The sequence below is a fragment of the Cellulosimicrobium cellulans genome (assembly GCF_001722485.1).
Classification (GTDB): Bacteria; Actinomycetota; Actinomycetes; order Actinomycetales; family Cellulomonadaceae; genus Cellulosimicrobium; species Cellulosimicrobium cellulans_A.
Map to the genome: position 1 here is coordinate 1 of NZ_LWGL01000004.1, position 57,671 is coordinate 57,671.

General features: G+C 73.6%; 41 protein-coding genes and 3 tRNA genes (1 of these 44 running past the window's edge). 17 read left to right on the forward strand and 27 right to left on the reverse strand.

The annotated features are described in order from the left end of the window. Both JZ5iCDA_RS01110 and JZ5iCDA_RS01115 read left to right on the forward strand, forming a co-directional pair. On the forward strand, positions 1-861 hold an 861-nt coding region (locus JZ5iCDA_RS01110; RefSeq protein ID WP_069385438.1), incomplete at its 5' end, for a M15 family metallopeptidase. 140 nt (positions 862-1,001) lie between these two features. After that, complete coding sequence (locus tag JZ5iCDA_RS01115; protein WP_069385439.1) at positions 1,002-1,892, forward strand: SDR family oxidoreductase; 891 nt, start codon at positions 1,002-1,004, stop codon at positions 1,890-1,892. A gap of 122 nt (positions 1,893-2,014) precedes the next feature. On the opposite strand, the gene JZ5iCDA_RS01120 is transcribed toward JZ5iCDA_RS01115, so the two are convergent. The 9 genes from JZ5iCDA_RS01120 to JZ5iCDA_RS01160 form a co-directional block, all read right to left on the reverse strand. Continuing rightward, the gene (locus JZ5iCDA_RS01120) at positions 2,015-2,887 is read right to left on the reverse strand and encodes a prenyltransferase (protein WP_069385440.1); all 873 of its coding nucleotides are present in this window, start codon (positions 2,885-2,887) and stop codon (positions 2,015-2,017) included. Further along, positions 2,884-3,204, reverse strand: coding sequence for a lycopene cyclase domain-containing protein (locus JZ5iCDA_RS01125; RefSeq protein WP_069385441.1), 321 nt, complete (start codon positions 3,202-3,204; stop codon positions 2,884-2,886). Before JZ5iCDA_RS01125 ends, JZ5iCDA_RS01120 begins: the two co-directional genes overlap by 4 nt. After that, positions 3,201-3,590, reverse strand: coding sequence for a lycopene cyclase domain-containing protein (locus JZ5iCDA_RS01130; RefSeq protein ID WP_069385475.1), 390 nt, complete (start codon positions 3,588-3,590; stop codon positions 3,201-3,203). The genes JZ5iCDA_RS01125 and JZ5iCDA_RS01130 overlap by 4 nt, the downstream gene beginning before the upstream one ends. A gap of 7 nt (positions 3,591-3,597) precedes the next feature. Next, the gene (crtI, locus tag JZ5iCDA_RS19540) at positions 3,598-5,280 is read right to left on the reverse strand and encodes a phytoene desaturase family protein (RefSeq protein ID WP_069385442.1); all 1,683 of its coding nucleotides are present in this window, start codon (positions 5,278-5,280) and stop codon (positions 3,598-3,600) included. Then, positions 5,277-6,188 carry a phytoene/squalene synthase family protein gene (locus JZ5iCDA_RS19545; protein WP_069385443.1) on the reverse strand — a complete coding sequence of 304 codons (912 nt, stop codon included), beginning with the start codon at positions 6,186-6,188 and terminating at the stop codon, positions 5,277-5,279. Before JZ5iCDA_RS19545 ends, crtI begins: the two co-directional genes overlap by 4 nt. Before the next feature lie 87 nt (positions 6,189-6,275). Continuing rightward, positions 6,276-7,271: a UDP-glucose 4-epimerase GalE gene (gene galE, locus JZ5iCDA_RS01145; protein WP_069385444.1), complete on the reverse strand. Its 996-nt coding sequence runs from the start codon at positions 7,269-7,271 to the stop codon at positions 6,276-6,278. A 75-nt stretch (positions 7,272-7,346) separates the two neighbouring features. Beyond that, the gene (locus tag JZ5iCDA_RS01150) at positions 7,347-8,294 is read right to left on the reverse strand and encodes a cation diffusion facilitator family transporter (protein WP_069385445.1); all 948 of its coding nucleotides are present in this window, start codon (positions 8,292-8,294) and stop codon (positions 7,347-7,349) included. Continuing rightward, positions 8,291-8,629 carry an ArsR/SmtB family transcription factor gene (locus JZ5iCDA_RS01155; protein ID WP_083259519.1) on the reverse strand — a complete coding sequence of 113 codons (339 nt, stop codon included), beginning with the start codon at positions 8,627-8,629 and terminating at the stop codon, positions 8,291-8,293. Before JZ5iCDA_RS01155 ends, JZ5iCDA_RS01150 begins: the two co-directional genes overlap by 4 nt. Positions 8,630-8,671: 42 nt before the next feature. After that, on the reverse strand, positions 8,672-9,016 hold the full coding sequence (locus JZ5iCDA_RS01160; protein WP_083259525.1) for a metallopeptidase family protein: 345 nt from the start codon (positions 9,014-9,016) through the stop codon (positions 8,672-8,674). Positions 9,017-9,084: 68 nt separating this feature from the next. Between JZ5iCDA_RS01160 and JZ5iCDA_RS01165 the strand changes: the two genes are divergently transcribed. The 6 genes from JZ5iCDA_RS01165 (at position 9,085) to JZ5iCDA_RS19895 (ending at position 10,578) form a co-directional block, all read left to right on the forward strand. Further along, positions 9,085-9,157: transfer RNA gene (locus JZ5iCDA_RS01165), tRNA-Glu, on the forward strand. Between the two features lie 118 nt (positions 9,158-9,275). Next, positions 9,276-9,349: transfer RNA gene (locus JZ5iCDA_RS01170), tRNA-Asp, on the forward strand. A 54-nt stretch (positions 9,350-9,403) separates the two neighbouring features. After that, positions 9,404-9,476, forward strand: a tRNA-Phe gene (locus tag JZ5iCDA_RS01175). 170 nt (positions 9,477-9,646) lie between these two features. Beyond that, on the forward strand, positions 9,647-10,069 hold the full coding sequence (locus tag JZ5iCDA_RS01180; protein ID WP_069385447.1) for a phage holin family protein: 423 nt from the start codon (positions 9,647-9,649) through the stop codon (positions 10,067-10,069). Then, on the forward strand, positions 10,066-10,371 hold the full coding sequence (locus tag JZ5iCDA_RS01185; protein WP_069385448.1) for a DUF3618 domain-containing protein: 306 nt from the start codon (positions 10,066-10,068) through the stop codon (positions 10,369-10,371). The genes JZ5iCDA_RS01180 and JZ5iCDA_RS01185 overlap by 4 nt, the downstream gene beginning before the upstream one ends. A 78-nt stretch (positions 10,372-10,449) precedes the next feature. Then, complete coding sequence (locus tag JZ5iCDA_RS19895) at positions 10,450-10,578, forward strand: hypothetical protein (protein WP_290438793.1); 129 nt, start codon at positions 10,450-10,452, stop codon at positions 10,576-10,578. 14 nt (positions 10,579-10,592) lie between these two features. Here the strand turns inward: JZ5iCDA_RS19895 and JZ5iCDA_RS01190 are convergent, their stop codons facing one another. Further along, positions 10,593-10,805, reverse strand: a complete 213-nt coding sequence (locus JZ5iCDA_RS01190) for a BldC family transcriptional regulator (protein ID WP_069385449.1) — start codon at positions 10,803-10,805, stop codon at positions 10,593-10,595. 345 nt (positions 10,806-11,150) lie between these two features. On the opposite strand from JZ5iCDA_RS01190, the gene JZ5iCDA_RS01195 reads away from it, so the two are divergent. Next, positions 11,151-11,360 (forward strand): DUF3073 domain-containing protein, encoded by a 210-nt coding sequence (locus tag JZ5iCDA_RS01195; protein ID WP_069385450.1) that lies wholly within the window; start codon positions 11,151-11,153, stop codon positions 11,358-11,360. A gap of 96 nt (positions 11,361-11,456) precedes the next feature. Here JZ5iCDA_RS01195 and purM read toward each other — a convergent pair whose 3' ends face one another. The 11 genes from purM to purL form a co-directional block, all read right to left on the reverse strand. Next, on the reverse strand, positions 11,457-12,596 hold the full coding sequence (purM, locus tag JZ5iCDA_RS01200) for a phosphoribosylformylglycinamidine cyclo-ligase (protein ID WP_069385451.1): 1,140 nt from the start codon (positions 12,594-12,596) through the stop codon (positions 11,457-11,459). Positions 12,597-12,655: 59 nt separating this feature from the next. Beyond that, complete coding sequence (purF, locus tag JZ5iCDA_RS01205) at positions 12,656-14,203, reverse strand: amidophosphoribosyltransferase (protein WP_069385452.1); 1,548 nt, start codon at positions 14,201-14,203, stop codon at positions 12,656-12,658. Positions 14,204-14,248: 45 nt separating this feature from the next. Then, the gene (locus JZ5iCDA_RS01210) at positions 14,249-15,418 is read right to left on the reverse strand and encodes an LPXTG cell wall anchor domain-containing protein (protein ID WP_069385453.1); all 1,170 of its coding nucleotides are present in this window, start codon (positions 15,416-15,418) and stop codon (positions 14,249-14,251) included. Between the two features lie 206 nt (positions 15,419-15,624). Continuing rightward, positions 15,625-15,966: a hypothetical protein gene (locus tag JZ5iCDA_RS19315; RefSeq protein ID WP_069385454.1), complete on the reverse strand. Its 342-nt coding sequence runs from the start codon at positions 15,964-15,966 to the stop codon at positions 15,625-15,627. A gap of 180 nt (positions 15,967-16,146) precedes the next feature. Next, the gene (locus tag JZ5iCDA_RS01220) at positions 16,147-20,913 is read right to left on the reverse strand and encodes an ExeM/NucH family extracellular endonuclease (RefSeq protein WP_253181902.1); all 4,767 of its coding nucleotides are present in this window, start codon (positions 20,911-20,913) and stop codon (positions 16,147-16,149) included. Positions 20,914-21,185: 272 nt separating this feature from the next. Next, positions 21,186-21,557, reverse strand: a complete 372-nt coding sequence (locus JZ5iCDA_RS01225) for a sterol carrier family protein (protein ID WP_069385456.1) — start codon at positions 21,555-21,557, stop codon at positions 21,186-21,188. 9 nt (positions 21,558-21,566) lie between these two features. After that, on the reverse strand, positions 21,567-23,135 hold the full coding sequence (locus tag JZ5iCDA_RS01230; RefSeq protein ID WP_069385457.1) for an RNB domain-containing ribonuclease: 1,569 nt from the start codon (positions 23,133-23,135) through the stop codon (positions 21,567-21,569). A 17-nt stretch (positions 23,136-23,152) separates the two neighbouring features. Beyond that, the gene (gdhA, locus tag JZ5iCDA_RS01235; protein WP_069385458.1) at positions 23,153-24,490 is read right to left on the reverse strand and encodes an NADP-specific glutamate dehydrogenase; all 1,338 of its coding nucleotides are present in this window, start codon (positions 24,488-24,490) and stop codon (positions 23,153-23,155) included. Between the two features lie 96 nt (positions 24,491-24,586). Continuing rightward, positions 24,587-24,994 carry a hypothetical protein gene (locus tag JZ5iCDA_RS01240; RefSeq protein ID WP_069385459.1) on the reverse strand — a complete coding sequence of 136 codons (408 nt, stop codon included), beginning with the start codon at positions 24,992-24,994 and terminating at the stop codon, positions 24,587-24,589. Positions 24,995-25,080: 86 nt separating this feature from the next. Further along, positions 25,081-26,076: an endonuclease/exonuclease/phosphatase family protein gene (locus JZ5iCDA_RS01245; RefSeq protein ID WP_139122899.1), complete on the reverse strand. Its 996-nt coding sequence runs from the start codon at positions 26,074-26,076 to the stop codon at positions 25,081-25,083. Between the two features lie 148 nt (positions 26,077-26,224). Further along, positions 26,225-28,606 (reverse strand): phosphoribosylformylglycinamidine synthase subunit PurL, encoded by a 2,382-nt coding sequence (purL, locus tag JZ5iCDA_RS01250; protein WP_069385461.1) that lies wholly within the window; start codon positions 28,604-28,606, stop codon positions 26,225-26,227. 142 nt (positions 28,607-28,748) lie between these two features. On the opposite strand from purL, the gene JZ5iCDA_RS01255 reads away from it, so the two are divergent. After that, positions 28,749-29,075, forward strand: a complete 327-nt coding sequence (locus JZ5iCDA_RS01255; protein ID WP_069385462.1) for a hypothetical protein — start codon at positions 28,749-28,751, stop codon at positions 29,073-29,075. Between the two features lie 9 nt (positions 29,076-29,084). Here the strand turns inward: JZ5iCDA_RS01255 and JZ5iCDA_RS01260 are convergent, their stop codons facing one another. Further along, the gene (locus tag JZ5iCDA_RS01260; RefSeq protein ID WP_069385463.1) at positions 29,085-29,636 is read right to left on the reverse strand and encodes a hypothetical protein; all 552 of its coding nucleotides are present in this window, start codon (positions 29,634-29,636) and stop codon (positions 29,085-29,087) included. A 124-nt stretch (positions 29,637-29,760) separates the two neighbouring features. On the opposite strand from JZ5iCDA_RS01260, the gene JZ5iCDA_RS01265 reads away from it, so the two are divergent. Genes JZ5iCDA_RS01265 through JZ5iCDA_RS19320 form a run of 4 tightly spaced genes read left to right on the forward strand, consistent with a single transcriptional unit; the run spans position 29,761 to position 33,552 of the window. Continuing rightward, complete coding sequence (locus JZ5iCDA_RS01265) at positions 29,761-30,768, forward strand: EamA family transporter (protein ID WP_083259521.1); 1,008 nt, start codon at positions 29,761-29,763, stop codon at positions 30,766-30,768. Next, a complete protein-coding gene (locus tag JZ5iCDA_RS01270) occupies positions 30,731-32,206 on the forward strand; it encodes an APC family permease (protein ID WP_069385464.1) in 1,476 nt (491 codons plus the stop codon). The genes JZ5iCDA_RS01265 and JZ5iCDA_RS01270 overlap by 38 nt, the downstream gene beginning before the upstream one ends. Beyond that, complete coding sequence (locus tag JZ5iCDA_RS01275; RefSeq protein WP_069385465.1) at positions 32,203-32,610, forward strand: YrdB family protein; 408 nt, start codon at positions 32,203-32,205, stop codon at positions 32,608-32,610. The genes JZ5iCDA_RS01270 and JZ5iCDA_RS01275 overlap by 4 nt, the downstream gene beginning before the upstream one ends. Positions 32,611-32,658: 48 nt before the next feature. Then, positions 32,659-33,552 carry a DUF2599 domain-containing protein gene (locus JZ5iCDA_RS19320; protein WP_216093378.1) on the forward strand — a complete coding sequence of 298 codons (894 nt, stop codon included), beginning with the start codon at positions 32,659-32,661 and terminating at the stop codon, positions 33,550-33,552. A 25-nt stretch (positions 33,553-33,577) separates the two neighbouring features. Here JZ5iCDA_RS19320 and JZ5iCDA_RS01285 read toward each other — a convergent pair whose 3' ends face one another. Then, the gene (locus tag JZ5iCDA_RS01285; RefSeq protein ID WP_069385467.1) at positions 33,578-35,713 is read right to left on the reverse strand and encodes an acyl-CoA dehydrogenase family protein; all 2,136 of its coding nucleotides are present in this window, start codon (positions 35,711-35,713) and stop codon (positions 33,578-33,580) included. Next, positions 35,710-36,483, reverse strand: a complete 774-nt coding sequence (locus JZ5iCDA_RS01290) for a TetR/AcrR family transcriptional regulator (RefSeq protein WP_083259528.1) — start codon at positions 36,481-36,483, stop codon at positions 35,710-35,712. Before JZ5iCDA_RS01290 ends, JZ5iCDA_RS01285 begins: the two co-directional genes overlap by 4 nt. A gap of 290 nt (positions 36,484-36,773) precedes the next feature. Here JZ5iCDA_RS01290 and JZ5iCDA_RS01295 point away from each other — a divergent pair, with 290 nt between their 5' ends. From JZ5iCDA_RS01295 to JZ5iCDA_RS01305, 3 genes are read left to right on the forward strand one after another with little or no spacing between them, the layout of a single operon-like run. Continuing rightward, a complete protein-coding gene (locus JZ5iCDA_RS01295) occupies positions 36,774-38,210 on the forward strand; it encodes an acetyl-CoA C-acetyltransferase (protein WP_069385469.1) in 1,437 nt (478 codons plus the stop codon). Positions 38,211-38,238: 28 nt separating this feature from the next. Continuing rightward, entirely contained in the window at positions 38,239-39,720 is a 1,482-nt protein-coding gene (locus JZ5iCDA_RS01300) for a 3-oxoacyl-ACP reductase (protein WP_069385470.1), read from the forward strand. Continuing rightward, positions 39,717-40,805, forward strand: coding sequence for a MaoC/PaaZ C-terminal domain-containing protein (locus tag JZ5iCDA_RS01305; protein ID WP_069385471.1), 1,089 nt, complete (start codon positions 39,717-39,719; stop codon positions 40,803-40,805). Before JZ5iCDA_RS01300 ends, JZ5iCDA_RS01305 begins: the two co-directional genes overlap by 4 nt. Positions 40,806-40,897: 92 nt before the next feature. Here the strand turns inward: JZ5iCDA_RS01305 and JZ5iCDA_RS01310 are convergent, their stop codons facing one another. The 3 genes from JZ5iCDA_RS01310 to JZ5iCDA_RS01320 all read right to left on the reverse strand — a co-directional run. Continuing rightward, on the reverse strand, positions 40,898-47,416 hold the full coding sequence (locus JZ5iCDA_RS01310; protein ID WP_069385472.1) for an isopeptide-forming domain-containing fimbrial protein: 6,519 nt from the start codon (positions 47,414-47,416) through the stop codon (positions 40,898-40,900). 342 nt (positions 47,417-47,758) lie between these two features. Next, positions 47,759-54,049 (reverse strand): DUF7507 domain-containing protein, encoded by a 6,291-nt coding sequence (locus JZ5iCDA_RS18680; RefSeq protein WP_171905262.1) that lies wholly within the window; start codon positions 54,047-54,049, stop codon positions 47,759-47,761. A gap of 413 nt (positions 54,050-54,462) precedes the next feature. Continuing rightward, positions 54,463-57,671, reverse strand: partial view of a DUF7507 domain-containing protein gene (locus JZ5iCDA_RS01320; protein WP_069385474.1) — the 3' portion only. It continues 2,053 nt past the right edge of the window; 3,209 of the gene's 5,262 nt are visible here — the last part of the coding sequence; its start codon lies off the right edge, out of view; the stop codon is at positions 54,463-54,465.

Consider the following 57,671-nt stretch of genomic DNA (forward strand, 5'->3'; position numbering starts at 1 on the left):
GCGAGCCGCGCCGCCGAGCGGACGCCGCTCGACGAGCTCGCCGCCCCGCTCGAGGAGGCGCCGACCCTCACCCCGCCGCTCGTCCGGCTCCCGGCCGAGGACGCGAAGGACGCGGGCCTGCCCGCGCCCCTCCCCGCCGTCCCGACCGCGGACCCCGCGCCGGAGCAGGACACGACCGAGCAGGACGCGACCCAGCAGCCCGCCTCCGAGGCCACGGCCGAGGACGCGGCGGCCACGACCGCCGAGCCCGCCGCGACCGACGAGGAGATCACCGCCCTCACGACCGAGCTGCGCACGCTGCTCGACGCCTCGGAGGCCGGGATCGCCGTCGAGGTGGCCCCCGCCCCGCCGGCGCCCGAGGTCGCGGTGCCGGCCACGCCCGTCCCCGAGGTGGTCCCGGCTCCCCCGTCGCCCGAGGAGATCGCCGCGCAGCTCGCGGCGTGGGCCGTCTCGACCGAGGGCTACGGCAACGGCCAGATCCCGACGGACGTGCTGTGCGAGGTGTCGTTCGCGCCGGGTGACCTGCTGCGCTGCGACGCCGCGCACCAGTTCGAGGCGCTCAACGCGAAGTACCGCGAGGCGTTCGGCACCGACATCTCGGTGACCGACTCGTACCGCTCGTTCGACGAGCAGGTCTCGATGAAGGCGTCGCGCGGCTACTTCGCCGCCGTCCCCGGCACGTCGAACCACGGGTGGGGCCTCGCGCTCGACCTCGGCGGCGGCATCCAGGACTACGGCACCGCGCAGTACGAGTGGATGCGTGCCAACGCCCCGGCGTTCGGCTTCGACAACCCGGAGTGGGCCCGCGCCGGCGGCTCGAAGAACGAGCCGTGGCACTGGGAGTTCGGCGACCTGTCCTGACCCGTCGCGCACCCGCGCACCGCACGACCACGCCCCGCGTCCGCCCCGGACGCGGGGCGTCGTCGTCCCCCGACGCGGTGCGAGCGCGCGCGGTGCGCCCCATGCTGGAGGCACCCCTGGACCCGAGACCGGAGGACCCCATGCCCGACCAGACCACCCCGCAGGACCCGACCACCCAGGAGCCGCAGCCGGAGCAGCCGGCCGACGACCTCCAGCCCCCGGGCACCACCGGCGAGATGTCGCAGGAGCCGGACCACGGCGAGGAGACGTACGTCGGGTCGGGCCGCCTCGAGGGCAAGCGTGCCCTCATCACCGGCGGCGACTCGGGCATCGGCCGCGCCGTCGCCATCGCGTTCGCCCGTGAGGGCGCCGACGTCGCGATCGGCTACCTGCCCGAGGAGGAGGAGGACGCGCGCACGACGGCCGGCTGGATCGAGAAGGCCGGGCGCCGCGCGGTGCTGCTGCCCGGCGACGTGCGCGACGAGGCCTTCTGCCAGCAGCTCGTCGCGGACGCCGTCGACCAGCTCGGCGGGCTGGACGTCCTCGTCAACAACGCCGCGTACCAGATGGCCCAGGACGAGGGCCTGCGCGGCATCTCGACCGAGCAGCTGGACCGCGTGCTCAAGACGAACCTCTACGCGCTGTTCTGGATCACGAAGGCCGCGCTCGACCACCTGCCCCGCGGCGGCGCGATCATCAACACGACGTCGATCCAGGCGTCGGAGCCGAGCCCGCAGCTGCTCGACTACGCGTCGACGAAGGCCGCGATCCTCAACTTCACGCGCGGCCTGGCCCAGCAGCTCGCCGAGGAGGGCATCCGCGTCAACGCCGTGGCGCCCGGTCCGATCTGGACGCCGCTCATCCCGGCGACCATGCCGGAGGAGAAGGTCGAGCAGTTCGGTGGCGACACGCCGCTCGGGCGCCCCGGCCAGCCCGCCGAGCTCGCGCCGGCGTACGTGTTCTTCGCGTCGCAGGAGTCGAGCTACATCTCCGGCGACCACCTCGCCGTCACCGGCGGCAAGCTCTTCTGATCCGCTGACCGCACGACCGCGACGGCCGGCCCGGTTCTCCGGGCCGGCCGTCCGCGCGTCGGGCGAAGACGCGGGACCGCGAGGACGGACGGCCGAGGACGGCCGGACAGGGCCGGTCCCGCCTACGCGCTCAGCGCGTCCGCGATGAGGAGCATCGTCACGAGGAAGCCGGTGACGAGGTTGAGCCACAGGAAGGTGCGCCAGCCCGCGTTCGCGCGCTCGCAGTCGGCGTCCGTCACCCCGCGGAACCGCAGGACGTTTGCCGCGTACGGGAGCGGGAGCAGCGCCGCGAGGACGCCCGGCCAGGGCAGCACGGCGAGCACCGCGGCGGCGGCGACGTAGGCGCCCGCCGCGGCGAGCACGGTCGCCCGCGCACCGATGACGGTCGCGACCGAGCCGATGCCCACCTCCCGGTCGGCGCGCACGTCCTGCACCGCGCCGAACGCGTGCGAGGCCATGCCCCAGAGCACGAACCCGACGAGAACCGGCCACACGGTGCGCGCGGCGAGGTCGGCGTCCACGAGCACGAGGGCGTACAGCAGCGGCCCCGCGAAGTGCATCGCCGACGTGAACGAGTCGAGGAGCGGCCGCTCCTTGAACCGCAGCACGGGTGCGGAGTACGCGACCACGAGGAGGACGACGACGAGCAGCGTCACGGCGGCCCAGGCGTCGCCGAGCGCGAGCAGCCACACGAGGAACGGCACGTTGGTGACGGCGCACGCCCACAGGATGCGCCGGTGCGTCGCCCGCGCCGTCGCGGGGTCCGCGAGCGCTCCCTCGATCCCACCCTTGCGCGGGTTGCGCAGGTCGCTCTCGTAGTCGAAGACGTCGTTCACCCCGTACATCAGCAGGTTGTACGGGACGAGGAAGTACAGCGTGCCGACGACGAGCGCGACGTCCACGTGGCCGCCGGTCGCGACGAGGTAGCCCGCGGCGAACGGGTAGGCGGTGTTGATCCAGGAGAACGGCCGGGAGGCGGCGAGTACCTCCCTCACGTCGTGCCCTCGTCGACCTCGTCGACCACAGCGCGACGGCGGCCGAGGACCTCCCACAGCGCGGGCACGGCGAGCGCGGCGACGAGCGGGTAGGCGAAGTCCTCGAGCGGGGCGCCCCACACGTACACGCCGAGGATCCGCTCGGGATGGTAGACGTACAGGCCGACGGCGATCATCAGCGTGTCGAAGACGAGCGTCAGCAGGAGCATGAGCACGGTCGTCCAGACGAGGCCGCTGGGCCGCAGGCGCCGCAGGACGCGCCACGAGACGGCGACGACGAGTGCGATGACGACGACGTTGAGCACGATGTTGGTCACGAGCGCGCCTCCCCGTCCGCCGCGCGGTCCGGGACCGCGCCGCTCCCGGCGCCGGCCGAGCGCGCGGCCACGCGGCGGCGCGCGACGCGGTCGAACCAGCGCCACGCGACGAGCGTGTTGTAGCAGAGCAGCGTGAGGAAGACGGCCTCCTCGACGGGCAGCTCGGGCGCGAGCAGCAGGCCGGTCATGTACGGCGCCTCGCCGCGCGAGAAGATCCCGAGCCCGATGCCCACGAGGTCCCAGACGAGGAAGCCCACGACGGCGATCCCGACGGTGAGCACCGTGCGCCGCCGGTCCGCCCAGAACGCGAGGCGGAAGCGCCGGTCGAGGAGCGCGATGCCGGTAATCGCTCCCAGCAGGGCGGCGAGGTAGAGCAGTCCTGTCATCGCCCGCTCACCGACGCACCGCGACGGGGAGCGCACCGAGCCGCTCGGGCCGGCGGCTCGCCGCGAGGAACCCGGGCCGCAGCGGGGCGGGCAGGGGCCGGGCGGAGGTCTCCCCGAGCAGCCGCTTGGCGACGAGCTCGGCGCTGATCAGGCACATCGGCAGTCCCACCCCCGGGATCGTGCCAGACCCGGCGTGGTACAGCCCGTCGACGCGCGGCGAGACCACCCCCGGCCGGAACATCGCCGACTGGCGCAGCGTGTGCTCCATGCCGAGCGCGCCGCCGCGCCACGCCGAGAGCTCCGTCGCGAAGTGCGCCGGGCCGAGGACGGTGCGCGTCACGACCCGGCCGGGCAGGTCGTCGATCCCCGCCCACGCCCCGACCTGGGCGAGGTACCCGTCGGCGAGCCCCTCCAGGGTGCGCTGCGACGGCTCGTCCGCGCCGAGCGACGGGTCGGCCGGGAACGGCACGAGGAGGAACAGGTTCTCGTGCCCGGGCGGCGACGCGGGGGCGTCCGACGTCGGTCCGTCCGTCGCGGACGTGCGGGACACGTACAGCGACGCGGGCTCGGGCGCGTGCAGCTCGTGCACCGCGCTGCCCGGGCCCGAGCCGAGGATGGCGTCGAAGTTGCGCGGCCAGTCCTTCGTGAAGAACAGCGAGTGGTGCGCGAGCTCGGGCAGCTCGCCGCGCACGCCCGCGAGCACGAGGAGGGAGGAGACGCCCGGCCCGTGCTCGTCCCACCACTCCTGCGGCCGCGTCGACCACCGCGGGTCCAGCAGGCGCGTCTCGGTGTGGTGCAGGTCGGCCGCCGAGACGACGACGTCCGCGGGCACCAGCTCGCCCGAGGCGAGCCGCACACCCGTGGCGCGCCCGCGGCGTCGGGCACCCGGCTCCACCTCGACCGCCTCGACCTCGACGCCGGTGCGGACCTCCACGCCCTCGGCGCGCGCGAGGCGCTCGACCGCCTCGATGACCGTGTACATGCCGCCGCGCGGGTAGAGCACGCCGTCGACGAGGTCGAGGTGGCTCATGAGCGAGTACAGCGCGGGGGCGCGGTACGGCGACGAGCCGAGGAACACCGCGTGGTACCCGAGCACCTGGCGCAGGCGCTCGTCGTCGACCGTGCTCGCCGTGTGCTCGGCGAGGGACCGGGTCAGCAGGCGCGCGAGCCGCGGCAGCCGGCGCAGCACCTCGGGCGCGAGCGCGCGGTCGGGACGCTCGAACGTCGTGTAGAGGAAGTGGTCGAGCGCGAGGCGGTACGCCTCGCTCGAGGCGTCGGCGTACGCGCCCATCCGCTCGCCCGCCCCGGGCTCGAGCGCGTCGAACGCGGCGAGGGTCGCGGCGCGGTCCGTGCTCACCTCGAGCGTCGACGCGACGTCGGCGGCGCCCGACGTCCCGGCGCCGTCCGGCTCGAAGAACACGCGGTAGGCCGGGTCGAGCCGCACGAGGTCGACGTGGTCCTCGATCCGCTCGCCCAGCAGCGCGAAGAAGTGCTCGAACACCTCGGGCATGAAGTACCACGACGGGCCGGTGTCGAACCGGAAGCCGTCCACCTCGAGCGTCCCCGCCCGGCCGCCGACGGCGTCGTGCCGCTCGAGCAGCGTGACCCGGGCGCCGCCGCGTGCGAGCAGAGCCGCCGTCGCGAGACCGGCGATGCCCCCGCCGACGACGGCGACGCGCGGGGCCCTCACGCGAGGACCCGGTCGCGCGGGGCGGTCCGGGCGCGGTTCGCCGACACCTGCCCGAGCAGCTGCGTGCCCGCCGCCCGGGCCGCGAGCGCGACCTTCACGGGGTCGGGCACGCGCACGCGCGTGCGCAGGATCTCGTGCGGCGGCGTCGCGTGGAGCCGGGCGAGCAGCCGCTCGTACACCGCGACCGTCGCGGCGACGGCGATCCGTGCGCGGACCGGCAGGCCGGGCAGCGCGGCGCGCGCGGCCGCGAGGTCGGCCTCGACCTCCGCGCAGAACGCCTCGACGTCGCGCCGGCGCAGGCGGTCCGGGACCACGCCGGGCAGGTAGCGCCGGCCGAGCTCGGCGTAGTCGGTGCGCAGGTCGCGGAGGAAGTTGATCTTCTGGAAGGCGGCACCGAGGGCCCGGGCGCCGCGCTCGATCCTCTCGTCGGCCACGGCGAGCGGCTCGCCCGGCTGCCGGTGGGCGTTGAGGAAGACGGCGAGGCACATGAGCCCGACGACCTCCGCCGATCCGTACACGTAGCGCTCGTAGCTCTCGCGGTCGTGCACCTGGACCGTGAGGTCGGTGCGCATGGACGCGAAGAACGGGTCGACCTCGCGGTGCCCGATCCCGCAGCGTCGTGCGGTGCGGGCGAACGAGTGCACGACGAGGTTCGTCGACCAGCCGCGCTCGAGGGCGCGCGCCGTCTCCGCCTCGAGCTCGTCGAGCAGCTCGCCCGCGCCGTCGCCACGCCGGGTGTCCACCACCTCGTCGGCGATGCGCACCAGCCCGTACACGGCGTCGATCCCGTCCCGGGTCGCGGCGTCGAGCAGCCGCGCCCCCAGACCGAACGACGTCGAGTACGACGCGAGCACCACACGGCTGGTGCGTGCCGCCGTGCGGTCGTACAGGTCCTGCTCGGCGCCCACGCCACCACCCCGTCCGGTCGTCGGGAACGCGCCGCGACACGTTCCTCAGCATGCTGAGGAACGCATGATTTCACGAGGTGGGCGACCTCACACGTCGGCGGGCACCTCGATGCGTCGCGGACCTGCCTGCCAGGCCTCCCATGCCGAGGCGATGATCTCCGGGAGCCCGTTGGTCGCGCGCCAACCCAGCACCTCGTTGATGCGGCGCGGGTCGCCGACGAGCTGCGGCGGGTCGCCCGCACGGCGCGGGAAGACCTCCGGCGTGACGTCGAGACCGCTCACCCTGCCGATCTCGTCGATGACCTCGCGCACCGACGAGCCCTCGCCCGTCCCGACGTTGAACACGTCGAACGGGCGCTCGTCGGCGTCGAGGTAGTCGAGCGACGCCAGGTGCGCCTGCGCGAGGTCGAGCACGTGGATGTAGTCGCGGATGCACGTGCCGTCGGGCGTCGGGTAGTCGTCGCCGAAGATCTTCGGCCGCTCGCCCCGCTCGAGACGGTCGAGCACCATCGGGACGAGGTTGAGGACCGCGGGGTCGCCGAGCTCGGGCCAGCCGGAGCCCGCGACGTTGAAATAGCGCAGCGCGACGAACCGCAGGCCCCACGCGCGGCCGGCGGCGCGGCCGAGCCACTCGCCGACGAGCTTCGTCTCGCCGTACGGGTTGATGGGCTCCGCGTGCAGCTTCTCCTCCACCGTCGAGACCGACGGCATGCCGTAGGTCGCGGCCGAGGACGAGAAGACGAGGCGGTCGACGCCCGCGGCCTGCATGGCCGTGACGAGGTTCGTGAACCCGCCGACGTTCTGCTGGTAGTACCAGGCCGGCTTCTCGACCGACTCGCCGACCTGCTTGCGCGCGGCGAAGTGGACGACGGCGCGCACGCCGTGCTCCGTCATCGCGCGCGTGAGGACGTCCACGGCCTCGGAGGAGGCGACGTCGAGCTGGACGAGCGTCGCGTCGCCGACGCGGTCCGCGCGCCCGGTGCTGAGGTCGTCGACCACGACGACCTCCTCGCCCCGCTCCTGCAGCAGGCGCACCACGTGCGCGCCGATGTACCCCGCTCCGCCGGTCACCAGGATCGTCATGGCGCCAGCCTAGCGGGGCACGCCCGCCCAGGACCGGGGCGGCCCGACCGCGCACCCGGGGCCGGCGCCGACCGCTCAGCGGTGGGCCGAGGTCTCCGTGCCCCGCATGTCGGGCGGCTCGATCTGGAAGGTGCAGTGGTCGACGTCGAAGTGGCCGCTGAGGCACGTCCGCAGCCGGCGCAGCACGTCCGTCCCGTCGCCGCGCTCGAGCAGGCGCGGCTCGACCTCGACGTGCGCCGAGAGCACCGGGACCCCGGACGTGATGGTCCACGCGTGCAGGTCGTGCACGCCGACGACGCCCGGCACGCCCTCGATGTGCGCGCGCACCTGGCCGAGGTCGACGCCGGCCGGCGTCGCCTCGAGCAGGACGTGCACGACGTCGCGCAGCAGGAGCAGCGCGCGCGGCAGGATCATGAGGCCGACGGCCACGGACGCGACCCCGTCCGCGCGGGGGAACCCGCCGGCCACCGCGACGCCCGCCGCGACGACGGCGACCGACCCGAGCAGGTCGCCGAGCACCTCGAGGTACGCCCCGCGCACGTTGAGGCTCTCCCCCTGCCCCGGGGCGAGGATCCGCAGCCCGACCACGTTGGCGACGAGCCCGACCACGGCGACGGCGATCATGATCCCCGCGTCGACGCCGGGGTCCGGGTCCACCGCCCGCCCGACGCCCTCGACGACCACCGTCACGGCCACGGCGCCGAGGATCAGCGCGTTCGCCAGGGCCGCGAGGATCTCGGCGCGCTGCCAGCCGAACGTGCGCCGCGTCGTCGGCGGGCGTGTGGCGAGCCAGCCCGCGAGCAGCGCGAGCGCGATGCCCGACGCGTCGGTGAGCATGTGCCCGGCGTCGGCGAGCAGGGCGAGCGATCCGGAGGCGAGCGCGCCGACCACCTCCCCCACCATGACCACCAGGGTGATCGCGAGCACGACGGCGAGCCGGCGGCGGTGCGCGCGTGTCGCGGTGCCGTGGGCGGTCGCGTGAGAGCGGCCGTGGGCGCCGCTCCCGTGATGGTGACCGGTCACGAGGCCTCCTCCCGCGGCAGCGGCGCGAGCGCGACGTGCTCCGCGTCCGCGAGGAGGTGCGCGACCTCGGGACGATGGAGCCGGTACCAGGACGAGCGGCCCTCGCGCCGCACCGCGACGACGCCGGCGTCGCGCAGCATCGTCAGGTGCGCCGAGACCGTCGACTGCGCGAGGCCGAGCTCGCGCGTCAGGTCGACCACGCGCCGCTCCGCGCCGGTGAGCAGGTGCACGAGGGCGAGCCGGCTGGGCTCGGCGAGCGCGTGCAGCAGTCGTGCGACCGCCTCGTGGTCGTGCACGGCGGGCACGTCGCGGCCTGCCCGCCCATTCATCGCCATGCGACGATGTTATCGCTGGGCGGCGATGCCGACCAGGTCCGGTCAGGCCCAGCCGAGCTCGTGCAGGCGGTCGTCGTCGATGCCGAAGTGGTGCGCGATCTCGTGGACCACCGTGATCGCGACCTCCTCGACGACGTCCTCGCGCGTCTCGCAGATGGCGAGGGTCGGGTTCCGGAAGATCGTGATCCGGTCCGGCAGCGACCCGGCCGCCCACATGTGGTCGCGCTCGGTGAGCGGCACGCCCTCGTAGACGCCGAGCAGCTCCGGGTCGTCGGGCGGCGCGTCGTCCTCCACGAGCACGACGACGTTGTCCATCTGCGCCGCCAGGTCCGCGGGCACGAGGTCCAGCCCGTCCCGGACGGCGTCCTCGAACTCCTCGCGCGACATGTCCACCACGGGTCCATCCTGCCCCGCCCCGCGACCCGCTCCGCCTGTACACTGGCCGACGTCCTCGAGCCCCCATCGTCTAGCGGCCTAGGACCCCGCCCTTTCACGGCGGTAGCACGGGTTCGAATCCCGTTGGGGGTACGTGGGATCGTGGCTGGACCGGCACCCACCAGCCGATTTACGGATCGGCTCGCCGGTACGGTACGATCCTCTCGGTTCGAAAGCGGGCCGCCGGACGGCGGACGTGGAAGAACAGCAAGGCCCTGTAGCGCAGTTGGTTAGCGCGCCGCCCTGTCACGGCGGAGGTCGCGGGTTCAAGTCCCGTCAGGGTCGCGCGAGGCGAGAGCCCGGAACGGTCGGCAACGGCCGCCCGGGCTTTCGTGTCAGGGCTCTGTAGCTCAGTTGGTAGAGCGTTCGACTGAAAATCGAAAGGTCACCGGATCGACGCCGGTCGGAGCCACATCGAGACCCCCACCCGGGCACCGGGTGGGGGTCTTCTCGTCGGTGGACCAGCCCGGTCTCGCGACGCCCGCGCCCGCCCGCCGACACCCCCTGACCTGCCCGGAAGTTGCGGACCCGAGACGGTGCCGGTTGAGTTGGACGCGTATCCACCGGCGAGAGGGTGAGCACATGAGCGACTGGATCGACGGGCGCATACCGCCCGAGGAGCAGAAGCCGACGGTCGGGCAGCTCGTCGAGCGTCTCTCCGAGCAGGCGACGCGGCTCGTCCGGTCCGAGATCGCCCTCGCCAAGGCCGAGCTCAAGGAGAAGGCCAGGTACGCCGGCGTCGGCGCCGGGATGCTCGTCGTCGGAGGCGTCCTCGTCCTCTACGGCCTGGGCTTCCTCTTCGCCGCGGGCATGGAGGGCCTGGCCACCGTGATGCCGACGTGGCTCGCCGCCCTGATCGTCGGGCTCGTCCTCGTGCTGATCGCGGGCGGCCTGGCGTTCGTCGGGCTCAAGCAGCTGCAGCGCGGCGTCCCGCCCACGCCGACGACGGCGGTGGAGAGCATCAAAGAGGACGTCGAGACGATCAAGAAGGGGGTGCGCTCGTGAGCGCCGCCGACAAGGCCCCGGCACAGACCCAGTCCCAGCTCGAGGACGAGATCGCGCGCACCCGCGCCGAGCTCGCCGGGACGGTGGACGAGCTCGCGACGCGGCTCGACCCCCGCGTGCAGGCCTCGCACGTCGCGAAGCAGGCCAAGCAGGCGGCGTCCGACACCGGCGCGTTCCTCACGGGCGGAGGCCTGCCGGAGGCCGACCCCGAGCGCTCGCGCAACGTCAAGGTGCTCCTCGGTGTCGCCGTCGCAGCCGTCGCGCTCGTCGTGACGGGGATCGTGCGCAAGCGCTCGTCGTGACGCCGCGCTCTTCGTGATGCCGCGCTCTCCGCGGCTCCGCGCGCGTCGTCCCTGACGCGGCCCGGCCGCGGTCGCGCCGTGGACCGCCTCCTCGCCGGGCACTCCCACGGGGCGACCACGTGCGACCTGGGAGCGCTCCCGCACCGCTTCGTCGCGGCGCTCGCCGGGGCGGAGCCGACCCTTGCCCTCGCCCCGGCCGTGCTCTAGCGTTACCCGTGCCGTCAGCCCTTGTCGGGGCCCTCCGCCGGCTCGCTCGCCGCGCCCAGGAGCGCCCGCACCTCGGACTCGCGGTACCGGCGATGGCCGCCCAGCGTCCGGATCGACGAGAGCTTGCCGGCCTTCGCCCAGCGGGTGACGGTCTTGGGATCGACGCGGAAGAGGCTTGCCACCTCGGCCGGCGTGAGCAAGACCTCGGACTCTCCGTGCATGGACATAGGGCACCTCCTCCTGGTTCGCGCTGGTCCGGCGGATGCCCCGGATCACGACGACAGCACGATCGCAGTTCTGTCCATTGTCGCAGGATGCGGATTTGGGGCGACTTGACGGAGGGGTGCCGGAGGGGTGAATTAGGTGGTCTATGGCCGGAAGGGTCGTATCGACGGTCCTGCGGCATTCCGGCGCTGACGGCGCCCGCCTGCGGTGAGCCGGAGCACGCGTCCTGAGTGGATGGAATAGGGCCCGAGCATGTACCGTTGGACCCTGAACAGACGAAACTACACCCCGGGGCCGCACGTCTGAGCACGTTGCCGCCCCGCTTCTACGTTGAGGGGGTCGGAGCCATGGGCCGCGGCCGTCAGAAGGCAAAGCAGACCAAGGTCGCTCGCGCGCTGAAGTACTACAGCCCCGAGACGAACTACAGGGCTCTCGAGCAGGAGCTCACCGGTCACAGCCACACGGATGTCGTGACGGACTCCCGCTTCGGCGTCGAGTCCGTGGACGACCTCGAGCGCTACGACCAGCGCTACAACGACTGGTCCGACGACCGCTGACGGTCGGTTCTCGCGTCCGCCTTCGTCGCGGAGCCTGATCCACCCCTGTTTCACGACGGCGCGACCGCCGCACGGCGGTCGCGCCGTCGTCGTGCGTCAGCCCCGGTAGTCGCCCACGAGCCGGACCGCCCCCGCCTGCACACCCTTGGTGCCGGCGACGAGGTCGCCGTCCGCGACGCCGCGCACCGACTCCGGGTCGTACGCCTCGACGGAGCCGAGCACCCACGCCGGCAGGCCGAGCGCCGCGCACCGCGCAAGCGCCGCGTCGACGCCGTCTGCCCCGACGACGGCCACCATGCCGACGCCGAGGTTGAGCGTGCTCTCGAGGTCACCGCGCGGGACGCCGCCCAGCTCGCGCACGAGGCGGAAGACCGCCGGGACGTCCCAGCTCGCGCGGTCCACGACCCCGACGAGGCCGGCGGGCAGCACGCGCGCGAGGTTCGCGGCGAGCCCGCCACCGGTGACGTGCGTGAACGCGTGGACCTGCGCGGCGTCGTCGGCCGCGAGGGCGAGGCAGTCGCTCGCGTAGACACGGGTGGGCTCGAGGAGCTCCTCCCCGACCGTGCGCCCGAGCTCGTCGACGTGGCGCTCGAGGCCCCACCCGGCGTGCCTCAGCACCGCGCGGACCAGCGAGTAGCCGTTGGAGTGCAGGCCCGACGACGCGAGCGCGACGAGGACGTCGCCCTCGCGCACGCGGTCGGGGCCGAGCAGCTCGTCGGCCTCGACCACGCCCGTCGCCGCGCCGGCGACGTCGTACTCGTCCTCGGCGAGCAGACCCGGGTGCTCCGCGGTCTCGCCGCCGACGAGCGCGGTGCCCGCCACCTCGCACGCCGCCGCGATGCCGCGGACCACGCCGGCGATGCGCTCCGGCACGACCTTGCCGCACGCGATGTAGTCGGTCATGAACAGCGGCTTCGCGCCGACGACGACGATGTCGTCGACGACCATGCCGACGAGGTCGAAACCGATGGTGTCGTGCACGTCCATCGCCTGCGCGATAGCGACCTTCGTCCCGACGCCGTCCGTGGACGTCGCGAGGAGCGGGCGGCGGTAGCGCGTGAGCTCGGCGGCGTCGTACAGCCCGGCGAAGCCGCCCACCCCCCCGAGGACCTGCGGGCCCTGGGTGCGCCGGACGGCGTCCTTCATGAGCTCGACGGCGCGGTCGCCCGCCTCGGTGTCGACGCCCGCGGCGGCGTAGGTCAGGCCGGCGGGGTTCTGCGGCGCGTCGGCAGTCACGGTCGTGGCTCCAGGTGTCGTCGAGGGAGTCGAGGAAGAGGTCGCCGGGCGGGCGACGGTCACGGGTGCTGCAGCGCGCTGCCGCCGCCCGCGCTCACGGACAGCGAGCGGAGGCCGTCCTCGGGCGCGCCGAGCGGCAGCTCGGCCTGCTCGAGCAGGTGCTTGCCGAGCTGGTCGTCGGGCGGGAGCTCGATCGGGTACTTCCCCGTGAAGCACGCGGTGCACAGCTGCGACGACGGCTGCTCGGTCGCCGCGATCATGCTCTCGGCGGAGATGTAACCGAGGGAGTCGGCACCGAGCGACTGCCCGATCTCGTCGGGCGACAGGCCGTTCGCGATGAGCTCGGCCCGGGACGCGAAGTCGATGCCGTAGAAGCACGGCCACTTCACCGGCGGGGAGCTGATCCGGACATGGACCTCGGCCGCGCCGGCCTCGCGCAGCATCCGCACGAGCGCCCGCTGGGTGTTGCCGCGCACGATCGAGTCGTCGACGACGACGAGCCGCTTGCCGCGGATCACCTCGCGCAGGGGGTTGAGCTTGAGGCGGATGCCGAGCTGGCGCAGCGTGTCCGACGGCTGGATGAACGTCCGGCCGACGTACGCGTTCTTCGTCAGGCCCTGGCCGAACGGGATGCCGGACTCGGCGGCGTAGCCGACCGCGGCGGGCGTGCCCGACTCCGGGACGGGGATGACGAGGTCGGCCTCGACGGGGTACTCGCGGGCGAGCCGGCGGCCCATCTCGACGCGCGCGGCGTGCACCGAGCGGCCCTTGATCGTCGTGTCGGGGCGGGCGAGGTAGACGTACTCGAAGACGCAGCCCGCGCGCTCGGTCGGGGCGAAGCGCTGGGAGCGCAGGCCGTCCGCGTCGATGGCGATGAGCTCGCCCGGCTCGACCTCGCGCACGTAGGACGCGCCGACGATGTCGAGGGCCGGCGTCTCGCTCGCGACGACCCAGCCGCGCTCGAGGCGGCCGAGCACGAGCGGGCGCACGCCCTGCGGGTCGCGCGCCGCGTACAGGGTGCGCTCGTCCATGAAGACGAGGGAGAAGGCGCCGCGGAGACGGGGCAGGACCTCGAGCGCCGTGGCCTCGAGCGTGTGGTCGGCGTCGCCCGCGAACAACGCGGTGACGAGCGCCGTGTCCGTGGTGTTGCCGCGCGCGAGCTCGCCACGGCGCTGGCTGCCGTAGCGCTCGGCCACGAGGTTGACGAGCTCCGCCGAGTTCGTGAGGTTGCCGTTGTGCGCGAGGGCGACCGTGCCCGACGACGTCGCGCCGAGCGTCGGCTGGGCGTTCTCCCACGTCACGCCGCCGGTCGTGGAGTACCGGCAGTGACCGACGGCGATGTGCCCGGTCAGCGCGTTGAGCGCCGTCTCGTCGAAGACCTGGGACACCAGACCCATGTCCTTGTAGACGAGGATCTGCTCGCCGTTGCTCGTCGCGATGCCGGCCGACTCCTGCCCGCGGTGCTGCAGGGCGTAGAGGCCGAAGTAGGCGAGCTTGGCGACCTCCTCGCCGGGCGCCCAGACGCCGAAGACGCCGCAGGCGTCCTGCGGGCCTTTCTCGCCGGGCATGAGGTCGTGGTTGAGAAGTCCATCTCCGCGGGGGGCCACGTACCTCAGTGTCCCACAGCGGCCTCGCCTGGCCGAAGCGCCGGGTCAGCGCGACGCGGTCGCGACGTGACGACGCAGCGCCAGCAGCGCACCTCCGGCCAGCACGAGGGCGAGCGCGACGAGAACCACGGTGCCGTCGGATCCCGTCTCGGCCAGGCCACCGCTGCTCCTGGCCTCGGAGATCGGCTTCGCAGAAGGCGTCGCGGTCGTCCCGGGCGTCGACGCGGTGAGCGAGGCGACGGGAGCCGGTGACAGACCCGGGGCCGGGATCGGCGCAGGGACGGGAGCAGGCTCTTCCGGCGTCACGCGGTCGAGGTAGACCCAGTCCACGGGCTGCGCGATCCCGGCGACGACCTGCCGCACGAACAGGATGTACTGGCTCGGCTGGTCCTCGGGGTGCTCCGGGTGCGGACCACCGGGGACGAAGCGGAAGGTGAAGGTCCCGTCGTCACCGGCTGTCACGTCGTAGTGCATGGTGGACAGGTCCACACCCGTGTACGCGAGGTCGATCAGCACCCTCGCGCCCGGGGCGAAGCCCGACCCCGTGAGGACGAACCCGTCGGACCGGTCGGCGTCGGTGAACGTCGTCCGGTCCACCTCGACCACAGGGGTCACGAGCTCGAGCGTGAACCAGCCGACCGTCCGGTACTCCATGGGTGCGAGACGCTCCTCCACCCACACCCGGTACTCGTCGGGCCGGAGGGCGGAGTCGTCCCCGTCGATCGTCCCGGGCACGAAGTGGAAGCTGAACGTGCCGTCGCCGCCGACCGGCACCTCGTGGTACGCGTCCGCCCAGTCGTCGCCTCCGGACGGGATCCAGAACACCATGTCCGCACCGGGCGTGTAGCCAGTACCGGTGAAAAGGAAGCCGTTCGCACGGTCGGCGTTCGTGAACGTCGTCCGGTCGATCTCGAGGACGGGCTCGGCAGCGAGCGTCGCCGTCCCCGGCTCAGGTCCGGGCTCGGCGCCGGTGGCCGCCTCCTGCGGCGTGGTGGTGGCCGTGCCGTCGTCGGAGGGCGCCGGAGCAGTCGCCCCCTCCGGCAGCGCCGCGGGCTCGCCCTGGGTCGCCTCCGGAGCCTTCACACCTTCGGCGGTCTCCGATGCGTCGACGCCCTCGGACGTCACCGGCGCCTCCGCGCTCTCCGTCGCGCCGGGAGCTTCCAGCTCCTCGGCCGTGGCCGGTGCGCCGACGAGTCCGGCGACGAGAACTCCCACGACCAGGGCGAGTACCGCGCCCCTCGAGCCTGCCCTGCGCTGTGTCACGTGCGTCCCCTTCATCGGTGGCTCGACGGCGCGGCCGCCTCAAGCCGCGGCGACAAAGTAGCAGGAGCCGGACTGTGACACGGGTGATCTTCGTCACGTCACGCCAAGAGAACGGCGCGGCCTCCCGGACGGACGGCGCCGAACGGAGGCGAGGGCGCCTAGCGGCGACCGCGCAGGCTCCGGCGGTCCGCGATCACGGCCCAGACGCCGGCGACCGCCGCGCCGAGCGCGGTGCACGTCACGAGGATGACGGTGAAGTAGACGCCGGGCTTGAACACCGGCGCTGCGGCGGGCGACTGCAGCCACGCCCCGCCGACGCCGAGTCCGACGACGAGGCCGAGCAGGATGCCCACCGTGAAGAAGGCGCGGTAGCGCGGGGCGCGCCGCACGGTGGCGCGGTCGACGACGCCCTCGACCTCGACCTCGTCGGCCCGGCCGGCGTCGGGCCGGGGCGCGCCGGCGGCCGCGTCGTCGGGCACGGGGGACTGCTCGCTGCTCACGAGGACGACCCTACCCGCGCTCCCTGGGAGCCGGCCGGGCACGGACGTCGTCGGCGGGCGGCGACGTGGTCGGCATCAACCCCGGTCGGCGTCGGCCCGTCGGGGGCGCGATCACGACGCACCGCGGCCCGGGTCCGTCGGACGGACCCGGGCCGCGGGTTCGGGACTGCGGTCAGGCCGTCAGCCGCACGTCGTGCCCTCGAACGGCACCTCGTACTCCTGCGTCACGCCGTCGAGCGTGGCGGTGAAGGTCACCGTGCCGCCCTCGACCGTCGTGGCGCGGGTGTTGAACGCCTGGTACGCGTTCTTGCCCGCCTGGAGGTTCGGGAACCGCTTGGTGCCGTACGGGGTCGTCAGGACGACCTCGACCGGCACGTCCTCCGCGCTCGTGGCGCGCGCGGCGACGTGGACGAACCTGCCGAGGCAGCGGGCCTGCGCCTCGAGACCGGTGAGCTCGACGGCCGGGGCCGCCGCCTCGACCGTCACGGGGATCCGCGCGGTCGTCCCGCTCGGCGACGCGACGACCCAGAGGTCGTACGCGCCCTCGGCGGTGCCAGCCGGCACGGTGGCGGTGAGCGTCGCCGCGCCGTCGGTGACGGTCGCGGTCGCGACGGGCTCGCCCGGCGCCGACGGGTCGAACGTGCCGTCGCGCGGCACGAGGTAGCCCGCGACCTCGGTGTTCTGCGGCGCCCCGAGCGACGTCAGGTCGAGGTGCGAGAGCTCGACGCTCACGTCCTCGCCCGCCGCGACCGGGCCGGGCAGCTCGCCGACGACAGCGCGCGACCGCGCGAACGACGGCGACAGCGGAGAGTTCTCCTGGAGGTACGCGATCCACGCCTCCCGGTCGACCAGACCGGAGTCGCGCGGGTCGGTGCCCTCGGTGAACACCCGGAAGTTGTCGCCGCCGGTCGCGAGGAACGAGAACGTCGCGACGCGGTACTCCGCCTCCGGGTCGATCGGCTCGCCGTCGATCGTCACGGACAGGACGTTGCCGCCCGGCTCGGCGTTGCCGTCGGCCGTGGCCGCCGTCCAGCTCACGTTGTCCGACAGCCCGAGCGCGAGGTACGGGCGCGACGGGCGCGTGCCGTCCTCGTTCGTCTGCCACTGCTGCTCGAGCATCTCGATCACCTGCGCGCCCGTGAGGGTCACGGTCCACAGGTTGTTGACGAACGGCAGGACCGCGTTGGCCTCGGCGTACGTGATCACGCCGTCCTCGCCCACGAGCAGCTCGTTGCGCAGGCCGCCCGGGTTGACGACGCCGAAGTCGGCGCCGCCGCGCGCGGGGTCGGCGAGCGTGTCGCGGAGCGAGTTCGCCACGAGGTTGCCCAGGGCGGACTCCGACGCGCGGTCGTCGCGCGTGCCGCCCGTCCAGACGCCGTCCACGTAGGACCCGCCGGCGAACGCGGTGGTGATGTCCGCCGTGACCTCGCCGACCGGCTGCGCACCGATGACCTCGGCCTCGGCGAGCGCGTCGGCGACGATCGTGCTGACCTCGGCGACGCGCGGGTACGCGGCGACGAGCTCGGCGTCGGGCGTCGTCGTGCGCGCGACGTTCGCCGCCGCGTGCTCGACCACGTCGCCCGTCTCCGTGTCCACGGTGAGCGTGATGTGGCCGACGAACTCGCCGTAGCTGCCCGTCTGCACGATCGGGCGCGTGGCGCCCTCGACGCCGGGCACGGGCGCCTCCCACGCGTACTGCTTGTGCGTGTGGCCGGTGAAGATCGCCGCGACGCGCGCGTCGGTCTCCGTGACGATCTCGGCGAAGGCGCCGCCTGCGGCGACCTCCTCCTCGAGCGTCGAGCCGTCCGGCGTGCCGGCGCCGGCTCCCTCGTGGACGAGCGCCACGACGACGTCCGCCTCGCCGTTCGCGGCGTCGCCGTCCTGGAGCTGCGCGGTGACGCGGTTCAGCGCCTCGACGGGGTCGCCGAAGTCGAGGTCCGCGATGCCCGACGGCGTGACGAGCGACGGCGTCTCCTGCGTGACGACGCCGACGAACCCGACCTGGACGCCGTCGATCTCGATGACGTCGTACTCGGGGAGGGCGGGGTTCTGCGTGCCCTTCTCGTAGACGTTCGCGCCGAGGTAGTTCCACTCCGCGGCGTCGGCCACGCGACCGGTGAGGTCGTCGAAGCCCTGGTCGAACTCGTGGTTGCCCACCGCGGAGGTGGCCAGGTCGAGAGCGTTCAGCACGTCGATCGTCGGCTGGTCCTCCTGGAGCGCCGACGCGAACAGCGAGGCGCCGATGTTGTCGCCCGCGGACACGAACGCCGTGCCGTCGGGGTTCGCGGCGCGCAGCTGCTCGACCGTCCCCGCGAACTTCACGGTGTTGCCGTCGATGCGCCCGTGGAAGTCGTTGATCGCGAGCAGGTCGATCGTCGTGGTGCCGGGCTCGGCGTCGCCGCCGAGCTCGAGGCCGACGAGGACCGGGTCGTGGTCGGACGACCGGAACGGCGTCGTGTCGTACAGGAGCGACGCGTTGTAGTTGTACCGCGAGTACTCGTTGGCGATCGGCTCGACGGAGTTGATGTTCCACACGTCGGTGCCCGTCACGGCCTCGGCCGCCGCCGGCGACGCGAAGACGTGGTCGAGCGACCCGACGTAGCCGTCGAAGAGGTAGGTCTGCTCGCCGGTCGTGGCGCCGAGGTCGACGTAGCCCGCGTCCTTGAGCACCTCGAGCGGGTCCTCCATGGAGTACGAGTTGAGGTCGCCCACGAGCAGGACCTTGTCCGTGCCGGCGTCCGCCGCGACGTCCTCGGCGAAGCCGACGAGCGCCGTGGCCTGCGCGACGCGCGAGGCGGTGAAGCGGCCCTGGCCGTCACCGGTGTCCTCGTCGCCCGGCAGCACCGGGTCGCCCGACCCCTTGGACTTGAAGTGGTTCACGACGACGAGCACGTCGTCCTCCGCGGAGCCGTCGAGCCCGTCGACCGGCTGGAACACCTGCGCGAGCGGCTCGCGCGCGTTGACGAACGCGGGGTCGTCGAGCAGGATCCGCGACTCCTCCACCGGCTCGGCGGCGTCCACCTGGTAGATGTACGCGAGGCGGATGACGTCCTCCTCGGCGGGCAGCGCGGCCGGCGACGGCACGAACGCCCACTCCTCGGCGCCCGCGTGCTCGTTGAGCGCCGCGACGAGGTCGGACAGCGCCTGGTCGCGGTCCTTGCCGAACCGGGCCGAGTTCTCGATCTCGGAGAGCGCGACCACGTCGGCGTCGAGCGCGTCGATCGCCGCGACGATCTTCGTCTCCTGGCGCTCGAGGTCCTCCGCCTCGGCCGCACCGCGCGCGGCGCAGCCCGTGCGGACCGTGACGGGGTCGCCCGCGCGGTCCGTGTAGTACTGGCAGCCGGAGAGCTGGTCGCCGGTCGTGGTGAAGTAGTTGAGCACGTTGAACGTCGCGACGGACAGGTCGCCGCCGACCTCGGCGGGGGCGTCCTCGCGCGTGTTCTCGAACGTCGCCGGCTGCACGGTCTCGGCGTTGCCGCCCTCGCCCGCGCGCAGGTGCGTCAGCGGCTGGAACGTCCACGCGTCGAAGCGGTAGTCGAGGACGACGGGCGTCGTGAACGTCACCCCGGCGCCCACGCGCGCGGGTGCGCCGCCCGTGAGGTACGGGAGCGGGACGGACTTGTTGTCCGACCCGTTGAAGTTCGTCGTCGCGCCGTCGTCGAGCACGACCGCGCGGGCCGCGCGGTCCGCGACGGCCGCCGCGGCCTCCGGGCTGCCCGGACGGCCGGCCGACGTCGGCTGCAGGAACGGCTCGGTGCCGGCGGCCAGCAGGAACGACCCGTAGTAGTTGGTGTCGTAGTTGTCGGCGATCGTGTAGTCGCCGGCGGGCGCGACGAGCATGCCCTCGAGGACCTCGCGCTCGGCGTCGGTCGCGGGGAACGCGACGGCGGCGGGCTTGACCTCCTCGGCGGGCTCGTCGAGCACCGACCAGCCGCCCGCGGCGGGCGTGATCTGCGTCAGCGTGAAGTACTCGCCGACCGTGCCCGTCACCTCGACGTGGTCGCCGGGCTGGACCTGCTCGGCCGCGGCGCGCGAGTACACGAAGACCGCGTCGGACGCGTCGTGGTCCTCGCCGAGGTCGCCGCCCGTCCCCTCGGTCTGGAGGTAGAAGCCGTCGTAGCCGCCGGTCGGGTAGGTCGCCGTGACGACGCCGCGCGTCGTGACGGTGCGGCCCGCGAGCGGGCTCGTGGCGCCCGTGCCCTGGATCTCGGCGATCGGGACGACCTCGCCCGGCTCGGGCTCGGGCTCCGGCTCGGGCTCGGTGCCGCCGCCGTTCTGCGGCGTCACGGCGTCGAGGACGACGAAGTCCGCGCCGTTGTCGTCGGTGTCCGCGGCGTCGGTCCGGTTGAGCGAGCCGCCCGCGTTGTTCGCGCGGCCCGCGGGCGCCGCGGAGGTCTCGAACGTGTTCGAGGAGCCGTAGCCGAGCAGGTCGACGACGCGCTCGTCGGCACCGGCGACGTCGCCCACGGGGAGCGTGACCGTGCCGGGCGCCGAGACGAGGGCGATCGTGCCGTTCTGGCCCTGGAAGTTGAGCCCGCCCGACGCGTCGGGCGTCGGCAGCGCCGACCCGTTCGAGCCGTTGGAGCCACCGGCGACGAGGTAGTGCCCGCCCGCCTCGATGGTGCCCGAGAGCGCGACGGTGCCGTGCGAGGCGCCGGTGCCCGACGCCGAGCGGTACTGGACGGACCAGCCGTCGAGCGAGACGTCCGCGGCGGTGGGGTTGTAGAGCTCGACGAACTTGTTGGTGAACGGCGCGTTCGCGCTGCCGCCGCTCAGGTAGGCCTCGTTGATCACGACGCCGGAGCCGTCCACGGCGGCGGGCACGGCGCCCGGTGCGGAGGCGGCTGCGGTGGCCGCGGTCGCGGAGAGCGGGAGGGCGAGCGCCGCGCTCAGCGTGCTCGCCACCACCACCCCTCTCCGTCGCCGCGGGTTGTGGTGATGGGACACGCCTGACTCCTTCATCTCGTGCGTTCGGCCCGGCAGCGCACCGTCCCCGCTCCCCCGGGCGGTCGACGTCCCTGCCAGAGCCATCGCACCGGACCCGCGTGAACGGTCGGTTGCCGCCGGATCACCACCGCGCGAACGTCGCCGCACGCCCTCGTGCGGCGGCACCCGCCCGGGCGGTCGCCGGTCGTCCCACGGACGCTAGCCCCGGGCACCCACGCCCGCCAGGTCTGGGCCCCGGGCGTGACGGATCCGTGACCGCCCGGTCGCGGGGCTCAGCGGCGGCGTGCCGCCTGCAGCGGCAGGAGGCCCGAGAGGTCGGCCCGTTCGCCCGACGCGCGCACGCGGCCGTCGGCCACGGCGTCGTCCCAGGCCACGCCACCCGTGACGAGGCCGAGCCACGTCTGGGGGTCGGTCTCGACGACGTTCGGCGGCGTCCCGCGCGTGTGGCGCGGGCCCTCGACCGCCTGCACGGCTCCCGCGGGCGGCACGCGCACCTCGACCGTGTGGCCCGGCGCGACGTCGGCGAGCTCCTCGAGCGTGAAGCGCACCGCCGTCGTCACGTCCCGGCGCTCCGCGCGCCCGTCCCGCCACGCGGCCAGGGCGAGACGTCCGGCGGAGGGGTCGGTGCGGCGTCGGGCAGGCATGCGGACAGGCTAGTGCGCGCCGCCGTCGGGTCGGGCGCGCACCTCGAAGCGGACGCGGCGCCCCGCGACCGACGCCTCGCGCAGGACCGCCCGCACCGGCTCGCCCAGCGGCAGGTCGACGCCCTCGACCGGGGCGCGCACGGCCGGGTCCGCGAGCACGACCTGACCGCGCCGCGGAGCCGTCGTCGCGGCGCCCTCGCGCTCGGCACGTCGCGCACGCTCGCGGTCGTCCTCGACGTCGACGACCACCGCGTCGAACTCCTCGCCCTCGCGGCCGGCGAGCACCGCGGCCTCGACGACGTCGACGATCGCGCGCTCGTACGCCCCGGCCCGCTGGCCGGTGCGGCCCATCGTGCGGGGCAGTCCGGGGAGCGCGTCGAGCACCCAGCGCGGCACCGGCTCCCCCGCGCACAGCGCGAGGCACACCTCGGTGCCGTAGCGGTCCACGAGCCGGCGCAGCGGCGCGGTGACGTGCGCGTACTCGGCCCCGATCGCCGCGTGGGCGGCGTCGTCCGGCACGCCGGGTTCCTGGCCCGTGCCGCCGAAGGCCTCGTACGACGCGCCGCGGAACAGCGACGTCGCCTCGGCGAGGAAGGCGGCGTGGCGCGGGAGGGCGGAGTCGAGCGTCGGGAGCAGGTCCGCGTACGCCGTCTCGCGCGGCCAGGAGATCCCGAGGGCCCGGGCGGTGCGACGCAACCGGGCGACGTCCCGCGCGTCGGCCGCGGGCAGGGCGCGGAAGACCCCGACGCCGCCCGCGCGCATGAGGCGCGCGGCCGCGATGCCCGTGAGCAGCGACAGCTGCGCGTTCCACGCCTCGACGGGCAGGGTCGAGCGGAAGACGAGGCCGAACGATCCGTCGTCGTGCGCGACGACCTCCTGCTCGGGCACTTCGAGCGACACCCCGCCGCGCTCGCGCTCGCGCGCGAGGCGCAGCTCGCCCACGGTGCGCAACAGCGCGAGCGGCCCGTCGGCGGGAGTCTCCCCGCCGCCACCGTCGACGCGCCCCTGCGCCTGCTCGTAGGTGAGGCGCTCGCGCGAGCGCACGACGGCGCGGCGCACGGTGGCGTCGACGAGCCGGCCGTCGGCGTCGAGCGCGATGCGCCACGCCGCGGCCGGGCGGTCCTCCCCCGGCAGGAGGCTCGCGACGCCCTCGGACAGCACGGCCGGGTGCAGCGGGGTGCGGCCGTCGGGCGCGTACAGGGTCGTCCCGCGCTCGTGGACCTCCGCGTCGAGCGCGCCGCCCGGCGCGACGAACGCGCCGACGTCCGCGATCGCGTAGTGCACGACGAACCCGTCGCCGTCCCGCTCGAGGTGCAGCGCCTGGTCGAGGTCCATCGAGCCGGGCGGGTCGATCGTCACGAAGGGCAGGTCGCGCAGGTCGACGCGTCCCCGGGGTCCGCCGACCGGCGCCCCGCCGTCGGCGGCGCCCCGCGCCGCCTCCTCCGCCTCGGCGAGCGCCTCGGGCGGGAAGCCGTCGGGGATCTCCATCTCGCGGCGCACCGCGGCGAGGGCCTCCTGGACGACGCGGGCGGCGCCGGGCGCCGGCTCCGGGACGAGACGCACGTGTCGGCTGGGCACGGACCGACCCTAGGCGATCAGACCACGCCGAGCGCGATCATCGCGTCGGCCACCTTGGTGAAGCCCGCGATGTTCGCGCCGAGCACGTAGTTGCCCGGCGCGCCGTACTCGTCGGCCGTCTCGACGCAGCGGTCGTGGATGCCCGCCATGGTCTGCGCGAGCCGCTCCTCCGTGTGCTCGAACGACCACGCGTCGCGCGACGCGTTCTGCTGCATCTCGAGCGCCGACGTCGCGACACCGCCCGCGTTCGCCGCCTTGCCCGGCGCGAACAGCACGCCGGCGTCCTGCAGGAGCGCGACCGCCTCGGGCGTCGTCGGCATGTTGGCGCCCTCGGCGACCGCCACGACGCCGTGGGTGACGAGCTGCTTGGCCGCGGCCTCGTCGAGCTCGTTCTGCGTGGCGCACGGCAGCGCGACGTCCGTCGGGACGTCCCAGATCGAGCCCTCGGTGACGAGGCGCGCACCGGGCCGCTGCGCGACGTAGTCCGCGACGCGGCCCCGCTGCTCCTCCTTGACGTGGCGCAGCAGGGCGAGGTCGACGCCGAGCTCGTCGACGACGTAGCCCGAGGAGTCGGAGAACGCCACGACGTGCGCGCCGAGCTGCTGCGCCTTCTCGATGGCGTGCACGGCGACGTTGCCCGAGCCGGACACGGTGACGCGGCGGCCGTCGAGGTCGCGGCCGGTCGTGGCGAGCATGCGCTCGGCGAACATCACCGTGCCGTAGCCCGTCGCCTCGGTGCGGACGAGCGAGCCGCCCCAGCTCACGCCCTTGCCCGTGAGCACGCCCGACTCGTAGCGGTTGGTGATCCGCTTGTACTGGCCGAACAGGTACCCGATCTCGCGCCCGCCGACGCCGATGTCGCCCGCCGGCACGTCGGTGTGCTCGCCGATGTGCCGGTAGAGCTCGGTCATGAACGCCTGGCAGAACCGCATGACCTCGCCGTCGGAGCGCCCGCGCGGGTCGAAGTCGGACCCGCCCTTGCCGCCGCCGATCGGCATGCCGGTGAGCGAGTTCTTGAAGACCTGCTCGAAGCCGAGGAACTTCACGATGCCCAGGTACACCGACGGGTGGAACCGCAGGCCGCCCTTGTACGGGCCGAGCGCCGAGTTGAACTCGACGCGGAAGCCGCGGTTGATCTGCACGCGCCCGGAGTCGTCCACCCACGGCACCCGGAAGATGATCTGCCGCTCAGGCTCGCACAGGCGCTCGAGGACCGCGGCCTCGACGTAGCGCGGGTGCTTCACGAGCACCGGGCCGAGGGAGTCGAAGACCTCGCGCACGGCCTGGTGGAACTCGGTCTCGCCGGGGTTGCGGCGCAGGACGTCGTCGTAGACGGACTGCAGTCGGCTGTCCATGGGGTGCTCCTGATGACGCGGTGGACGGAACCACGAACGGTACGCCCGTACCGGAAGCGCGCGCACGCGCGTCTCAGCCCGCAGCCCGGGACGCCGTCACCAGCTCCAGCCGCGGGCGCTCAGCTCGAGCTCCTCCCGGAAGCGCTCCTCGTCGCCGGCGCGCAGCCCGGCGCGCATCGGGACGTCCTCGACCGGGAGCCCGGTCAGCCGGCACGCCTCGCGCAGCAGCGCGTCGTAAGCGCCCTGGACGGCGAGGTAGTGGTGGGCGCGCGCGTACACGTCCGGGTCGGCCTCGAGGCGCCGCATCTCGGCCGCGAGCTCGCTGAGGCGCACCTGCAGCGCGAGCGTCTCGAGGGGGTCGGGGACCGGGTCCGGCCTGCGCCTGCGGAACCAGCCCCGACGGCGCGAGCCGCGGCCCGGGTCGCGCGGCTCGCGGCGCAGCACCCACCAGGCGGCGGCGACCGTGCTCGCCGTCGCGCACCCGACCATGAGCTGCCACGCCATCGGAGCCGACCTCTGCGCACGTCCACAGGAACATCTCGAGTCTAGGCACGTGCGGAGCCCGCACGCGCGGCCTCGGGCGGGACGCCTCAGCCGACCGGGACGTGCACCGTCGCGGCGATCGCGCGGTGGTCGCTGCCCGGCACGGCGAGCGAGCCGACGTCGGTCACGACGTGCTCCCGGTCCGTCACCACGTGGTCGAGGTCGAGCAGCGCGGGCGTGCCCGGGCGCAGCGACCACGACAGGTTCAGCCCGCGGCCGGCGCTGCGGGTCGCGTCGTGGAACCGGTCGCCGAGCAGGTCGCGGAACGTCGCGTGGTCGTAGGTCGAGTTGAAGTCCCCGACGAGCACCTGCGGCAGCGGGTCGTCGTGCGCACGGTCGCCGAGACGCAGCATCTCCGCGTGCCACTCGACGGCGAGCTCCGGCAGCGGCGGCACGGGGTGCACCGCGGTGACCCGCACCGGGACGCCGTCCACCTCCACGACCGCCGACGGCATGGCGAACGTCGAGAACTCCGTCGTGTCGACGCCCGAGAGCGGCAGCGCCGACCACAGCCCGCTGCCGGGAGAGCCCGTGCCGACCTTGGCGTCGGCGTGGTGCGGCAGCGCGTCCTCGATGCCGGCGTCGACGAGGCGCTCGCGGAAGTCCGTGGTCAGCTCGGTGACGGCGAGCACGTCGACGTCCTCGTCGCGCACCGTGCGCACGACGGCCTCGGCGTCGGCCTGCCCGAACCACGCGTTGACGCCGAGGACGCGCAGGGGTGCGGTCCCGGCGGGCGCCGCCGTCGGGCCGGGCGTGAAGAACGGCGCGAGCCAGACCGCGTGCGCCACGAGGCAGGGCGCGAGCAGCAGGACCACGAGCCGTCGTCGGGCGAGCGCCGCCCCGAGGAGCGTGAGCACGCCGAGGGCGCCCACCCACGGCGTGAGGCCCACGAGCTGGGCGAACGGCGTCACGGCGTCGAACGGCACCAGCCGGACGAACGTGAGGACGACGACGAGGCCCGTGAGCGTCGCGAGGACGCCGGTCACGACGGGACCTCCTGGGCGGCGGCGCGTCGTGACGCGTGCGGCGGTGGCCGTGGTCATGGCCGCATGCTGGCACCGGCGACCGCACGGCGTCACGCATCCCACGGCGCGGACGGCCGGATCTTCACCGAAACCGCCCAGCCGCGTCGGCCGGGGAACGCGTCGGGCCCGCGGCCACCGAGGTGACCGCGGGCCCGACGAGCGTGCGTCAGCCGAAGATGCGCGGCAGCGTCCCGCGGAACGCCTCGTCCGCCTCGCTCAGCGGCACCGTGAACAGGCCCTCGACCTCGAGCGCCTCGCCCGACTCGGCGGCCGCGGCCGGCTCGGTGCCGGTCTCGCCGATCTTGACGACCGGCACGCCGCGCGCGACGCACGCGTCGACGAGCTTCGACTCCTCGCCGCGGGGCACGGCGACGAGCGCGCGCGCCGTCGACTCCGAGAACAGCGCCTCGAACGGCGTCACGCCGTCGCGCTCGGTGACGCCCGCGAGCGACACGCTCGCGCCGACGCCGAACCGCAGCGACGCCTCGAGCAGCGCCTGCGCGAGCCCGCCCTCGGACAGGTCGTGCGCGGCGGAGACGAGGCCGTCGCGGCTCGCGTTGACGAGGACGCCGGCGAGCGCCTTCTCCGCGGCGAGGTCGACGCGCGGCGGCACGCCGCCGAGGTGGCCGTGCTCGACGTCGGCCCAGGCCGAGCCGTCGAGCTCGGCGCGCGTCGTGCCGAGCAGGTAGATGCTCTCGCCGGTCTCGCGCCAGCCGGACGGCGTCGCGCGGGCGACGTCGTCGAGCACGCCGAGCACGCCGACGACCGGCGTCGGGTGGATGGACGAGTCGATCTGCCCGGGCTCGCCCGTCCCGTTGTAGAGCGAGACGTTGCCGCCCGTGACGGGCACGCCGAGCTCGCGGCACGCGTCGGCGAGGCCCTCGATCGCCTCGACGAGCTGCCACATCGAGTCCGGGTCCTCGGGGGAGCCGAAGTTCAGGCAGTCGGTCACGGCGAGCGGGCGGGCGCCCGTCGTCGCGACGTTGCGGTACGCCTCCGCGAGCGCGAGCTGGGCGCCCGTGCGGGGGTCGAGCTTGCCGTAGCGGCCGTTCGCGTCGGTCGCGAGCGCGACGCCGAGGCCCGTGGTCTCGTCGACGCGCACGACGCCCGAGTCGTCGGGCTGCGCGAGCGCGGTGTTGCCCTGGACGAACCGGTCGTACTGGTCCGTCACCCACTCCTTCGACGCGAGGTTGGGCGAGGCGAGCAGGCGCAGCGCGGTCGCGCGCAGCTCGTCGCCGGTCTCCGGGCGGGCGAAGCGCTCCGCGGCGCCCTCCGCGCTGATCGAGTCGGCGTTGAGCCCGTCCTGCCACGCCGGACGCGCGTACGGGCGCTCGTAGACCGGGCCCTCGTGCGCGACCGTGCGCGGGTCGACGTCGACGATCCGCTCGCCGTGGTGGTCGATCGTCAGGCGGCCGGAGTCGTTGACCTCGCCGATGACGGCCGTCTCGACGTCCCACTTCGCGGTGATCGCGAGGAACTCGTCGAGCTTGTCGGGCGCGACGACCGCCATCATGCGCTCCTGCGACTCCGACATGAGGATCTCGCCGGCGTTGAGCGTGGGGTCGCGCAGCAGGACGTCGTCGAGCCACACGTGCATGCCGCCGTCGCCGTTGGAGGCGAGCTCCGACGTCGCGCACGAGATGCCGGCGGCACCGAGGTCCTGGATGCCTTCGACGACCTTCGCCGCGTAGAGCTCGAGGCAGCACTCGATGAGGACCTTCTCCATGAAGGGGTCGCCCACCTGCACGCTCGGGCGCTTCGCGGGGACGCCGTCCTCGAACGTCTCGGACGCGAGGATCGAGGCGCCGCCGATGCCGTCGCCGCCCGTGCGGGCACCGAAGAGGACGACCTTGTTGCCGACGCCCGAGGCGTTCGCGAGGTGGATGTCCTCGTGGCGCAGCACGCCGAGGCACAGCGCGTTGACGAGCGGGTTGCCCTGGTAGGAGCCGTCGAACACGAGCTCGCCGCCGATGTTCGGCAGGCCGAGCGAGTTGCCGTAGCCGCCGACGCCGGACACGACCCCGTGCACGACGCGCGCCGTGTCCGGGTGGTCGACGGCGCCGAAGCGCAGCTGGTCCATGACGGCTACCGGGCGGGCACCCATCGAGATGATGTCGCGCACGATGCCGCCGACGCCGGTCGCGGCGCCCTGGTACGGCTCGACGAAGGACGGGTGGTTGTGCGACTCGACCTTGAACGTCACCGCCCAGCCGTCGCCGATGTCGACGACGCCCGCGTTCTCGCCGATCCCGACGAGCAGGTGCTTCTTCATCTCGTCCGTGGTGGCGTCGCCGAACTTGCGCAGGTGGACCTTGGACGACTTGTACGAGCAGTGCTCGGACCACATGACCGAGTACATGGCGAGCTCCGCGGCCGTCGGGCGGCGCCCGAGGATGTCGCGGATGCGCTGGTACTCGTCGGGCTTGAGGCCGAGCTCGGCGTACGGCTGGACCTCGTCGGGCGTCGCTGCGGCGCGCTCGACGGTGTCGAGCGAGTGGCCGGGACGGGCGTCGGGGCGTGCGGAGGCCTGGGGTGCGGGGGCGGTCATCGGTTCCCTCGGGTGGGCGCTGAGCGGGAGCGCACGACGGCGCATCGCCAGTCTACCGGCGCATGTGGCTGCGACCTTTCTCACCCGGCCCCTCGCGGAGCGTCGCCACGGCTCGGCCGTCGTCGTGGGGTGCGATAGGACCGTGACCCGCTCGACCCCTCCGCGTCCCGCCACCGCGTCCGCCGCCGCGAGCGCCCTCGTCGACTCGCAGGTCGAGCGCCTGGGCCACGAGCTCACGCTCGTCGAGCGCCAGCTCTCCGGGTACTCGCGCCGCACCGGCGCGTACATGGGGCACGAGACGCTCGAGATCGTCGAGCCCGCGGTCGGGCGCTACCGGGACGAGCTCGTCGCCGAGCGCGAGCGCATCCTCACCCGCATCGGGGTGCTGAGCGCGATGCGCCGGGCAGTCCTGCACCCGGCGCTCGCGCAGCGCGCTCCCGAGCGGCCCGCCGTGCCGCGCGCGGCCTGACCGACCCCGTCAGGCGGCGGGCCCGTCCGCCGTCTCGCCCTCGTCGGTCCGCCGCAGGTACGGCTCGACGGCCGTGAGCGCCACGGCGACGACCGCCATCGCGAGGCCGACGCGCGTGTGCGGGAATCGCACGCCGCGTGCGCGCAGGCGCTCCCCGCGCCGGTGGACCCACTTCTCCCCCGCGACGGCGAGGGCGGTGCTCACGGCGACGGCGCCCACCCCGGCGAGCACGAGCACCGCCGGCCGCGCGCTCGACGGCGCGTCGTCGTCGGTCGCGTCCGCCGTTCCGGGACCGTCGGCCGTGGCGCCGTCGGAGGTGTCGGCGGCGACCCTGACGGCGGCGCGCGCGGACCGCACCGCCTCCTGCGCCTCGCGGCCCTCCGCGGTCGCCCGCACGGTGAGCACCGCGCCCGCCGCGCTGACCGCCGTCTTGGCGAGCGCGCGCGCCCAGCGCGGCCCGACGACGTCGGGCACGGCGTACCAGGCGAGCGTCGTCGCCCCTGCGGTCACGAGCGCCGCCGGGTCGACGGCTCGGCGGCTGGTGGTCTGGTCCTGGCTCATCGGTCTCCCTCGCGTCGGCGTGCTGCTCCCCTCGCAACGCCCGGCGAGGGAGCCGAGTTCCGGCACCGTGGCGCCCACTGACAATGCGATGGACGTGCGCGACCGCGCGCCCCACCCTGATCCCATGCCGCTGCGCCCGTCCCTGCTCGCCACGCTCGTCGCCGTCATCTGGGGCGTGAACTTCGTCGTCATCGACCTCGGCCTGGGCGATTTGCCGCCGACGCTCTTCGTCGCGCTGCGGTTCGTGGCGGTGCTCGTGCCCGCAGTCTTTCTCGTGCCGCGGCCCGCCGCCCGGTGGCGCGACGTGCTGCTCGTCGGCGCCTTCATGAGTCTCGGCCAGTTCGGCCTGCTCTACACCGCGCTCGCGCTCGGGATGCCCGCGGGGCTCGCGTCGCTCGTCCTGCAGGCGCAGGTCGGGCTCACGGTGCTGTTCGCCGCCGCGGCGCTGCGCGAGGTGCCGACGCGCCGGCAGGTCGTCGGCGTGCTGGTCGGCGCGGCGGGGCTCGTCGTCGTGGGCCTCGGCCGCAGCGAGACGACGCCGGCGCTCGCGTTCGTCGTCACGCTCGCCGCGGCGTCGTCGTGGGCGGTCGGGAACGTCGTCCAGCGCCGGTCGGGAGGCGCGGCGACCGGACGCTCGTGGACGGACGGGCTGTCGATGACGGTGTGGTCGGCGCTCGTCGTCCCCGTCCCCATGCTCGGTCTCGCGCTGTGGACCGACGGGCCGGACGCCGTCGGGCACGCGCTCACGCACCTCACCCTCGCGCCGGTCCTGTCCACCGCGTACACGGCGTGGCTCGCGAGCCTCGTCGGGTACGGGATCTGGAACGGCCTGCTGGCGCGCTACCCCGCGTCGGCGGTCGTCCCGTTCACCATGCTCGTGCCGCCGGTCGGCATGGCCGCGGCGTGGCTCGTGCTCGACGAGGTGCCGAACGCCGCGGAGGCGACCGGCGGCGCCGTCCTGCTGCTGGGCGTCGCGATCACGACCGGCGTCCTGCACCGGACGCCGGCGCGGAAGGGGGCGTTCGTGGCGACAAGCGGGCCGTGGAGGAGTCGAATGGAGGTCAGGGACGTCACGAGACGCGAAGGAGCCTCTCATGAGCCAGACGGCAGGGCAGACGGAGGCGGGTCCTGAGCGGCAGCAGGAGCCGGAGCTCCGCCGGGTCATGGGACCGAAGCTGCTGCTGCTGTTCATCGTCGGGGACATCCTCGGCACCGGCGTGTACGCCCTCACCGGGCAGGTCGCGGGCGAGGTCGGCGGCGCGGCGTGGCTACCGTTCCTCCTCGCGTTCGTCGTCGCGACGATCACCGCGTTCTCCTACCTCGAGCTCGTCACCAAGTACCCGAGCGCGGCCGGGGCCGCGCTCTACACGCACAAGGCGTTCGGCATCCACCTGCTGACGTTCGTCGTCGCGTTCATGGTCATGAGCTCGGGCATCACGTCGGCGTCGACGGCGTCCAACGCGTTCGCCGGGTTCCTCTCGGACGGCTTCGACCTCGGGCTCGAACCGGGCAGCGGCGGGCTCATCGCGATCGCGCTCGGGTTCATGACGCTCGTGGCGCTCGTCAACGTCCGGGGCGTCTCGGAGAGCGTGAAGACGAACGTCGTGCTGTCGCTCGTCGAGCTCTCCGGACTCCTGCTCGTCGTCTTCGTCGGCCTGTGGGCGATGACGCAGGGCCGCGCCGACTTCTCGCGCGTCGTGGTGTTCGAGAGCGCCGACGACAAGAGCGTGTTCCTCGCCGTCACCGCCGCGACGACGCTCGCGTTCTTCGCGATGGTCGGCTTCGAGGACTCGGTGAACATGGCCGAGGAGTGCACGCACCCGGTCCGCGACTTCCCGCGGATGATGCTCACGGGCCTGACGATCACGGGCGTCATCTACGTGCTCGTCGCGATCACCGCCGTCGCGCTCGTGCCCGTGGGCAACCTGGTCGACGAGTCGAAGGGGTCCGCGCTCACGCAGGTCGTGGCGGCCGGGGCGCCGAACCTGCCGTTCGCGACGATCTTCCCCTTCATCGGCATGTTCGCCGTCGCGAACTCCGCGCTCATCAACATGCTCATGGCCTCGCGCCTGCTCTACGGCATGGCCAACCAGGGCGTGCTGCCGCGCGCGTTCGGGCGTGTCGCGCCGACGCGGCGCACGCCGTGGGTGTCGATCCTCGTGACCACCGCCATCGCGTTCGCCCTCATCGTCTACGTCGTGCGGCAGTCGGCCACCGAGGGCGGCGCCAACGCCGTCGCGCTGCTCGGCGGGACGACGTCCCTCCTGCTGCTCGTCGTGTTCACCATCGTCAACGTCGCGCTGCTCGTGCTGCGCCGCCGGCCCGTCGACCACGAGCACTTCCGCACGAAGACGCCGCTCGCGGTGCTCGGCGCGCTCACCTGCGGCTACCTCGCCGGGCCGTGGGCACGCAGCGCCGACCAGCAGGAGCAGTACGTCATCGCGGGGGCGCTCGTCGCGCTCGGCGTCGTGCTGTCGTTCGTGACCTGGCTCTACAACCGTGCGGTGCGCAAGCGGCAGATCGCGTTCTCCGACGTCGCGCGGCTCGAGGACGAGGTCGAGGAGCAGTGACAGGGCCCGCGGGTCACGACGCCGCCGGTCACCGGGTCGCACGGCGGCCGCCGGGGCGCGTCGGCGTCGCGGACGCCGTCGCGTTCGCCTGCGAGATCGCCATGCTCGTGCTCGTGGCGGTCGCGGGGTGGCGGACGGGCTCCGGGGTGGACGCTTCCGCGCCGCTGCCGACGGTGCTCGGCGTCGTCCTCGCCGCCGCGCTCCCGGCCCTCGTGGTCGTCGTGTGGGCGCGCTGGCTCGCCCGCACCGCCGCGCACCGCCTCGCGCAGCCCTGGCGCCTCGACGCGCAGGTCGCGGTGCTCGTCGCCGCAGGGCTCGCCGTGGCCGGCGTCGGGCTCGTGTGGTGGGGCGTCGGCCTCGCGCTCGTGGGCACGACGGCGTTCGCCCTCACGCGCGACCGCTGACGCGCGGCGTCGCAGGATCCGGCGCGCACGTCGCGCATGATGGGCGCCATGACGCTGCCTGCTCCCGGTCGCGGAGCTCCGACTCGCGCCGCGGCGGTGCTCGCCGGCGTCCTGGCCCTGGGCGCGTGCACCGGCACGCCGGACCCCGCTCCCGCCCCGACGCCCCCGAGCGCGTCCGCGACGGCGCCGGAGTCGGGTGACGCTCCGTCGCCGACCACGGACCCGGCTCCCGTCGCGCTGGCCTCCGGGGCGGTCGCGTTCGACGTCGCGGTGCCGGGCCCCGCCGGCGAGCCCGGCGTGGACCCGCTCGTCCAGGTCGAGCCCGCCGACGACGGCGCGGCGGTCCTCACCGTGCGCCCCGGCGTCGGCCCCGCGACCCTCGCGCTCACGACGCCCGGCACCCTCACGGCCAACCCCGACGGGACGGTCACCGTCCTCGACGCTGCGGGCACGCCCGTCGGCGGGCTCTCCGCGCCGGCCGTCGCGGACGACGGCACCGGGCCGGCCGACGGCTCACCGACCCCGCGCGCGGTGCTCGCGGTGACGGGACCGGCCACGGCCGAGCTCGTCGTCCGCCAGGACGGCGAGCCGTCCGGGAGCACCGACGCCCCCGCTTCCGCACCCGACGCCTCGGACGACTTCCCGGTGACGACGACGCTCGGCACCACGACCGTGCGCAGCGCCGTGTGCGGCGACCGCGAGGGCGGGCTGTCGCTCGCCGTCGACGCGACGCCGTGGGCCCGGACCGCGGGTGTCGCCGGGAGCGACGTGCTGTGGGCGCAGCTCGTCGCCGCGGAGCCCGACGCCGACGCGCCGGGCATGCGCGACCAGCTCGTGTGCCACGCGCTCGGCGCCCCGGACAAGGCGACGTGGAACCTCGAGCCGTGGCGGCCCGACGTCGGCCTCGTCGCGGTGCTGGCGGCGCACTGCAACCCGAGCTGACGGGCCGCGGCGCGCCGCCGACCCGTCAGTGGCGCGTGGCGAGCGACGAGCGCTTGGCGGCCTTCTCGGCCTTGCGCAGCGACTTCTCGCTGAGCGGCTCGTCTCCGCTCGCGCGCAGGCGGCGGTAGTAGGCGCGCGCCTCGTCCTGGCGCTCCTTCTCCGCGCCCGACGCGATCTTCGCGCGCAGGTGCTCCGGGCCGTACCCCCAGGCGTCGACGAGGTCCTGCGCGTGCGGGCGCAGGCGGTCGACGAGGCGGTCGAGGTAGCTCGTCACCGTGCGCGCGCGCTGGGAGGACAGGCGGCCGTTGAGCAGGTACCAGGCGAGGTGGCGCTCCACGAGGCTCAGGCCGTAGAGGTCGCGCACGGTGGTGAGCACCTCGCGCGTGCCCGCGTCGTCGATCGTCGCGAGCGCCTGCGTGAACGCCTCCCAGCGCAGGAGCTCGGCGTGGGCGCGGGCCGCCTCGACGAGCTCGACCTGGTGGGCGTTGAACAGGTCGGCCGCCGTCTCGGGGTCGGCCTTCTGCGCGGGGCGCAGCGCCTGCGCGACGTCCGCGACCATCGTCTCGACGCGGTCCGACAGCAGCGCGCGCTGCGTCTCGGGGTCACGCAGGTGACCGGCGGCGCGGCGCGGGTCGCCGGCGTCCGACAGCGCCTGCGCGGCGCGCTTGAGCGGGGTGCGGTGCAGCGCCATGTCGCTCGCGCGCTCGACGACGACGCGAGCCATCTGCCCCGGCGTGATGCCCTTGAACTGCTTGCCGTAGTCGGCGAGCAGGCGCTTGGCGACGAGCTGGAGCAGCACGGTGTTGTCGCCCTCGAACGTCGCGTAGACGTCCATGTCGGCGCGCAGGCTCGTGATGCGGTTCTCGGTGAGGAAGCCCGCGCCGCCGCAGGCCTCGCGCGTCTCCTGCAGGACGTCGAGCGCGAACCGGGTGCTCGTCGCCTTGAGGGCGGCGGCCGTCGTCTCGAGGTCCTCGCGCTGCTCGGGCGTGTCCTCCGCGCCGGAGAACACGGAGTGGAAGAGGTCGAGGAGCCGCTCGTGCGCGAAGTGCGCGGCGTACGCCTCGGCGATCGGCACGATCAGGCGGCGCTTGTGCGTGCCGTAGTCGAGGAGCACGACCTCGTCGGTCGCGCTCGCACCGGTGAACTGGCGGCGCTCGTTCGCGTACCGCACGGCGATGGCCAGGCCGAGCTTCGCCGCGGTGACGGCCGCGCCGTCGAGCGAGACGCGCCCCTGCACGAGCGAGCCGAGCATGGTGAAGAAGCGGCGCCCGGGGCTGTCGATGGGGCTCGAGTAGGTGCCGTCGGCGTCGACCGACCCGTAGCGGGCGAGCAGGTCGGTGCGCGGGACGCGCACGTGGTCGAAGTGCAGGCGGCCGTTGTCGACGCCGTTGAGGCCGCCCTTCTGGCCGTCGTCCTCGCCGCCGACGCCCGGCAGGAAGGGCAGCCGCCCGAGCTCGTCGCGCTCGCCCTGCGGGTCGCGGATCGGCACGTAGAACGCGTGCACGCCGTGGTCGACGTTCTTGGTGATGAGCTGGGCGAACACGACGGCCGCGGTCGCGTGCACGGCGGCGTTGCCGAGGTAGTCCTTCCACGCCCCGCGGAACGGGGTGTGGATGACGAACTCCTGCGTCTCGGGGTCGTACGTCGCGGTGGTGCCGATGCTCGCGACGTCGGACCCGTGGCCCGTCTCGGTCATCGCGAACGCGCCGGGCACGGACAGGTCCATCGCGCCGGGCAGCAGGCGGTCCTGCTGCTCCGGGGTGCCGAGGTGCAGGATCGCCGCGCCGAAGAGGCCCCACTGGACGCCGGCCTTGATCTGCAGCGACGGGTCGGCCGCGGCGAGCTCCTCGAACCCGGCGAGGTTGCCGCCCGGGTCGTCGGCGCCGCCGAGCCGCTCGGGGTACGCGCGCCACACCTGACGGCGCTCGACGAGGCGGTGCATCTGCTCGAGCACGTGCTCGCGGTGCACCTCCTTGCTCTGCCCCTCGACGCGCCAGAAGGCCGCCTCCCCCGCGGTCGCGCGCGCGGCAGAGCGCAGCTCGGCCCACCGGCCGAGGAGCACCTTCTCGAGGTATGCGACGTCGAGCCGGGCGTCGTCGCGCGGGCTGGTGCCGACGTCGGCACCGCGGGCGGTGGCGGGACGGTCGGACGTGGCGGTCATGAGTTCTCCTTGGTCGGTGCCGGGGCCGTGGGAGCGGCCGTGTCGGAGTCGGGGTGGCGCACCGCGCCGGGGTTCGCGCCGGGGTTCTGGGAGAGCACGCCGACGGGCCCGGACCAGAGCCAGGACGCGACGCGCTCGGTGAGCTGCTCGCGGTCGGGGGTGCCGGGGGCGTCGCGGTGGCCGAGCCACCACTCGCCGGCGCCCCGCACGAAACCGACGGCGCCCGCGGCCCACGCCGCGGCGTCCGCCGGCGGGACGTCGGTGACGCGCGCGAACGGCTCGGCGACGAGCTGGATGACGGAGTCGAGGAACGCCGCGAGCGGGGCCTGCGTGCCGCCGGCCCCGAGGCCGAGCGCCTGGCCCGCCGTCTCCTCGGTGCCGGCGACGGCGCTCGTGCGCGTGACGAAGTAGTAGACGTTGGGCGAGCTCTCGATCATCTCGAGGTAGACGCCGACCATGGCGCGCAGCGCGCCGCGAGGGGTCTCGGCGGCCTCGGCGGCCTGCGTGAGGGCGTCGTGCATCTGCCCGACGACGGCCGCGCCGAGCGCGACCTGCAGGCCCGTCTTGTCGTCGAAGTAGCGGTAGACGATCGACTTCGACGTGCCCGACGCCGCGGCGATCTCGTCCATGGAGACGCCCGGCCCGCCGCGGTGGACCGCCTTGCTCGCGGCCCGGATCAGCTCGGCACGGCGCGCGGCCCGGTGCTCGTCCCAGCGGGTGGAGCGGCCGTCGACGGACTGGCCCGTCTCGGCGCGGCCGCGGGTCCGCAGGGGTGGGCCCACGCCGTTCGCGTGTGCGTTCACGTCGTCCTCCGTCGCGACGTCGATGTCAGCTCGGTGTCGTCGTGAGCCGCGCCGCCGGTTTCCTGGGCAGGCCGGAGTGTGTGACCCGACTCACGATACCGAGAGTATCAGGTACTGTGGGTCGTGGACACCCGCCCTGGTCGGCGCTCCCCTCGCCGGCCGTCTCCGCGGCGGGGACCGGGACGACAGGACGAGGCTCCCGGCGGGAACCCGACGAACGACGCAGCGCAGCGAGTACGGACGAGGAGTGAGGCGCAGTGGCCACGAGGAAGACGCCGGCGAACGGCTCGGCGAGCAGGACGACCGGCACCGACCAGCAGACGACCGGTCCCGCCGGTCCCGACGGGCAGCGGCCCGGCGTCCGGGACGCCTGGGTCGTCGGGGGCAACCGCATCCCGTTCGCCCGCGCGGGCGGCAAGTACTCCCGGGCGAGCAACCAGGAGATGTTCACCGCGGCGCTCGAGGGCCTCGTCGCCCGGTACGGCCTGCAGGGCGAGCGCCTGGGCGAGGTCGTCGGCGGGGCGGTGCTCAAGCACTCGCGCGACTTCAACCTCGTGCGCGAGAGCGTGCTCGGCTCGTCGCTGTCGCCGCAGACCCCGGCCTACGACCTGCAGCAGGCGTGCGCCACCGGGCTGGAGGCGACCATCACGGTCGCGAACAAGATCCGGCTCGGCCAGGTCGAGTCGGGCGTCGCGGGCGGCGCTGACACCGTGTCCGACGCCCCGATCGCCGTGAGCGAGGGCCTGCGCCGCGCGCTGCTCGAGGCGAGCCACGCGAAGACGTTCGGCGCGCGCGTCAAGGCGTTCGCGAAGGTCCGCCCGGCCGACCTCGCGCCGCTCACCCCCGCGACGGACGAGCCGCGCACCGGCCTGTCCATGGGCGAGCACCAGGCGATCACCACGGCGCGCTGGGGCATCTCGCGCGAGGCGCAGGACGAGATCGCGCTGGCGAGCCACGAGCGCCTCGCCGCCGCGTGGGACGCGGGCTTCTTCGACGATCTCGTCACGCCGTTCCGCGGCCTCGTGCGCGACCAGAACCTGCGCCCGGACTCCTCGATGGAGAAGCTGGCGAAGCTCAAGCCGGTGTACGGCAAGCGCCTCGCCGGGTCGGGCGACGGGTCCGGCACGGAACCGACGATGACGGCGGGCAACAGCACGCCCCTCACCGACGGCGCCTCGACCGTCCTGCTCGCCTCGCGCGAGTGGGCCGAGCAGCGCGACCTGCCGCTGCTCGCGCGCGTCGTCGACGCGGAGACTGCGGCCGTCGACTTCGTCCACGGCCACGAGGGCCTGCTCATGGCGCCCGTGCACGCCGTGCCGCGCCTGCTCGCGCGCAACGGCCTCAAGCTCGGCGACTTCGACTTCTACGAGATCCACGAGGCGTTCGCGTCGACCGTGCTCACCACCCTGAAGGCGTGGGAGGACGACGAGTACTGCCGCACCGAGCTGGGCCTCGACGGCCCGCTCGGCTCGGTGGACCGCTCGAAGCTCAACGTCAACGGCTCGTCGCTCGCCGCGGGGCACCCGTTCGCCGCGACGGGCGGGCGCATCGTCGCGACGGCGGCCAAGCTCCTCGCCGCGAGGACGGCCGAGACGGGCCAGCCGGCGCGCGCGCTGATCTCCGTGTGCGCGGCGGGCGGCCTCGGCGTCGCCGCGGTCCTCGAGTCCGTGCCCACGTCCGACACCCGCGCCTGACCGGCCCCGACGACCGAGAGGACCACCTGTGACCGACTCCTACGTCAAGGCCGTCAACTCCGGCTTCACCAAGACCCTCGCGAAGAAGCTGGGCCTGCCGCGCCCCGCCGTCCTGCGCCGCCACCGCGAGGGGGACCCCCTCACGGTGGGGCCCGTGCTCGTCCTCGGCGGCACGCCCGGCGTGCACGACGACGCGGACCGCGTCGCCACCGCCCTCCTCGACGGGTTTCACCTCGACGTCCGCCAGAACGCGGACGACTCGACGCGCTGGGGCGCGATCGTCGTCGTGCTCACGCAGGCGCAGCGCCCGGAGGACGTCGCGGGCGCCGTCATGGGCCTGTCGGCGAACCTGCGCCGCCTCGCCCCGAACGGCCGCGTCGTGACGGTCTCGCGCGCCCCGTCCGACACCGACGCCCCCGCGCTCGCCGCGACCCGCGAGGGCGTCGACGGCTTCCTCCGCTCGGTCGCCAAGGAGCTCCGCTACGGCGCGACCGGCAACGGCATCCAGCTCGTCGACGACACCCCCGTCGACAGCAGCTCCGTGCTCGCCACGCTCCGGTTCTTCCTCTCCGCCAAGTCGGCCTTCGTCGACGGTCAGCTCCTCCGCGTCGGCCCCGGCGCTGGTGACGCGGACGCCGAGGCGGGGGTGGCGGCGTCGGATGCGAAGGGCGTAGAAGCCGCGCGCGGCGACGGGCAGCCGACGGCGGCAGGTGACGGCGTGGCCAGCCCGAGCACCGACGCCGCCTCCCCCGCCGGACCCAGCACCACGGATCGCCCGCTCGAGGGCAAGGTCGCCGTCGTCACCGGTGCCGCGCGCGGCATCGGCGCGCAGGTCGCCCGGACGCTCGCCCGCGACGGCGCGAAGGTCGTCGTCGTGGACGTGCCGGCGGCGGGCGAGTCGCTCGCGAAGGTCGCGAACGAGATCCGCGGCACCGCGCTGCAGCTCGACGTGACGGCCGACGACGCGGGCGCGCGCATCTCCGAGCACGCCCGCGCACGCCACGGCGGGCTGGACATCCTCGTGCACAACGCCGGGATCCTGCGCGACAAGCTGCTCGCGAACATGTCGGCGGACAAGTGGGACGCCGTGATCGCGGTGAACCTCGCCGCGCAGCTGCGCATCACGGAGTACCTGCTCGGCGCGAACGGGTTCTCCGGCTCCCCGCGCATCGTCTCGCTCGCGTCGACGAGCGGTATCGCGGGCAACCGCGGTCAGGCGAACTACGCGTTCTCGAAGGCGGGCGTCATCGGGCACACGCGGGCGTTCGCGTCGCGCCTGGCGGAGCTCGGCGGCACGGCGAACGCCGTCGCGCCGGGGTTCATCGAGACGGACATGACGGCGTCGATCCCGCTCGTGCAGCGCGAGGTCGCGCGGCGCGTGTCGTCGCTCCAGCAGGGCGGTCAGCCGGTCGACGTCGCCGAGGCGATCGCGTTCCTCGCGTCGCCGGGCGCGGCCGGCGTCAACGGTCAGGTGCTGCGCGTGTGCGGGCAGAACCTGGTGGGCCGGTGACGGCCGCGGCCGCCCCGGCGCGCGTCGAGACGCTGCCCGCGGTCCCGGGGCTCGGCGGCCTGTTCGCGCGCGGCGTCGCGGGGTCGGGCCGGATGGCCGCGGCCGCGCGGCTGCCCGGTGGCGGGTCGCGCGACCTGGCCCTGCCGGAGGTGACGTACCGCGTGGCGGGCGTCGCGACCGGGGACGGCGCGGAACCGGGCGGCCCGGGCACCGAGGAGCATCTCGCGAGGTACGCGGAGGTCGTCGGGGAGGCGCCGGGCGACACGCTGCCCGCCGGCTACCTGCACGTGCTCGGCTTCCCGCTCGCGACGGCGGTCATGGTCCGCGGCGACTTCCCGCTGCCGCTCGTCGGCATGGTGCACCTCGCGAACTCCGTGTCGCTCGTGCGGCCGGTGCGCCTCGGCGACTCGCTCGAGGTGCGCGCGTGGGCACAGGACTTGCGCCCGCACCGCCGCGGCGTCCAGGTGGACCTCGTCACGGAGGTGTCCGTCGAGCGGACCGACGACGAGCGCGCGGCCGGCTCCGGCCTGCCCGCGACGACGCTCGCGTACCGGGGGGTGTCGACGTATCTCGCCAAGGGCGTCCGCCTGCCCGACGGGTCGGCGCCGGACGGTTCCAGTGCGAACGGGACGGCGAACGGCAGCACCGACGGCACGGACGCGTTCGTGCCGCCGCTGCCGACCGCACGCTGGACGCTCGGAGCAGGGACGGGGCGCACGTACGCGGCGGTGTCGGGCGACCGGAACCCCATCCACACGTCGGGTCTCGGCGCGAAGGCGTTCGGGTTCCCGCGCGCGATCGCGCACGGCATGTACACGGCGGCGCGCGCGCTCGCCGAGGCGGGGCCGGGGCGCGGCGAGACGTACGACTGGACCGTGACGTTCGCCAAGCCGGTGCTCCTGCCGAGCACGGTCGACGTCGCGATCCGGCCGGTCGGGGCGGTCCCCGCGGAGGTGCAGGACGCCGTCGGGCAGGTCCCTGCGGCGCTGCCCGACGGCGCGGGCGACGTGGCCACGGGTCTCGCCTACCAGGCGTGGGACCGCCAGGGCCGCCTGCACCTCTCGGGACGCGTCACCCCGCGCTGAGACCGCGCACGACGCACCACGCACGACGACGGGGCGCGGTCCCGGCCGATGGACGGCCGGGGCCGCGCCCCGTCGTGGTTCCTGCTCCCGCGTCAGGCCGTCGTGCGGCGGTTGCGTGCCGCGATCAGCGCGAGGACGCCGATCAGCACGAGCAGGGCTGCGCCGCCGGCGATCCACCCGATGGTGGCGCCGGTGACCGCGAGCGGCCCGCCCGGCTTGCCCGGAGCTCCGGGGCCGCCCGGCTCCTCCGGCGTCGCGCAGGCCTCGGCGGAGTCCGCCAGGCCGTTGTGCCCGATGCCCGCGACGTTGGCGAACCCGCCACGACCGTCCGTGCCCGGCTCCGGGCAGGTGAACGTGGACTGGTTCACCGTCGCGCGGTCGAGCGTGGACACGACCTGCACCCGGTAGGTGTGGGTCCCACCCGCGCCCAGCTCGACACCGGCGGCCACGACGTTGGCGGGGTCGTCCTCGGCGCCCCGTCCGGTCCAGGTGCCCGACGGCGTCACGCCCTCGGGTGCGGCTGTCACCGTCGTGGACTGGACCTGGACGCCGGCGCCGTAGCGCAGGCGGTCGGTCAGGTCGTAGACCCCGGCGGCCGCGCCGTCGTTGACCGCGGTGATCTCGTACGTCACCGTCCACGCCCCGTCACGGCCCTGGACGGGGTCGCCGTCCACGGCCTTCGTGACGTCGATCGACGGCAGCGGGGCGCAGTCCGTGTCGGTGACCGTCCCACCCGTCTCGTCCGTCAGCGTGGCTGCGTTGTTCAGCCCCTGCTCGACGAGGTTGCCGCCCGGAGCCGTGGTGCACGCCGGCGAACCGGTCCCGTCGTCCGCCACGTCGCCCTGGGCGAAGTGCAGCGGCACGTTCGCGACCACCGTGACCCGGTAGACGTGCGGGGCGTACCCGTCGTCGTCCAGACCACCGATGACCGCGTCCGTGGCGATCCGCTGATTCTCCTCACCGTCGAACGCGGGATCGACCGTCACACCGTCCGGGCCGGTGACCGCGACGGAGTCCACGGTCACGACCGGGGCGAACAGCAGCTCGTCGTCCAGGTCGTACGTCGTGGCCTCCGTCCCGACGTTGCCGACGGTCAGGTCGTACACGACCTCCCACTGCCCGTCACCCACCGGGGCGGCGGACACCAGCGCCTTGTCCAGGGTCGGCTTGCCGGGACGGACGCACGCGTCGTCCGACCCCTCGATCCCGTTCCAGGACACATCGGCGACATTGTTGAGGCCGCCCGGGACGGTGCCGTCCGCGGTCGTGCACACGTCGGTCTCGGGGACCGTCACGTCGGACATGTCCGCGGTGTAGCGGACCGTCACCGTGTAGGTGTGAACCACCGGGGTGGCACCGGCGCCCGCGATCGGCTGGCCGGCGACCACGAGCGTGTCGTCGACGCCGTCGAAGGCCGAATTGATCCCGACGGAGTCCGGGGCGTCGGTGACGACGTCCTGGACGGCGACGACCTCCACACCCTCGCCGGGCGCGAGCTCGTCCGTCAGCTCGTACACGCCCTCGCCGGGCCCCCGGTTGGTCACCGTCACCCGGTAGACCGCGTCGTAGACGCCGTCCTGCCCGTCGACCGGCGCCACCGCGCCCGACAGGGACTTGGCGATCTCGATCAGGGGCAGCGGCGCGCACGCCTCGCCGTCGGTGTCCTCACCGTTGTGCGTCAGCGCACCCGTGTTCGCCAGGCCGCCCGGCTCGCCCGACCCCGGGGCGGGGCAGGCGAGCGCGTCCGGGGTGACCGTTCCCGCGTCGAGCGAGACCACGACCTGCACCTGGTAGGTGTGGACACCGCCGTCCTCGAGCGTGACGCCGGTGGCGATCACGTTCTCGGCTGAACCGGCCGCTCCTTGACCGGTCCAGCCAGCTGAAGGCACGACGCCGCCGGGCGCCGTGACGACCGACGCCGACTCGACGACGATCCCGTCGCCGTACCGCAGCTCGTCGGTCAGGTCGTATTCCCCGGCCGCAGCACCGGAGTTGGTCGCGACCAGGTCGTACGTGATGGTCCACGTGCCGTCACCGTTGCCCACCGGGCCCGCCGAGACCGACTTGTCGAGCTCGATCAGCGGCAGCGACGCGCACGCGGTGTCCTGCGCGACGATCCCGTTGTGGTCCAGCGACGCCGAGTTGCCCAGACCGCCGTCCGCACCCGAACCGGGCGGCGGGCACTGCAGCACGGCCAGGTCGATCGTCGCCTCGTCCATCTGCACGACGACCTCGACCTGATAGGTGTGCGTGCCGCCCGGAGCGAGCGTCACGTCCCGCGCGACGAGGTTCTCCGCGGAGTCGTGGTTCGGGCCCAGACCCGTCCACGACTCCTCGGCCGCCACGCCGGCCGGGGTGGTGACGACGTCCGCGGACACGATCTCGATGCCGTCGCCGTAGTGGAGCTGGTCGAACACGTCGTACTCACCCGCATCACCGCCCACGTTCTCGGCCACGACGTCGTAGACGAGCGTCCACGTGCCGTCGCCGTTCGGGGTGGGGCCCGAGCTGATCGTCTTGTCGACCGTGATGACGGCGATCGTCACGCACGCCTCGGCCGTGTCCGTCAGGTCGTTGTGCTCGACGCCGGCCGCGTTCGACAGCCCGCCCGTCGACCCGGCCGGGTCGACCGAGCACGGCGTGATCACAGGGACGCCCTCGGCGCCGGCCGCGATCCCGATGACGACCTCGACCTGGTAGGTGTGGCTCGCACCGGCCGGGAGCACCACGCCGGAGGCGATGACGTTCTCGGGGGCACCCTCGGCACCCAAGCCCGTCCACGTGCCGTTCGGCGTCACGCCGTCGGGTGCGGTGACGACCGCGCCGGAGCGGACCTCGAGGTCGCCCTCGGCGGTCATGCGGTCGGTCACCTCGTAGGTGCCCTCGAACGCGCCGTCGTTGGTGGCGACGACGTCGTACGTCACCGTCCACGTCCCGTCACCGTTCGGCGTCGGGCCGGCCGAGACGGTCTTGTCGATGTCGATGGACGGGATCGGAGCGCACGCCTGGTCCACCTCGACCTCACCGCGGGCGTCGGTCAGCTGCGAGGTGTTGTTCAACCCCTGGCGGGCGTCCGACCCCTCGGCCGGGCACTGCGTCGGGTCCGGGTCCGACCCCGCACCGTCGAGCTGCAGCGGCACGTCCGCGACCACCGTCACCTCGTACCGGTGCGGCGCATACCCCACGTCATCGGTCCCGGCCAGCGGCACGTTCGCCGCGATCAGCGTGTTGCCCTGCCCGTCCCACGCGGGGTCCGCCAGCGTCACCCCGCCCGGCGAGGCCGTCACCGTGGCCGAGGTGATCGTGGCCTGGTCGGTGAAGCGCAGCGTGTCCGCGAGGGAGTACGACGTCGACGCCGTCGACGTGTTCGTCACGTCGATCCCGTACACCACCTCCCACTGACCGTTCCCCGTCGGCGTCGCCGACACCAGCGACTTCGTGTGGGTCGGGTCGCCGTCGACGCGGACGCCGGCCGGGTCGCAATTGATGGTCGCCGGCTGCTCAGGTGCCGGCGGGGCGTCCGCCGTGCCGCAGACCGTGTTCACCACGCCGTCACCGACCGAGGCGTCGGCCGTGATCGAGTACGTGTGCTCCTGCGACTCGCCGGGAGCGAGCGACTCCACGACGAAGGACCCCAGCTCGGGCTGCAGGTCGTCGGAGATCTCCACGTTCGTCAGCGTGCCCTGACCGACGTTCTCGACGACGACCCGGTAGTTGATCGTGTCGCCGACCGTGAAGACCGGGTACTCCGCGAGCGTGTTCGCGTCGTGCCAGGCGCCGTCGGTGTCCTGCACGTACTTCTTGAGGTTCGCCGCATAGCAGCTGCCGATCTCCGTCGTCGCCGAGGACAGCATCGGCAGCGCCGTGTGCTCCGCCCACGCGCTCGCGGAGTTCACCATGACCTGCCCGGGCTTGTTGTCCCCGTCCGCCGGCGCCTCACAGCTGGCCGCGGGCGGCGTGCTGTACTCGATCCGGATCGTCTGCGTGGCACCGGGCGCGAGCTCCGGGCCGATCACGCGGATCGCGGTGGGGTGGTCCATCGGGGTCGTCGACCACGTGTCGCTGTCGACCGAGCCCGGCGTGCCGCCGTTGGAGGCGTCGCGCGGGTCGCTGCTCAGCGTGTCCAGCGGCGCGTCCGTGTAGTAGACCGTCGACCCGGCCGGCGCGGTGACGCCGGTGACCGTGTAGGTCCCGTCGATGTTCGTGCCGCGGCCGTCGCCGACCGCCGGGAGGATGTCGATGGTGTCGGTGAACGCGCTGGCCACCGGGTCCTGAGAGCTCAGGGTCAGCACCCACGCCGAGGTGTCGCCCTCGAACGCGAGCACGTTGTCCTCGGTCGACTTGCCGAACATCGTCGCCGACGCGCTCGGTACGGTTACCGTCGCCGTCGCCGTCCTACCGGGCGTGTTCGCCGGGCGGTTGTCGCCCGGCACGTTGATCACCGCGGTGTTGGTGAGGTTGGTGCCCGGCGCGATGACGCTGTCCGCCGGGCGCTGCGCCTGATACGTGATGTCCTGGAAGACGTTCGCCTCGACGTCCGTGAAGCTCCACGTCAGCGTGCGTCCGTCCGCGCTCACGCTCGACGGCGCGGGTCGGCCGGACCCGGCGACGTAGACCATTCCCTCGGGGAGGGTGTCGACGACCTCGAAAGACACCGGCGGCGGGCTGGTCACCAGATTCTGCGCCTGCGCGCGCAGGGTGTAGGTCACTGGAACACCTGGCTGGGCGGTGGTGTCCGAGACGGCCTTCTCGAGCAGCCCCTGCGGGCCCTGCAGCCGGAAGGCGTCACGGTGGCCGTTCAAGTTCCATCCGCTTTCGCTATCAGGAAGAGTGGCACCGCCGGGATGCCTGCTGAGGTTGACCCAGTTGTTGAGGGTCGGGTACCCCGGCCAGGTCGCGGCCGCGTCGGCGGGCGAGTTGAACGCCCCGACGGTCCAGCCCTCGCCGCTGGTCGGCGCGGCCTCGTCGATGTGCCCGAACGCGCGCAGGAACGTGTATCCGCTGGAAGTCCGTACCCGGTCAACCGCGGGGTTCCACGTCATCTTGACCGCCGTGACGCCCGGGGGCAGCGGCATGAGGATGTCGCTGCCGACGCGCGGGTCCGTCAGCTGGTGCCCGGCCGGCGGGACCACCTCGACCCACTTGGCGCTCGGGGCCGCCTCACCGCAGGTCTCGGTCTCGGTGTCGATCGCCGCGGTCGTGTAGAAGAACTGCGCCGTGGTGTAGTGGAGGTAGCCCTGACCCGGGTCCCAGCCACCGCCCTCGAACGAGGTCGGCACGAACGCAGGGTTCTGGGTCATCGTGCACACGCCGGCCATCTGCGCACCGCCAGCACCCTGATAGTTCGTCCACATCGCGCTGTTCGCCTGGTGGTAGAGCGGCAGCTCGCGCTGGTAGGTGCCGTCCGCGATCGCGGCTTCCCAGTCGGCCTGGTCATCGATTCCCGGCTGCGGCAGCGGGACGCCTTGGCTCGTGCCCGGGCTCACCCAGAGGTTCGTGTCCCACGGGGCTCGCGAGTTTGCCGGCGAGCCGGCCCACTGGTTCGTGAAGCCGCCCGTCGGGACCAGCGTCGTGTTCGACGCGTTGTTCCCCGCGTTCCCGTCGGGCCGCGTGGTGCCGTCGGTGAACGTGAACGCACCCGGGTTGGCGGTGAACGAGTAGTTGGTGATCTGGGTGACGGGGGACGGGATGCTGAACTGCACCGTGCCCGAGGCGATGTAGGCGCCGTTGCCGGGCAGCGGTTGGCCGAGGCTGTCCTTCGTCGGGGTGTTGACCAGCGTGTAGTCCAGGTCGGACAGCGTGACCGTGTAGCTCGTGCCCGACCCGCTCACCGCACAGGTCGGGAAGTTGGTGCGGTCGGCCTTGGCAGGGTCGGAGAACGGCTGGCCCGTGGCCGGGGACCCGTCGCCGACCGGCACGCAGCCCTCCCACTGCAGCCCGGTCAGGGCACCGTTGACGTTCGAGCCGACCGTGACCGGGAAGGAGTAGGTCGCCGGCCCGGGGCGGCTGCCCGCCGCCAGGATCAGGGAGTAGTTCATCTGCACGAACGTGCGGCTGCCGCCCGTGCGGCTCGGCCTCACGCCACCCTGGTATCCCTGTCCGGGCGCGGAGACCAGGGACAGGTCCATACCGTACGTGTAGGTGATGGGCAGCGGCCCCGGGTCGGCAGGGCCGGCCTCGGCGACCGCGGAGTCGGACGTCGCGGTGCCCGACACGGTCAGGTCGCCCCCCGTCGTCGACGACGCCCGCAGCGGCGTCTGGATGACCGTGGAGGTCCCCTCCTTCACCGTGCCGAGGTTGCACACGAGCGTGGTCCCGTCCTCGGAGATCGCCGAGAGCGGCGTCACGTCGCGGGTCTTGCAGACCGCCGGGATGCTGGTGAACACGCCGTTGCCGGCGGTCAGCGTCGCCCGCACGTCGTCGACCGGCTCGTTGGAGTACGGGTCGTCGACGTCGTTCGTGTTCACGCGCCACTCGGCCGTGACGGGCTGGCCGAACGGCGCCTCCGTCGGCGCGGGATTCCCCGCCCACACGGCGGTGATCTCGTGCACCGACGCGGGCGCTGCCACGGCGGGCAGCGCCACGGACGCGGCCACCCCGGTGCCCGCCATGACCAGTGCCAGCGCACCGGCGGTCCACCGTCGGGTGGTCCGCGACGCGCGACGCGCGAGCGTCCGGGCGTGCCTCGGCGCCCAGGATCGTGCGACCTGGCGCGGTCGCGGCGGATTGCTGTCACCGCCGTCTGGGCGGTCGAACCACTGAGCGCTCAAGGCTCCCCCTCTGCCGTTGGCGCACCGTCGACGTACGCCTCAGCACATAGGACCCGACAACACGACCCTCGCGACGGGACAGCGCTCGAATTTGGTGCACGGCTTCATGCACTCGAACGCCGATTTCACCCGCCTGCTGCGACGACGTGCGGGCGATGCGGGGGCCACGCGGCGACGGCCGGGTCAGGCGGCCGTGCGGCGGTTGCGTGCCGCGATCAGCGCGAGGACGCCGATCAGCACGAGCAGGGCCGCTCCCCCGGCGATCCACCCGACGGTCGCGCCGGTGACCGCGAGCGGTCCGCCGGGCTTGCCCGGGCCCGCAGCGTCGGCGGGCTTGTCCGGCGTCGCGCACGCCTGGGCGGAGTCCGCCAGGCCGTTGTGACCGATGCCCGCGACGTTCGTGAACCCGCCACGACCGTCCGCGCCCGGCTCCGGGCAGGTGAACGTGGACTGGTTGATCGTCGCCCGGTCGAGCGTGGCCACGACCTGCACCCGGTAGGTGTGGCTCGCGCCCGCGCCCAGCTCGACACCGGCCGCCACGACGTTGGCGGGGTCGTCCTCGGCGCCCCGTCCGGTCCAGGTGCCCGACGGCGTCACGCCCTCGGGCGCGGAGGTCACCGTCGCGGACCGGACCTGGACGCCGGCGCCGTAGCGCAGCCGGTCGCTCAGGTCGTAGACCCCGGCGGCCGCACCGTCGTTGACCGCGGTGATCTCGTACGTCACCGTCCAGTCGCCGCTCTTGCCCTGGACCGGGTCACCCGCGACCGACTTGGTGACGTCGATCGAGGGCAGCGGGGCGCAGTCGGTGTCGGTGACCGTCCCACCCGTCTCGTCCGTCAGGGTGGCCGCGTTGTTCAACCCCTGCTCGACGAGGTTGCTGCCCGGAGCCGTGGTGCACGCCGGCGAACCGGTCCCGTCCTCGGCCACGTCGTCCGCCGCGAAGTGCAGCGGCACGCTCGCCACCACGGTCACTCGGTAGACGTGCGGGACGTACCCTTCGTCGTCCAGACCACCGATGCTCGCGTCCGTGGCGATCCGCTGATCGCCGTCGCCGTCGAAGCCCTCGTTGAGAACGATGCCGGCCGGGCCGGTGACCGCGACGGAGTCCACCGTGACGACCGGGGCGAACAACAGCTCGTCGTCCAGGTCGTACGTCGTGGCCTCCGTCCCGACGTTCCCGACGGTCAGGTCGTAGACGACCTCCCACTTCCCCTCACCGACAGGGCTCGCGGACACGAGAGCCTTGTCCAGCGTCGGCTTGCCCGGACGCACGCACTCGTCGTCGCCGTCCTGGATGCCGTTCCAGCCCACCGTGGCGGTGTTGTTCAAACCGCCCGGCACCGTCCCGTCATCCGTCGTGCACACGTCCGTGTCCGGCACGGTCACGTCCGACAGGTCCGCCGTGTACCGCACGGTGACGGTGTACGTGTGCACGACCCTCGCGTCGGCGGGGGCGCCGTCGATGGGCTGACCCGTGACGACACGGGTGTCGTCGAGGCCGTCGAAACCGGGGTTGATCCCGACCGGGTTCGCCGCGTCCGTCACGAAGTCCTGGATGCCGACGATCGTGACGCCCTCACCCGGGGTCAGGGTGTCGTCCAGGTCGTACGACCCCGCACCCGGACCACGGTTGGTCGCCGTGATCTCGTAGACCACGTCGTAGACACCGTCCTGACCGTCGACCGGCGTCACCGCACCCGACAAGGACTTGGTGATGTCGATCAGCGGCAGCGGAGCGCAGTCCTCGTCCGCGTTCGTCTCGCCGTTGTGCGCGAGCTGCACCGTGTTGGACAGGCCGCCGCGGTCCCCCGAGCCGGGGGCGGGGCAGGCCAGGTCGGCCGGAGTGACGACGTCGCGGTCGAGCGAGACCACGACCCGCACCTGGTAGGTGTGCACGCCCTCGGCCTCGAGCGTGACCCCGCCCGCGACGAGGTTCTCCCCGTCGGCGAGGTCCGCACCCTGGCCGGTCCACCCGGCCTGCGCCGTCACGCCCGCAGGCGTGGTGACCACGTCCGCGGACTCCACGACGATCCCGTCGCCGTACCGCAGCTGGTCACGCACGTCGTACTCGCCTGCAGCCCGACCGGTGTTGGTCGCCACGAGGTCGTACGTGATCGTCCACGTGCCGTCACCGTTCGGGGTCGGCCCGTCGGAGATCGACTTGTCGACCCCGATCAGCGGCAGGCTCGGGCACACCGCGTCGACCGGCTCGATGCCGTTGTGGTCCAGCAGCGTCCCGTTGGCCAGGCCACCGGTCCGGCCGGAGCCGGGCGGCGGGCACTGCAGCACCGACGGGTCGATGGTGTCCTCGTCCATCGACACCACGACCTCCACCGTGTAGGTGTGGCGGTCGCCGGCGCCGAGGCTGACGCCTCCGGCGATCAGGTTCTCCGCGTCGCCGGGGCCGGCGCCGAGACCGGTCCAGCCGTCCTCGACCGTCACCCCCGCGGGGGCGGTGATGTCCGTCGACTCGACCGTGATGCCCTGGCCGTAGCGCAGCTGGTCGTACACGTCGTAGTCACCGGCGTCGCCGCCGACGTTCTCGGCCACGATCTCGTACTCGACCGTCCACGTGCCGTCGCCGTTGGGCACAGGACCCGAGGCGACGGTCTTGTCCACGGTGATGTACGCCACGGTGATGCAGGCCTCCGCGTCGTCGGTGAGGCCGTTGTGCTCGACCTGCGCCGTGTTCGACAGGCCGCCGTTGCCGGCGCCGGTCTGGTCGCACGAGGTCACCACGGGCACACCGTCGGAGGCGGCCACCGACAGCACGACCTCCACCTGGTAGGTGTGGGTGCCGCCCGCCGGCAGGGTCACGTCGGTCGCGATGACGTTCTCCGGCGACGTCTGGTCCGGGCCGAGACCCGTCCAGCCGCCAGACGCCGTCACGCCGTCGGGCGTGCTGACGACCCGGCCGGACTCGACCACGAGGTCGCCGTCGGCAGTCATCGTGTCGGTCACGTCGTACTCGCCGTCCGCCGTGCCGGTGTTCGTGGCGACGATGTCGTAGACCACGGTCCAGGTCCCGTCGCCGTTGGGCGTGGGACCGGAGGACACACCCTTGGTGATGTCGATCGACGGGACCGGCGCGCACGCCTGATCCACCTCGACCTCACCACGGGCGTCCGTCAGCGCCGAGGTGTTGTTGAACCCCTGGTTCGCGTCCGACCCCTCCGCCGGGCACGCCGCCGGGTCCGAGTCGGAGCCGGCGCCGTCCAGCTGCAACGGCACGTCCGCGACCACCGCCACCTCGTACCGGTGCGGCGCATACCCCGCGTCATCGCTGCCCAGCAGCGGCACGTTCTGGGTGATCAGGGTGTTGCCCTGCCCGTCCCACGCCGGGTCCGCCAGCGTCACCCCGCCCGGCGAGGCCGTCACCGTGGCCGAGGTGATGCTCGCCTCGGGCGTGAACCGCAGCGTGTCCGCGAGGTCGTAGGTCGTCGGGTGCGTCGAGGTGTTCGACACGTCGATCCCGTACACCACCTCCCACTGCCCGCCACCGATCGGCGTCGCCGACACCAGCTCCTTGACGTGGGTCGGGTCGCCGTCCACCTCGATCCCAGCCGGGTCCGGCGGGATCGTCGGCGGCACCTCGGAGTCCGGCGGCGTGTCCGCCGTCGCCGACGCCGTGTTCACCAGCACGTCCGGACCACCCTCCTCGAGGACGATCTCGTACTCGTGGGACCGCGACTGCTCCGGCGCGAGCTCGTCGACGACGAACCCGCCCAGCTCCGGCTGCTTGTCGTCACTGACCACGACGTTCGTCAACGTGCCCTGACCGGTGTTCGTCACGACGACCCGGTACCGCACCGTCTCACCCGGGCGGAACGACGGGTACTCCGCCACGTCGTTCGCGTCGTACCACTGCCCGTCGAGAGCCTGCACGTACTTCTTCAGCGACGCCGAGTACGCCGTGCCCATCGTCAGCGGCTCCGACGTGCGCATCACCAGCTCGGTGTGCTCGGCGACCGCCTGGGCGCGGTTGACGTACACGTCGCCCGGCTCGGCGCCGTCGGGCCGGATGCGCACCGTGAACGCGGACGTCGCACCCGGCGCCAGCTCCCCACCGATCACGCGGACCGCCGTCGGGTTCGCCATCGGCGTCGTGCTCCACCGCGCCGGGTCGACCGTGCCGGGAGCCGGCCCGTTGCTGGCATCCGACGGGTCGTCCGACAGCAGACCCGGAGCCACGTCCGTGTAGTACACCGTCGCACCCGCCGGCGCCTCCACCGCCGTCACGTCGTACGTGCCCGAGAAGTCCGTCCCACGACCGTCACCCCGGTACGGCAGGATGTCGATCGTGTCCGTGAACGCCTGCGGCAACGGGTCCTGTGACCGCAACGTCACCGTCCACGACCCCGACTCCCCCGACCCGTCACCATCCGGGTTCGCGATGAACCACTGATCCGTGGTCTTCCCGAGCTGCGTGGTGCCGCTCGTGCTGGTGGTCACCTGCGCCCGAGCGTCCAGAGTGGTCTGGCCGTCGACCGAGCTCGTCGCAGTGTTCGTCAGGACCTGACCCGGCTGCACCGCCGCGCCTGCGACGGCCTGGTAGGTCAACGGCTGCGGGGCGTTGGTCGGCACGTCGTCGAGGCTCCAGGTCAGCACCTGCTGGCCCGAGCCGTTCGTCGTCACCGTCGGCTCCGGGGTGGCCGAGCGGGCCACGTAGGTCATGCCCACCGGCAGCGTGTCGGTGATGACGTACCCGTCCACGGTCTCGGGCGCGCCGGTCCCGTTGGCGGAGTACGTCAGCGTGAACGTCGCCGGCTCCCCGGGCTTCACGATCGCGCGGTCTGCCGACTTCTGGATCGCCGGAGTCGCGTACACGACACGGAAGATGTCGCGGTTGTTCGTCGTGTGCGAGTAGCGCGCGTCCGGCGTGACCTGCCGGTTGAACGACGTGGTGATCCAGCTCGTCCCGTTGAAGACGGAGCCGAACATCCACACGTCCTGGCCGGTCGGGATCCCGTCCTTGACCGTCGTCCACGCGTTGAGCTGGATCGTCTGGATCCCCTCCGCCTCGTGGATCGAGTGCGGATACATGATCCGGACGGCCTTCACCGTGGAAGGGTCGGTCGGCTCGATGGTGGTCCATCCGCCCGGGTCGGTGCCGCAGTTGAACGTGTTCGGGTCGCCGATGGCGTTGCCGACGTAGTACTGGACCGCCGGGGCGCCGTTCCTGAAGGCTTCGTCACGAGGTGCGACGAACGGGCTGAGTGCACGAACCTGCGCGAACGGGGCGTCGTCACGCGGCGTGTAGGTCACGTGGTCGGTGTCGAACACCAAGCACTGTCCCTGTTGCGTGGTCGGCGCCAGGTTCGCGGATGCACCCGTGTACTGGACGTACTGCAGCGGCATGTCGCCGTGCGTCAGGCGATAGGTGTCATCCCACGTGGTCCCGCCATGTCCGGTGCCGGGTCGCCACCACGCCGCCGACCAGGTCCCGGGCAGCGTGTACACCTTGCTCGTGGCGTTGTTGGTCGTCAGGTCGGTCGCCGTCAGCCCGGTCGTCGACCGGTACGACGGCGCGTTCGACGTCAGCGTGACCGTGCCCGCCTGCGTCGTGGCCACCCGGAACCAGAGGGTCCCACTGGCGACGTAGTCCCAGTCCGACGGCAGTGCGTTGCCCGTCGAGTCCTTCGACGGCGTGGCCGCGAGGTCGTAGTCGATCCCCGTGAGGGCAAGGTCGAAGAAGCCGGGCTGGCCCGCGACCGGGGTGAGCGTGCAGCTGTCGACGAACGAGGTCTGGCGGTCGGCGGCGTAGCCGGGCGTCTCCGACCACGGCACGCCGTTCGCCGTGTGCCAGTTGAACGGGCTGCACCCTGTTACGCCCTGCGGACTGGTGCCGACCGACACCGGCCTGCCGTTGCTGTCCGTGACACGAACGCGGTACGCGGCGTTGTCAGGTCCCGGGTCCGAACCCTTCGCCAGTCGCAGTGACCACTGCAGGTCGAGGAGCACCGACGAGTAGGCGGAGTTCCAGCCGACATGAGCCGAGTTCGCCCCGAACTGCATGTCCATGGCGAACGTGTTCTGGATGTCGACCGGGTCCAGCGGCCTCTGCTGGCCGTTGATCTCACCGACCGCGGTGATCTGGTCACCCGTGTCGCCGTCGGCCACGACGGGGGTCTGCACCACTACCGCCGTGCCCTGCACGACCGTGCCGACGTTGCACGTCAAGGTCCGGCCGTCGGTCGAGATCGCCGACACCGGCGCGACGTCGGTCGTCAGGCAGAGGTCCGGGATCTCCTTGAACAGACCGTTGCCCGCACTCGCGGTGAACGTCACGTCGTCGACCGGGTCGTTGGACGGCGCAGGCTGGTCGTCGTTGACGTTCACCCGCCACACCGCGTTGACCACGTCGCCGCGGCCGACGGTGGAGGGAGTGCCGTTCTCCCACTGGCCGGTGATCTGATAGACCGTGTCCGCCGACGCCGGCACCGCGGCGCCGGCGATGCCGGCGGTCGCCGTCACGACCGCGAGGGTCGCACCCACGACCCGCTGCCACGCCGAGCGCCGCCGCGGCTCTCGCGCACGACGGTGACGCATCGGCGCACCCGCCGGTGCACTGACGGCCCGACGTGCTCGGCCCCGTCCTGACCTGCTGTCACCGCCGTCTGGGCGGTCGAACCACTGAGCGCTCAAGGCTCCCCCTCTGCCGTTGGCGCACCGTCGACGTGCGCCTCAGCACATAGGACCCGACAACAGGCCTTTCACGACGGGGCGAGGCTGGAAATTGGTGCACGGCTTCATGCAGTCCGGAGCCGAAATCACCCGCCGGCGCCCGCGGAGCTCCAGGGGCACGCCTCGGCCGTCGACATGCCGACGGCCCAGCGCCCCGACGCGAGGTCGAGGCGCCGGGCCGTGAGCGCCGGTCGGTCTGCCGGTCAGGGAATCGTGCGGCGGTTGCGCGCGGCGATCAGCGCGACCACGCCGATCAGCACGAGCAGGGCAGCGCCGCCGGCGATCCATCCGATGGTGGCGCCGGTGGTCGCCAGCGGTCCCCCGCGCTTGGCGGGACCCGCCGGGGCGGGCTCGACCGAGGTCGTGACCTCGTCGGACGCCGGCTCGACGGGGTCGCCCCACGGGGTGTTCCCCGTGACGCCGGCCTCGTTGTGGATGTGGCCGCGAGCCCCGTCCTCCGCCGTGATCGCACGCGCCGGCACTGTGCAGTCCATCGACTCACCCGGGGCCAGGCTGGTCGCCGGGCAGGTGACCTTCCCGGCGGTCGGGTCGGACACCGCGATGTCCTCGACCGTCGTCGCTCCCGTGTTGGTCACGACGATCGACCACTCGATCCGGTCGCCCACGTCGACCGTGCCGTTGCCGTTCACGTCCACCGTGGTCGCGGTCTTGTCCAGCTCGAGCGAGCTCGTGCCGGTGAACGGCACCTCGGCGGTCGACGGCGGGGAGACCGGGGGCGGGACGTTCCCCGGCGGGGTGCCCGTCGCGGTCGCGGTGTTGCTCAGCAGACCCGAGTCGACGTCGGCCTGCGTGGTCACGTACGTGACGGTGCACGACACGACCTGGCCGGGGAGCAGGGCGGCGACGCCCTCGGCCGGGCAGTCGATCGCCGGCAGCTCGCCGGACCCGGAGAACTCCGTCTCGTCGATGACGACGTCCGTCAGGGTCGTGTTGCCGGTGTTGGTGACCACGAACGTGTAGGTCACCTCCTGTCCGGCCCGGGTCATCGACGCCGGGTCGGCGGTCTTGACCAGGCTCAGGCCCGGCTCCGGGGCGGCCGGCACCTCGACGGTCGACGGCGGCGACACCGGCGGGGTGCCGAGGCCCGGCGGCGGCGTGCCGGTGGCGACCGCCGTGTTGACGATCTCGCCGGCGTCGACGTCCGCCTGGGTGAGCACGTAGGTCGCCTCGCAGACGACCTGGGCGCCGGGGACGAGCGTGGCGAGGCCGTCGGCCGGGCACGCGAGCGGTGACAGCGCTCCGGCTCCCGAGAAGTCGCTGTCGTCGACCACGACGTCCCTCAGGGTCACGTTGCCCGTGTTCGTCACCACGAACGAGTACGTGACCGTCCGACCGACCTGGTACTGGGCCGGGTCGAAGAGGTCCGCGGACTTCACGACCGTGATGCCCGGCTGCGGGTCGACCGGCACGTCCACCGTCGACGGCGGCGACATCGGCGGCGGGGTGTCACCCGGCGGGGTGCCCGTCGCGGTCGCGGTGTTCGACAGCTCGCCCGAGTCCACGTCGGCCTGCGTGACCACGTAGGTGGCCTCGCAGGTGACGGAGACACCCGGGGCCAGCGGCCCCACGGGGCACGTCGCCACCGGCGGCTCGCCCGTGCCGGAGAACTCCGTCTCGGTGACCTGCGGGTCGGTGATCGTCACGTTGCCGGTGTTGGTCACCTCGAACGAGTAGGTGACCGTCTGCCCGGCAGCGGTGATCTCGGTCAGGTCCGCGGTCTTGACCACCTCCAGGCCGGGCTGCGGGTCGACCGGCACGTCCACCGTCGACGGCGGCGACATCGGCGGCGGGGTGTCACCCGGCGGGGTGCCCGTCGCGGTCGCGGTGTTCAACAGCTCGCCCGAGTCCACGTCGGCCTGCGTGACCACGTAGGTGGCCTCGCAGGTGACGGAGACACCCGGGGCCAGCGGCCCCACGGGGCACGTCGCCACCGGCGGCTCGCCCGTGCCGGAGAACTCCGTCTCGGTGACCTGCGGGTCGGTGATCGTCACGTTGCCGGTGTTGGTCACCTCGAACGAGTAGGTGACCGTCTGCCCGGCAGCGGTGATCTCGGTCAGGTCCGCGGTCTTGACCACCTCCAGGCCGGGCTGCGGGTCGACCGGCACGTCCACCGTCGACGGCGGCGACATCGGCGGCGGGGTGTCACCCGGCGGTGTGCCCGTCGCGGTCGCGGTGTTCGACAGCTCGCCCGAGTCCACGTCGGCCTGCGTGACCACGTAGGTGGCCTCGCACGTCACCGCGTCGCGCGGGGCGAGCTGCCCGGCCGGGCAGCTGATGACCGGCGGCTCGCCCGTGCCGGAGAACGCCGTCTCGGTGACCTGGGGGTCGGTGATCGTCACATTGCCGGTGTTGGTCACCTCGAACGAGTAGGTGACCGTCTGCCCGGCAGCGGTGATCTCGGTCAGGTCCGCGGTCTTCACGACCTCGAGCTCCGGCCGGGGGTCGGCCGGGATGCGCACCGTCGACGGATCCGAGGGAACCGGGTCGCCGGCCGGCGACGTACCGGACGCGGACGCCGTGTTGGTGACCGAGCCGGCGTCCACGTCGCCCTGCTCGAGCACGTAGGTCGCCTCGCAGGTGACCCGCTCGCCCGGGGCGAGCGACGCCACGCCGTCGGCGGGGCACTGGATCGCCGACATCGTGCCGTCGCCGGTGAAGGAGTCCTCGTCCACGCTCACGTCGGTGAGGGTGACGTTGCCGGTGTTGACGACGTCGAAGAAGTACGTGACCTCCTGGCCGACCACGAACGCGGCCGGGTCGGTGAGATCCGCGTCCTTGACGATCTCGAGGGACGGCCGCGGGTCCACGGGGACCTCGACCGTCGACGGGTCCGACGGCGGCACCGGGTCGCCCGACGGCGTCGTGCCCGTGGCCGTGGCCGTGTTGGCCAGCGTCCCTGCGTCCAGGTCCTCCTGCGTCACCACGTAGGTCGCCTCGCACGTCACCGAGGCGCCCGGGGCCACGGGACCCGCCGGGCAGACGGCGACCGGCGTCGGGCCGGAGCCGGAGAACGCGGTCTCGGTGACCTGCGGGTCGACGATCGTCACGTTGCCGGTGTTGGCCACCACGAAGGAGTAGGTGACCGTCTGCCCGGGCTCGGTGAGCTGCTCGAGGTCGGCCGTCTTGGCGACCGTCAGAGCCGGCTGCGGGTCGACCGGCACGTCCACCGTCGACGGCGGCGAGTCCACCGGGTCGCCGGTGGGCGGGGTGCCCGTGGCCGTGGCCGTGTTCGACAGCGTGCCGGAGTCGAGGTCGGCCTGCGTCACCGCGTAGCTCGCCGTGCAGGTCAGCGACTCGCCCGGGTCGAGGGTGGTGTCCGCCGGGCACGCCAGCGCGGTGAGCTCGCCGCTGCCCGAGAAGTCGGTGTCGTCGACCACGACGTCCGTGAGAG

Coding starts and splice junctions, on each gene's coding strand:
- JZ5iCDA_RS01115 (WP_069385439.1), top strand. CDS start 1,002: ATGCCCGACCAGACCACCCCGCAGGACCCGACCACCCAGGAGCCGCAG.
- JZ5iCDA_RS01130 (WP_069385475.1), bottom strand. CDS start 3,590: ATGACAGGACTGCTCTACCTCGCCGCCCTGCTGGGAGCGATTACCGGC.
- galE (WP_069385444.1), bottom strand. CDS start 7,271: ATGACGATCCTGGTGACCGGCGGAGCGGGGTACATCGGCGCGCACGTG.
- JZ5iCDA_RS01155 (WP_083259519.1), bottom strand. CDS start 8,629: ATGGCGATGAATGGGCGGGCAGGCCGCGACGTGCCCGCCGTGCACGAC.
- JZ5iCDA_RS01160 (WP_083259525.1), bottom strand. CDS start 9,016: ATGTCGCGCGAGGAGTTCGAGGACGCCGTCCGGGACGGGCTGGACCTC.
- JZ5iCDA_RS01180 (WP_069385447.1), top strand. CDS start 9,647: ATGAGCGACTGGATCGACGGGCGCATACCGCCCGAGGAGCAGAAGCCG.
- JZ5iCDA_RS01190 (WP_069385449.1), bottom strand. CDS start 10,805: ATGTCCATGCACGGAGAGTCCGAGGTCTTGCTCACGCCGGCCGAGGTG.
- JZ5iCDA_RS01195 (WP_069385450.1), top strand. CDS start 11,151: ATGGGCCGCGGCCGTCAGAAGGCAAAGCAGACCAAGGTCGCTCGCGCG.
- JZ5iCDA_RS01225 (WP_069385456.1), bottom strand. CDS start 21,557: ATGCCTGCCCGACGCCGCACCGACCCCTCCGCCGGACGTCTCGCCCTG.
- gdhA (WP_069385458.1), bottom strand. CDS start 24,490: ATGGACAGCCGACTGCAGTCCGTCTACGACGACGTCCTGCGCCGCAAC.
- JZ5iCDA_RS01240 (WP_069385459.1), bottom strand. CDS start 24,994: ATGGCGTGGCAGCTCATGGTCGGGTGCGCGACGGCGAGCACGGTCGCC.
- JZ5iCDA_RS01245 (WP_139122899.1), bottom strand. CDS start 26,076: ATGACCACGGCCACCGCCGCACGCGTCACGACGCGCCGCCGCCCAGGA.
- purL (WP_069385461.1), bottom strand. CDS start 28,606: ATGACCGCCCCCGCACCCCAGGCCTCCGCACGCCCCGACGCCCGTCCC.
- JZ5iCDA_RS01260 (WP_069385463.1), bottom strand. CDS start 29,636: ATGAGCCAGGACCAGACCACCAGCCGCCGAGCCGTCGACCCGGCGGCG.
- JZ5iCDA_RS01265 (WP_083259521.1), top strand. CDS start 29,761: ATGCCGCTGCGCCCGTCCCTGCTCGCCACGCTCGTCGCCGTCATCTGG.
- JZ5iCDA_RS01270 (WP_069385464.1), top strand. CDS start 30,731: ATGAGCCAGACGGCAGGGCAGACGGAGGCGGGTCCTGAGCGGCAGCAG.
- JZ5iCDA_RS19320 (WP_216093378.1), top strand. CDS start 32,659: ATGACGCTGCCTGCTCCCGGTCGCGGAGCTCCGACTCGCGCCGCGGCG.
- JZ5iCDA_RS01285 (WP_069385467.1), bottom strand. CDS start 35,713: ATGACCGCCACGTCCGACCGTCCCGCCACCGCCCGCGGTGCCGACGTC.
- JZ5iCDA_RS01310 (WP_069385472.1), bottom strand. CDS start 47,416: ATGGCGGGCACCGGGGTGGCCGCGTCCGTGGCGCTGCCCGCCGTGGCA.